Annotated in this window: 63 protein-coding genes (1 of these 63 running past the window's edge); 42 read left to right on the forward strand and 21 right to left on the reverse strand. The window is 45.6% G+C overall.

Translation table 11 applies throughout. From position 1 onward, the window contains the following. The 12 genes from F461_RS17035 to rplU all read right to left on the reverse strand — a co-directional run. Positions 1 to 902 (reverse strand): VCBS domain-containing protein (locus F461_RS17035; RefSeq protein WP_019999859.1); only part of this gene is annotated, 902 nt, incomplete at its 3' end. Between the two features lie 388 nt (positions 903 to 1290). Beyond that, positions 1291 to 1725, reverse strand: coding sequence for a Fur family transcriptional regulator (locus F461_RS0103975; RefSeq protein ID WP_019999860.1), 435 nt, complete (start codon positions 1723 to 1725; stop codon positions 1291 to 1293). A gap of 89 nt (positions 1726 to 1814) precedes the next feature. Further along, entirely contained in the window at positions 1815 to 4727 is a 2913-nt protein-coding gene (locus F461_RS0103980; RefSeq protein WP_019999861.1) for an insulinase family protein, read from the reverse strand. Between the two features lie 250 nt (positions 4728 to 4977). Next, positions 4978 to 5757: a GGDEF domain-containing protein gene (locus F461_RS17040; protein WP_019999862.1), complete on the reverse strand. Its 780-nt coding sequence runs from the start codon at positions 5755 to 5757 to the stop codon at positions 4978 to 4980. A gap of 20 nt (positions 5758 to 5777) precedes the next feature. Continuing rightward, positions 5778 to 6551, reverse strand: a complete 774-nt coding sequence (locus F461_RS0103990; protein ID WP_019999863.1) for a hypothetical protein — start codon at positions 6549 to 6551, stop codon at positions 5778 to 5780. A gap of 184 nt (positions 6552 to 6735) precedes the next feature. Then, a complete protein-coding gene (locus tag F461_RS0103995) occupies positions 6736 to 7128 on the reverse strand; it encodes a hypothetical protein (RefSeq protein WP_019999864.1) in 393 nt (130 codons plus the stop codon). An 11-nt stretch (positions 7129 to 7139) separates the two neighbouring features. After that, positions 7140 to 7433 (reverse strand): helix-turn-helix domain-containing protein, encoded by a 294-nt coding sequence (locus F461_RS0104000; protein ID WP_019999865.1) that lies wholly within the window; start codon positions 7431 to 7433, stop codon positions 7140 to 7142. Between the two features lie 302 nt (positions 7434 to 7735). After that, the gene (gene thiD / locus F461_RS0104005) at positions 7736 to 8539 is read right to left on the reverse strand and encodes a bifunctional hydroxymethylpyrimidine kinase/phosphomethylpyrimidine kinase (RefSeq protein WP_026364602.1); all 804 of its coding nucleotides are present in this window, start codon (positions 8537 to 8539) and stop codon (positions 7736 to 7738) included. A 134-nt stretch (positions 8540 to 8673) separates the two neighbouring features. Beyond that, a complete protein-coding gene (gene proB / locus F461_RS0104010; RefSeq protein WP_019999867.1) occupies positions 8674 to 9816 on the reverse strand; it encodes a glutamate 5-kinase in 1143 nt (380 codons plus the stop codon). A gap of 14 nt (positions 9817 to 9830) precedes the next feature. Beyond that, positions 9831 to 10949 carry a GTPase ObgE gene (gene obgE, locus F461_RS0104015; protein WP_019999868.1) on the reverse strand — a complete coding sequence of 373 codons (1119 nt, stop codon included), beginning with the start codon at positions 10947 to 10949 and terminating at the stop codon, positions 9831 to 9833. A gap of 184 nt (positions 10950 to 11133) precedes the next feature. Continuing rightward, complete coding sequence (gene rpmA / locus F461_RS0104020) at positions 11134 to 11406, reverse strand: 50S ribosomal protein L27 (RefSeq protein WP_019999869.1); 273 nt, start codon at positions 11404 to 11406, stop codon at positions 11134 to 11136. Positions 11407 to 11431: 25 nt separating this feature from the next. After that, a complete protein-coding gene (gene rplU / locus F461_RS0104025) occupies positions 11432 to 11740 on the reverse strand; it encodes a 50S ribosomal protein L21 (RefSeq protein WP_019999870.1) in 309 nt (102 codons plus the stop codon). Positions 11741 to 13401: 1661 nt separating this feature from the next. On the opposite strand from rplU, the gene rfbA reads away from it, so the two are divergent. Then, positions 13402 to 14268, forward strand: a complete 867-nt coding sequence (gene rfbA, locus F461_RS0104035; RefSeq protein WP_019999872.1) for a glucose-1-phosphate thymidylyltransferase RfbA — start codon at positions 13402 to 13404, stop codon at positions 14266 to 14268. Between the two features lie 125 nt (positions 14269 to 14393). Here rfbA and F461_RS19295 read toward each other — a convergent pair whose 3' ends face one another. Then, the gene (locus F461_RS19295; protein WP_019999873.1) at positions 14394 to 14534 is read right to left on the reverse strand and encodes a hypothetical protein; all 141 of its coding nucleotides are present in this window, start codon (positions 14532 to 14534) and stop codon (positions 14394 to 14396) included. A gap of 183 nt (positions 14535 to 14717) precedes the next feature. Here F461_RS19295 and rlmD point away from each other — a divergent pair, with 183 nt between their 5' ends. From rlmD to truA, 11 genes are all read left to right on the forward strand, one after another. Further along, positions 14718 to 16118 (forward strand): 23S rRNA (uracil(1939)-C(5))-methyltransferase RlmD, encoded by a 1401-nt coding sequence (rlmD, locus tag F461_RS0104045; RefSeq protein WP_019999874.1) that lies wholly within the window; start codon positions 14718 to 14720, stop codon positions 16116 to 16118. Positions 16119 to 16471: 353 nt separating this feature from the next. Then, on the forward strand, positions 16472 to 16747 hold the full coding sequence (locus tag F461_RS0104050; RefSeq protein WP_019999875.1) for an AtpZ/AtpI family protein: 276 nt from the start codon (positions 16472 to 16474) through the stop codon (positions 16745 to 16747). Beyond that, positions 16722 to 17153: an ATP synthase subunit I gene (locus F461_RS0104055; RefSeq protein ID WP_019999876.1), complete on the forward strand. Its 432-nt coding sequence runs from the start codon at positions 16722 to 16724 to the stop codon at positions 17151 to 17153. Before F461_RS0104050 ends, F461_RS0104055 begins: the two co-directional genes overlap by 26 nt. 3 nt (positions 17154 to 17156) lie before the next feature. Beyond that, complete coding sequence (gene atpB, locus F461_RS0104060) at positions 17157 to 17858, forward strand: F0F1 ATP synthase subunit A (protein ID WP_019999877.1); 702 nt, start codon at positions 17157 to 17159, stop codon at positions 17856 to 17858. A gap of 77 nt (positions 17859 to 17935) precedes the next feature. Beyond that, positions 17936 to 18244 (forward strand): ATP synthase F0 subunit C, encoded by a 309-nt coding sequence (locus F461_RS0104065; protein ID WP_019999878.1) that lies wholly within the window; start codon positions 17936 to 17938, stop codon positions 18242 to 18244. A 91-nt stretch (positions 18245 to 18335) separates the two neighbouring features. Then, positions 18336 to 18980 (forward strand): redox-sensing transcriptional repressor Rex, encoded by a 645-nt coding sequence (locus tag F461_RS0104070; RefSeq protein ID WP_019999879.1) that lies wholly within the window; start codon positions 18336 to 18338, stop codon positions 18978 to 18980. 136 nt (positions 18981 to 19116) lie between these two features. Then, positions 19117 to 20055 (forward strand): SAM hydrolase/SAM-dependent halogenase family protein, encoded by a 939-nt coding sequence (locus tag F461_RS18500; RefSeq protein ID WP_019999880.1) that lies wholly within the window; start codon positions 19117 to 19119, stop codon positions 20053 to 20055. A 2-nt stretch (positions 20056 to 20057) separates the two neighbouring features. Beyond that, on the forward strand, positions 20058 to 20795 hold the full coding sequence (locus F461_RS0104080) for an adenosylcobinamide-GDP ribazoletransferase (protein WP_034606082.1): 738 nt from the start codon (positions 20058 to 20060) through the stop codon (positions 20793 to 20795). 124 nt (positions 20796 to 20919) lie between these two features. Continuing rightward, positions 20920 to 21354, forward strand: a complete 435-nt coding sequence (gene fliJ / locus F461_RS0104085; protein WP_019999882.1) for a flagellar export protein FliJ — start codon at positions 20920 to 20922, stop codon at positions 21352 to 21354. Continuing rightward, on the forward strand, positions 21281 to 22006 hold the full coding sequence (locus F461_RS0104090) for a MotE family protein (RefSeq protein ID WP_019999883.1): 726 nt from the start codon (positions 21281 to 21283) through the stop codon (positions 22004 to 22006). The genes fliJ and F461_RS0104090 overlap by 74 nt, the downstream gene beginning before the upstream one ends. Positions 22007 to 22009: 3 nt before the next feature. Continuing rightward, positions 22010 to 22783, forward strand: a complete 774-nt coding sequence (gene truA, locus F461_RS0104095) for a tRNA pseudouridine(38-40) synthase TruA (RefSeq protein ID WP_019999884.1) — start codon at positions 22010 to 22012, stop codon at positions 22781 to 22783. A 227-nt stretch (positions 22784 to 23010) separates the two neighbouring features. Here the strand turns inward: truA and fliM are convergent, their stop codons facing one another. Both fliM and F461_RS0104105 read right to left on the reverse strand, forming a co-directional pair. Beyond that, the gene (gene fliM, locus F461_RS0104100; protein WP_019999885.1) at positions 23011 to 23991 is read right to left on the reverse strand and encodes a flagellar motor switch protein FliM; all 981 of its coding nucleotides are present in this window, start codon (positions 23989 to 23991) and stop codon (positions 23011 to 23013) included. Positions 23992 to 24204: 213 nt separating this feature from the next. After that, positions 24205 to 24654 (reverse strand): hypothetical protein, encoded by a 450-nt coding sequence (locus F461_RS0104105; RefSeq protein ID WP_019999886.1) that lies wholly within the window; start codon positions 24652 to 24654, stop codon positions 24205 to 24207. Positions 24655 to 24821: 167 nt separating this feature from the next. On the opposite strand from F461_RS0104105, the gene F461_RS0104110 reads away from it, so the two are divergent. The 4 genes from F461_RS0104110 to lipA are packed head-to-tail and all read left to right on the forward strand — an operon-like array spanning position 24822 to position 28993. Next, the gene (locus F461_RS0104110; protein ID WP_019999887.1) at positions 24822 to 26363 is read left to right on the forward strand and encodes an ASKHA domain-containing protein; all 1542 of its coding nucleotides are present in this window, start codon (positions 24822 to 24824) and stop codon (positions 26361 to 26363) included. Continuing rightward, positions 26360 to 27484 carry a small ribosomal subunit Rsm22 family protein gene (locus F461_RS0104115; RefSeq protein ID WP_019999888.1) on the forward strand — a complete coding sequence of 375 codons (1125 nt, stop codon included), beginning with the start codon at positions 26360 to 26362 and terminating at the stop codon, positions 27482 to 27484. The genes F461_RS0104110 and F461_RS0104115 overlap by 4 nt, the downstream gene beginning before the upstream one ends. Positions 27485 to 27507: 23 nt before the next feature. Beyond that, complete coding sequence (gene lipB / locus F461_RS0104120) at positions 27508 to 28152, forward strand: lipoyl(octanoyl) transferase LipB (protein WP_019999889.1); 645 nt, start codon at positions 27508 to 27510, stop codon at positions 28150 to 28152. Beyond that, on the forward strand, positions 28094 to 28993 hold the full coding sequence (gene lipA, locus F461_RS0104125; RefSeq protein ID WP_019999890.1) for a lipoyl synthase: 900 nt from the start codon (positions 28094 to 28096) through the stop codon (positions 28991 to 28993). Before lipB ends, lipA begins: the two co-directional genes overlap by 59 nt. Positions 28994 to 29223: 230 nt before the next feature. On the opposite strand, the gene F461_RS0104130 is transcribed toward lipA, so the two are convergent. Continuing rightward, positions 29224 to 29571: a hypothetical protein gene (locus F461_RS0104130; protein WP_019999891.1), complete on the reverse strand. Its 348-nt coding sequence runs from the start codon at positions 29569 to 29571 to the stop codon at positions 29224 to 29226. Positions 29572 to 30411: 840 nt separating this feature from the next. On the opposite strand from F461_RS0104130, the gene F461_RS0104140 reads away from it, so the two are divergent. After that, on the forward strand, positions 30412 to 31740 hold the full coding sequence (locus F461_RS0104140; protein WP_019999893.1) for a glycerate kinase type-2 family protein: 1329 nt from the start codon (positions 30412 to 30414) through the stop codon (positions 31738 to 31740). Between the two features lie 272 nt (positions 31741 to 32012). Here F461_RS0104140 and F461_RS0104145 read toward each other — a convergent pair whose 3' ends face one another. Then, entirely contained in the window at positions 32013 to 32288 is a 276-nt protein-coding gene (locus tag F461_RS0104145; protein WP_019999894.1) for an HU family DNA-binding protein, read from the reverse strand. Positions 32289 to 32640: 352 nt separating this feature from the next. Between F461_RS0104145 and F461_RS0104150 the strand changes: the two genes are divergently transcribed. The 4 genes from F461_RS0104150 (at position 32641) to F461_RS0104170 (ending at position 35760) form a co-directional block, all read left to right on the forward strand. Next, positions 32641 to 33108: an AraC family transcriptional regulator gene (locus tag F461_RS0104150; RefSeq protein WP_019999895.1), complete on the forward strand. Its 468-nt coding sequence runs from the start codon at positions 32641 to 32643 to the stop codon at positions 33106 to 33108. A gap of 15 nt (positions 33109 to 33123) precedes the next feature. After that, on the forward strand, positions 33124 to 33678 hold the full coding sequence (locus F461_RS0104155; RefSeq protein ID WP_019999896.1) for a YajG family lipoprotein: 555 nt from the start codon (positions 33124 to 33126) through the stop codon (positions 33676 to 33678). A 4-nt stretch (positions 33679 to 33682) separates the two neighbouring features. Then, entirely contained in the window at positions 33683 to 34726 is a 1044-nt protein-coding gene (locus F461_RS0104160) for a tetratricopeptide repeat protein (protein ID WP_019999897.1), read from the forward strand. 758 nt (positions 34727 to 35484) lie between these two features. Then, positions 35485 to 35760, forward strand: a complete 276-nt coding sequence (locus F461_RS0104170; protein WP_019999899.1) for a hypothetical protein — start codon at positions 35485 to 35487, stop codon at positions 35758 to 35760. Between the two features lie 8 nt (positions 35761 to 35768). Here F461_RS0104170 and F461_RS0104175 read toward each other — a convergent pair whose 3' ends face one another. Next, positions 35769 to 36617 carry an MBL fold metallo-hydrolase gene (locus F461_RS0104175; protein WP_019999900.1) on the reverse strand — a complete coding sequence of 283 codons (849 nt, stop codon included), beginning with the start codon at positions 36615 to 36617 and terminating at the stop codon, positions 35769 to 35771. Between the two features lie 258 nt (positions 36618 to 36875). Here F461_RS0104175 and F461_RS0104180 point away from each other — a divergent pair, with 258 nt between their 5' ends. The 4 genes from F461_RS0104180 (at position 36876) to zupT (ending at position 40728) form a co-directional block, all read left to right on the forward strand. Then, positions 36876 to 38075, forward strand: a complete 1200-nt coding sequence (locus tag F461_RS0104180; protein ID WP_019999901.1) for an aminopeptidase — start codon at positions 36876 to 36878, stop codon at positions 38073 to 38075. Positions 38076 to 38253: 178 nt separating this feature from the next. Further along, positions 38254 to 39396 carry a GGDEF domain-containing protein gene (locus tag F461_RS18505; RefSeq protein WP_019999902.1) on the forward strand — a complete coding sequence of 381 codons (1143 nt, stop codon included), beginning with the start codon at positions 38254 to 38256 and terminating at the stop codon, positions 39394 to 39396. Positions 39397 to 39439: 43 nt separating this feature from the next. Further along, the gene (locus F461_RS0104190; RefSeq protein ID WP_019999903.1) at positions 39440 to 39766 is read left to right on the forward strand and encodes a hypothetical protein; all 327 of its coding nucleotides are present in this window, start codon (positions 39440 to 39442) and stop codon (positions 39764 to 39766) included. 125 nt (positions 39767 to 39891) lie between these two features. After that, positions 39892 to 40728: a zinc transporter ZupT gene (gene zupT / locus F461_RS0104195; RefSeq protein WP_019999904.1), complete on the forward strand. Its 837-nt coding sequence runs from the start codon at positions 39892 to 39894 to the stop codon at positions 40726 to 40728. Here the strand turns inward: zupT and F461_RS0104200 are convergent. The 3 genes from F461_RS0104200 to mnmL form a co-directional block, all read right to left on the reverse strand. Further along, on the reverse strand, positions 40706 to 41059 hold the full coding sequence (locus F461_RS0104200; RefSeq protein ID WP_019999905.1) for a hypothetical protein: 354 nt from the start codon (positions 41057 to 41059) through the stop codon (positions 40706 to 40708). The genes zupT and F461_RS0104200 overlap by 23 nt on opposite strands. A 92-nt stretch (positions 41060 to 41151) precedes the next feature. Beyond that, positions 41152 to 41634, reverse strand: coding sequence for a methylated-DNA--[protein]-cysteine S-methyltransferase (locus F461_RS0104205; RefSeq protein WP_019999906.1), 483 nt, complete (start codon positions 41632 to 41634; stop codon positions 41152 to 41154). A 40-nt stretch (positions 41635 to 41674) separates the two neighbouring features. Further along, positions 41675 to 42697, reverse strand: a complete 1023-nt coding sequence (mnmL, locus tag F461_RS0104210; RefSeq protein WP_019999907.1) for a tRNA modification radical SAM protein MnmL/YtqA — start codon at positions 42695 to 42697, stop codon at positions 41675 to 41677. Positions 42698 to 42784: 87 nt separating this feature from the next. Here mnmL and F461_RS0104215 point away from each other — a divergent pair, with 87 nt between their 5' ends. The 17 genes from F461_RS0104215 to rny all read left to right on the forward strand — a co-directional run. After that, positions 42785 to 43825, forward strand: a complete 1041-nt coding sequence (locus tag F461_RS0104215; protein WP_019999908.1) for a rod shape-determining protein — start codon at positions 42785 to 42787, stop codon at positions 43823 to 43825. 73 nt (positions 43826 to 43898) lie between these two features. After that, positions 43899 to 44720 carry a rod shape-determining protein MreC gene (mreC, locus tag F461_RS17055; protein WP_019999909.1) on the forward strand — a complete coding sequence of 274 codons (822 nt, stop codon included), beginning with the start codon at positions 43899 to 43901 and terminating at the stop codon, positions 44718 to 44720. A 26-nt stretch (positions 44721 to 44746) separates the two neighbouring features. After that, positions 44747 to 45235, forward strand: a complete 489-nt coding sequence (locus F461_RS0104225; RefSeq protein ID WP_019999910.1) for a hypothetical protein — start codon at positions 44747 to 44749, stop codon at positions 45233 to 45235. Next, positions 45219 to 47015 carry a penicillin-binding protein 2 gene (gene mrdA, locus F461_RS0104230; protein ID WP_019999911.1) on the forward strand — a complete coding sequence of 599 codons (1797 nt, stop codon included), beginning with the start codon at positions 45219 to 45221 and terminating at the stop codon, positions 47013 to 47015. Before F461_RS0104225 ends, mrdA begins: the two co-directional genes overlap by 17 nt. Next, complete coding sequence (gene rodA / locus F461_RS0104235) at positions 47012 to 48127, forward strand: rod shape-determining protein RodA (RefSeq protein ID WP_019999912.1); 1116 nt, start codon at positions 47012 to 47014, stop codon at positions 48125 to 48127. The genes mrdA and rodA overlap by 4 nt, the downstream gene beginning before the upstream one ends. Positions 48128 to 48180: 53 nt before the next feature. Next, positions 48181 to 48540 (forward strand): bactofilin family protein, encoded by a 360-nt coding sequence (locus F461_RS0104240; protein WP_019999913.1) that lies wholly within the window; start codon positions 48181 to 48183, stop codon positions 48538 to 48540. Positions 48541 to 48903: 363 nt separating this feature from the next. Beyond that, positions 48904 to 49320 carry a F0F1 ATP synthase subunit B gene (locus F461_RS0104245; RefSeq protein WP_019999914.1) on the forward strand — a complete coding sequence of 139 codons (417 nt, stop codon included), beginning with the start codon at positions 48904 to 48906 and terminating at the stop codon, positions 49318 to 49320. A 28-nt stretch (positions 49321 to 49348) separates the two neighbouring features. Continuing rightward, entirely contained in the window at positions 49349 to 49912 is a 564-nt protein-coding gene (locus tag F461_RS0104250) for a F0F1 ATP synthase subunit B (RefSeq protein WP_019999915.1), read from the forward strand. Further along, positions 49909 to 50460 (forward strand): ATP synthase F1 subunit delta, encoded by a 552-nt coding sequence (gene atpH, locus F461_RS0104255; protein WP_019999916.1) that lies wholly within the window; start codon positions 49909 to 49911, stop codon positions 50458 to 50460. The genes F461_RS0104250 and atpH overlap by 4 nt, the downstream gene beginning before the upstream one ends. A gap of 4 nt (positions 50461 to 50464) precedes the next feature. Beyond that, complete coding sequence (atpA, locus tag F461_RS0104260) at positions 50465 to 51973, forward strand: F0F1 ATP synthase subunit alpha (RefSeq protein ID WP_019999917.1); 1509 nt, start codon at positions 50465 to 50467, stop codon at positions 51971 to 51973. A gap of 16 nt (positions 51974 to 51989) precedes the next feature. Further along, entirely contained in the window at positions 51990 to 52877 is an 888-nt protein-coding gene (locus F461_RS0104265; protein WP_019999918.1) for a F0F1 ATP synthase subunit gamma, read from the forward strand. A 19-nt stretch (positions 52878 to 52896) separates the two neighbouring features. Beyond that, positions 52897 to 54306 (forward strand): F0F1 ATP synthase subunit beta, encoded by a 1410-nt coding sequence (gene atpD / locus F461_RS0104270; RefSeq protein ID WP_019999919.1) that lies wholly within the window; start codon positions 52897 to 52899, stop codon positions 54304 to 54306. Between the two features lie 20 nt (positions 54307 to 54326). Continuing rightward, positions 54327 to 54731 carry a F0F1 ATP synthase subunit epsilon gene (locus F461_RS0104275; protein ID WP_019999920.1) on the forward strand — a complete coding sequence of 135 codons (405 nt, stop codon included), beginning with the start codon at positions 54327 to 54329 and terminating at the stop codon, positions 54729 to 54731. A gap of 235 nt (positions 54732 to 54966) precedes the next feature. Next, positions 54967 to 56340 carry a bifunctional UDP-N-acetylglucosamine diphosphorylase/glucosamine-1-phosphate N-acetyltransferase GlmU gene (glmU, locus tag F461_RS0104280; protein ID WP_019999921.1) on the forward strand — a complete coding sequence of 458 codons (1374 nt, stop codon included), beginning with the start codon at positions 54967 to 54969 and terminating at the stop codon, positions 56338 to 56340. A gap of 37 nt (positions 56341 to 56377) precedes the next feature. After that, positions 56378 to 56614: a cell division protein ZapB gene (locus F461_RS0104285; RefSeq protein ID WP_019999922.1), complete on the forward strand. Its 237-nt coding sequence runs from the start codon at positions 56378 to 56380 to the stop codon at positions 56612 to 56614. Positions 56615 to 56620: 6 nt separating this feature from the next. After that, positions 56621 to 56908 carry a cell division protein ZapA gene (locus tag F461_RS0104290; protein WP_019999923.1) on the forward strand — a complete coding sequence of 96 codons (288 nt, stop codon included), beginning with the start codon at positions 56621 to 56623 and terminating at the stop codon, positions 56906 to 56908. 172 nt (positions 56909 to 57080) lie between these two features. Then, a protein-coding gene (gene rny, locus F461_RS0104295; RefSeq protein WP_019999924.1) for a ribonuclease Y crosses the window boundary here: on the forward strand, positions 57081 to 57671 show its beginning. 969 nt of this gene lie beyond the right edge of the window; only the first 591 of its 1560 coding nucleotides appear in the window; it begins with the start codon at positions 57081 to 57083; the stop codon falls past the right edge of the window.

Consider the following 57671-nt stretch of genomic DNA (forward strand, 5'->3'; position numbering starts at 1 on the left):
ACGCTGCCGTCGGCCGCAAGCGTATCTTCCGTGACGGAACCGCTCAGGCCGCTCTCGAAGACCGGACCGTCGTTCGTGCCGTGAATCGTCACGGTCAACGACGCACTATCTGAAGTCTGCCCATCAGAAACAGTGTAGGTGATAGAATCCGTAAGTGTTCCCCCATCACCCAATGCCACAACGTCTGAATCTTCATTATCCAGAGTATACGTCCAGTTACCATCTGATCCGAGGGTAAATGTTCCGTACCGTCCCTTAGATGTAAACGGAGTAACTGTTAAAACGTCACCGTCAGGATCAATATCATTTGTAAGAACATTACCTGACACGACAGGGTTGGAGGCAACGCCATTAAAAATATCTTTGTACTCTTCTGCTGTTACGTTGCCACTAAAAGCATCAATAGTCTCATTATTGTCATTAACGGCAACAACAGGGGTGTTTTCAACTTCAGTTACGAATGAATTAGAAGAGGGAGAAGAAGAAGATAGGCTGGGGTCATCATAAGCATGGCGGATTTCTTCATTCTGAAGGCCATCGTAAACAGAATCAAACCCACTCAGGTCTGACAAGCTGGAACTATGTGGTGATGAAGACGCATCACCCGCAGCTGTATCAATGACACCATCTTCCCCTATGGCATCCATGATTGCTTCCGCTGAAAGAACGGTGCCGTCCTGCAGAACGACTACAATCGACTCAGGATTATTTGCAAACCCCGTAAGCTTAAGAACAGATTCGTCTTCAAACGTTAAGATAAGATTATTCCCGTCTTCAGTAGCTTGAACTGTGTTCAAATCAAAATTGAAAGAAACATCCTGTTCAGCATTGACGGCAACTTCTAGAACTTCACCAGCAGCAGGCTTTTTTACTATCTGAATCTTTTTATTATGTGCGACCATTATTCCCCCCCTGTGGGAAATACAAATAAGATTGACAGCTTCCCCAAACCCCAATCTTAAATGACATCAAAAAAAGCTATATCAAATTTAGTACTATAAATATATTAAATGAAACATATTAAGAACATTAGATTATCTATTTTTCAATAGTTTTTTTCCTTTCTTTTCAGGGCACTAATACAAGAAAAAGATGACTACTTTTTCTTTTCTTTTCTTTTCAATGTATTAGATATGATCGTAAAAGTAGCACAGGATAAATGTTAAAAGTAAATCTTTGTTAACAAGCCTCGACAGTACGATCGCACTTAACTTTACCATTGCATAAATAAATTAAAAAAGCGGAGAAACTAAGTTCCTCCGCTTCATAGCAGTCAGTATTATGAAAGCCTTACTTGCCAGATCGACAGTCACTACACACACCATATAGGTACATCCTGTGACTAGTCAGAACAAAACCATGCTTAGCAGCCAGTTCATCCTGTAGGCGTTCTATCTGGTCGTCAATTACTTCCAAATTTTTTCCGCATCGTTCACAGATCAAATGATCATGATGTTTGCTACCGTAACTTTGCTCATAACGAGCTACGCCATCGCCAAAATGAACTTCTTTAGCGATACCAGAGTCACAGAGTAGCTTCATAGTTCGATACACGGTTGCCTGCCCAACTGAGGGGTCAGCTTTCTTAACGCGCTCGTACAATTCTTCTGTAGTTAAGTGTCCTTCATCTTTTAAAAACACTTCAACAATCAGCATACGCTGCGGAGTAACCTTCAGGCTATTCTTTGCAATATAATCAGCAAAGACTTGAATTGGCTCTTTCATACGTCCTCGGCTTGTGTTTCACAAATGATATAAGACAATATACTTACTCAACACAAATCGCAAGCAAGCTTACTCTACTCTGCAAGACTCTACAGAATTTCACTAATATTCCAGCCATTCGTTTCTGCAGCTTCGCGCACACCGTTTCCACCAAGCACGCAGATATGCCCTTTTTCTGCCGCTGCGTGGAGCACATCGGCGAAAGAGTGGAAATGATCAAGCGTTGTTGACAAAATCTCATCACGCATCTGTTGACGCATCGCTTCAGTATCACCAAGCATTTTACGAGTAACAGCGGCAGAACCTTTAGCATCAGGAAGCATATGAGTATCAAGATCTCCGATAGCACCTATGATAGCCTTTTCCAATTCTGCCTTACCAAGCTTGAGATTCTGTAAATACGCAGCTGATCCGTCAAATGCTTTCAACGTATTTTCAAGGTTCGGATCGCGGTAGGAAACCTGCGCAAGAACGCCTGTACTGCGATCAAACGCTGCAAACGCGCCATACGCACCACCTTGCACGCGAACTTGATCCCAAAGCCATCCCATACGCAGATGTTTGAAAATCACATTAGCAGAGCCATGATATTTATAGCCAAGTGCGTATAGGTCAGCACCCTTGCCCACATAGTTGACCTGTGCAGGAATAAGGAATGCCTCATTTGCAATAGCAAAGGTTGGCTGCCATAACGCTGATTCAACTGGACGCTCAGGCAAAACTTCAATAAAACCTTTCACAAGGCTATCTACAGCATTAAGCCCACTTGATTCAGCAGTGACAGAAATAATCGTTTCAGACTTTTTAAGAATAGCTGCACGAACATGCTCTAAATCAGCAAGCACTTCATCCCAGTCTCCAGCAATCCTATCAGCCAAAGTACGAATGAATCCGAGATAACTGATACCGCCAGTCTGTTCAGCCACCCAGCCTGCTACATCAAAGCAGCCACGTAGATGGGACATGACTATCATATGACCGGACGGAACAATCCCCTGTTCGATACGAGATTTTTCTTCCAGAACGATAGAACGGAAGCGCTCCTTATTATCAAGCTTGGCATCCAGAACCACGGTCTGCAACAACTCAAACAGATCAGAAACCTTATCTTCAGTAGCTTTGCCGTAAACCACAAGTTTTGCAAGCGGATCACGCTCACCAATCGTGGTCGCGGTCATAAGATCGGCACTGATCCCACCTGTTTTTGCTGCAATCCGCATACCCAGCTCAACAAAATCAAGCTTGTCTGTTCCGACCTCAGTCAAACATCGACCAAGAAGTGGTACGTACGGAAGCAACGAAGCTTCCAGCCCGGCAACATCAAACGCAGCCGAAGCATACACAACCCCGTTTGTTTCCAGATCATGCGTATACACAGCCACACCGGAATGTGCTGCTTCTTTCTGCGGAATTGTCTTATTTTCTGCAGGAATGTCTTCGATAGTAAGGCGAGGAATACTAGCCACAGCATCATCACTATCCGGAGTCTGCTGCATTTTCTGTAGCAAAGCTGTATTTTCAACAACAGCAGCCAGATCCGCGCTACTCATTTCATTACGAACTTCGGCAAGACACTTCTCTACCCGTTTTGTCCGCTCTTCCTGCAAGTCTTCGTCCGGTACAAGCAGCACTGTTGTGCGATGATTATTGCCCACGAGGAATGCGCTGATAAGGTCTTCAAACAGACGATCACCATTAGCAAGACGCTCTTTAATAAAATTAAGAGGCTCTTCAAATGCAATAAGAGCCAACGGGTCGGCGTCGTACAGCCACGTGGTCAAGGAACGAACCATTATGGACAAGCCAACGGGGAACCGACCGGAGTTGTTCTCACGGAGATCAAATTCAATACTATTCACAGCAGCTTCAATACACTCTTTATCAATACCGTCCTTAGCAAGGCCGTTAAGCGTATCAAAAATCAGAGCTTCAACAACGTCTGCATTCTCAGATTTAATACCGGAAAGACCGGTGGAGAAATACATCTGACGCAATTCGTTTTCCAGACCGACGCCCGCAAGATCCTCACCAAGGCCAGACTCGATAAGAGCCTTACGCAATGGAGACGCAGGCATACCTATAAGTATCTGCTCAAGCATCTGGAATGCGAGGTTCAATTCTGCTTCGGAAGTTTCAGGAAGCAGCCAGTTCATAGTAAACATAGCTCGTCCCTGATGCTCACTGGTTGCAGGACCAGCAGCATACCCTTCCAGCAGTGCGACGGGACGCTCAAATTCTTCCTGAAGCGGTACGTACGAATCTACTTCCAGTGCGGAGAAACGCTCCAAGGTTCCTGAAAGCTTTTCAAGACGTTTTGCTTCATCATCATCGCCCCAGAAGAAAAAACGCCCGTTGGAAGGATGGTAATAAGTCTCATGGAAATTTTTAAACTGCTCGTACGTAAGCTGAGGAATAACTTCAGGATCACCGCCGGAATCAAGACCATACGTGATATCCGGAAAAAGTGACTGCTGAGAACGCTCATGCAACACACTATCCGGAGAACTGTAAGCACCACGCATTTCATTGTATACGACGCCACGGTAACTTAACGGGTCTTCAACATTTTCAACATGGTAATGCCAGCCTTCCTGCTCAAAAATTTGCTCATTAATGAGTGGGAAAAACGCCGCATCAAGATAAACATCTATTAAGTTATAGAAATCCTGAAGATTGGTTGAAGCTACAGGATAACAAGTCTTATCCGGATAGGTAAACGCATTCAAAAAAGTCTGCAAAGAACCTTTAAGTAATTCTACAAACGGCTCTTTTACAGGAAACTTTTCTGACCCACATAACACGGAGTGCTCCAGAATATGCGCAACACCTGTTGAATCGGATGGTGGAGTTCTGAAGGATACGCCAAACACCTTGTTTTCATCGGCATTGTTCATAGACAGCACTTGTGCACCAGTTTTACGGTGTTTCCACAAACGGGCAGTTGTTGCCAACTCTTCTACACGCTGTTCATCAACAAGTTCAAAGCCGAACTGTTCTGTCATTGTCTTCCTCCGGAATATCCATTTTTCTCTCGTCTCTGCCTGCCTGCAGAGAACAGTAATCTTTATGATACAATAAGATATAGATAGGCTTGTTCGCCGTCCATATATTTTGTCTTTGAACCAATAGTTGCACAGCTTTCAACAAATCAATAAGCCGACACAAGAATGCGTCGGCTTATTGCCATATCTTTTTGTAACTGCAGAATATAGTACAAAGCTCACCCTCTGTACCCTGCATCAAATTTTTTTTCTAACACGCAACTTCGCTTGTCAGGGGGTCAGTTTCAACAGCTTTGACAACACGGTTACGACCATCGCGTTTTGCACGGTACAACGCGTTATCTGCACTTTCATACAACTCATTAAATATCTGCGGAGAAAACTCTTCAGTTGAAGACACTCCCAATGATATTTTAACATTCAAGGTTCGCCCATCCGGCAGGACAATCGGAGTATGTTCAATCCGATCCCTGATACGTTCGGCAAGCCTCATTGCACCATCAGTTGTTGAACCCGGCAGCAGAAGAGCGAATTCCTCACCGCCGACTCGCGCCACAATATCAGTCTTGCGGGCTGTTGTCTGCATAATATGGGCAATCTGTTGCAGGACTATATCACCTACAGAATGCCCGTACTTGTCATTCACATACTTAAAGTGATCAATGTCAGCCATGAGCAACGCCATATTCTGGCCTGTCCGCTCTAAATGAGCAAATTCCTGATCAGCCCGTGTAAGCAGGTACCTGCTATTATACAACGAAGTAAGCGGATCCAACAGACTCATTCTGGCAAAATGCTCTTCACTTTTACTTATACACAGCGCAAACCCGACCATAACAAAGGTACTACCTACTGTTATGTATGAATACAGCGCAACTTCGTACAGAGGATCAACTACTTTCAACTGAAGTACGTGAGTAATACCGAGCCATCCCAAAGGGGCACAGATACCTAAAAGAAATGCCTGAGCAGCTCGTTGAAACCGGCTTTGCTCATTAAGATAAAATATATTCTGAATAATGCGCAGCATCTGTCACTCCTCAGAAGCAGCTAAACACTCTGCGTCCCTCCATTGGAATGCAGATACGCTCTAGCAATTGAATGCAGGTCCTCGTAATCCATACGCGAAGCGATTCCTATGCAAAGTTCAGTAGACATAGCACACTTAAACTGCATGTCTTTAAGCAACGCTTTCTTGTGTTTCTTCAACCATTTTCGGACAAAAGGAACATCAAATCCGTCGATCACCATTGAGAGAGCGTCCCTGAAGTACACGGATGAGATAAGTGGCAACAAGGCCTGACACGCATCCTTCCCCTCATGCCGCGCGTAAAAAATATAAAAGAGCAACGCCACAATAAGCTTATCATCCGGCACCTTGTACCCGACATCAAAAAAACGCTCCCGCCCTTTGTATTTGTCCGGCATCAACCGCAAAAGCTCCTGAGCAAACCGGATGGCTTTGTCTCCTGGAAGCGGTGCCTGAGGAAAATCAGCATAAAGCTTTGCAACGCTTCGATGAGGATTCTCCACAGTTGCAACATCCAGCACTGCAACCCGCATGCAGTCAAACCTTCGCTCCATAGAACTGAGCATGGTCTGTGTTTTAACTTGCGCCATCTTCCGGATGGTCTCTTCTGAAAAATTGCCGAAACCTATCTCTAAGAGGTATCGAATATATTCTTCCGAGGTATGCTGTGCCTCTTCATGAATAGGTTTAAAATTTTTTTTGTTGCCCACCAACTTCTTTAACGACAGCCAGTAAGCTGCGACGCCCTCCACAGGCATCTCCAGTAAATCAAAATCGTGTTTTATATCCGCCATACACTACCCTTCACTATAACAATAGAGACGTCCAGCCCACCATATTACAGTGATAACGTAGCAGTATGGTAAACGCAACACATGAAAAGCAAAGGTAATAAATTTGAGCACAACAGCGCAAAAGCACACGCTTTACAGAGTGCGTCTTCAAATTTTTAATATAGATTGCTAGGCAATACCCATGCTAGCCATTAGCGGCATGCAACGTTTCAACCATCGTGGAAAAGAAATCATCTGCACATGAAGTGCTGTCCAGCCCGCATAATCCGCGGACGACAGAGGCCAGTAAGTGTAAATCTAAGGCAACATCAAAAAGTCCGTTATCAATGCGGCACTGATCGTTCTCAACGCGCATTTTGTAAACTCTTTGATCTTTATTCACTCCATCAGAGACAACGACGGAGTAGACTTGTTCTTTAGCGTCTGTAAGATAAAGACGCTGTTTTGTGATAGTTCCCGCCTCATGGTCATGGTACGAATTTTCAGAGCACAGCATTCCTGTAAACTCCATATCTGCACCGATATCATTCGGCAGCATAAACGTTCTCATGCCATTGGATTCAGAAAGCATAGTCATCCCGGACCTCCTTAGGTGGGTAACGTTAGCTGTTCCGGCCCCCGCGGTTTTTTAGGTTTTGTGTCTACCGGTTCCCGCTCCGGTTCCGGTTCGACAACCTGCTGTTCGACCTTCTCGAACAATACACCGCCCCCCTGAGCTTGCCAAAAAGCTTCAAGATCAACACGAGAGACTCTGTAGCCTCGCCCAAGCTTTGCTGCTTGCAGGCTACCGTCTTTAATCGCTCTGCGAATGGTCTCTTTATGACAGCTAAGAAGTTCAGCTGCCTCACCAAGTGTGTACGTATGCTTTATGCCAATACTCAATGTTAATACCAAATGCGATTACAATGCAGCGTAAAGCTATTCTGCCTACCAGAACACCTTACTGCCGACTCTTAATGAATTATGGGTAACAGTATAACTTTCGATCAACCAATGTCAACTTTACCTGCATTTAGACCACTCTACACAACTTGTTTCTATTTTGAAACACTGGCATCAAATAAATCATACGTATTGTTAAAGTAAAATACACTACATGCTATTTGCTTATTCGAGCACAAAAAAGCTTCGATCATATCGAAGCTTTTGAAGAAATAAACATTCGGACAAAATTACTGCAGAAACTACCGCTCACACGGGGCAGCGTGGTTGGGAGGCCCAAAGCCTTCACCCGGGGTATAGCTGTTGCGCAGACAATGAGATAAATAAATCTGCGCCTTCTTCACTGCTGGCTTCAATTCAAAGCCATGTGCCAAAAATGTCGCAATTGCGGCTGATAGAGTACACCCTGTACCATGCGTATTTTTTGTTGCAACACGCGAATGGTGTATCCCGAGAGGAGCTACATCAGGGAATCCCAACCAATCAACCAGTTCTTCATTGTTCTCATCAAAATGCCCGCCTTTCAGCAACACGGCTTTAGGCCCCATGGCAAGAATACGCTTAATTGCTGTTGCAACATCTGCTTCTGTTGTAATTTTGATACCGGCAAGCATTTCTGCTTCCGGCTTGTTAGGTGTCACCACAGTTGCAAGCGGAAGGATTCGTTCGACAAGAGCGTCTACGGCATCCTGCTGTAACAACGCATGGCCGCTAGTGCTCACTGATACAGGATCAATTACAAGCGGGAAACTGTGCTTAATAAGTACATCTGCTACACCAGTAATAATTGGTGCAGAAAACAACATACCCGTTTTGGCTGCAGCAATCGGAAATCCTTCCAAAACGGTTGTTAGCTGCTGCACAACAAAGTCCGGTTCCGGCGCGTGAATCCCTGTTACGCCCAGACCATTCTGTGCAGTCAACGCCGTAATAACACTTGTACCGAACCCACCGAGCACGGTCATTGTTTTCAAATCTGCCTGAATTCCCGCGCCTCCACCGGAATCTGAACCAGCAATAGTAAGCACGCATGGATGTTTTTGCATTCTATGATCTCCTGAAAGGTTGCCTACAGCGTTACCCAAGGACAGGATACTCGCAAGGAAGACGCCCTGCATAATCACGCTGAAAAGCATTATAAAAAAGCCCTGCTACGTTTGCGGCAGGGCTTAACTTTCTTTTAAACAACGGCGTCCATGAGCAAATTGTCACGGTGAATCGCTTCTGTGTAGCAACTGGCACCCATAATGGCTTCCAGTTCATCGCTATGCTTACGCAAAACTTTTTTTAGATCACCGGATGCATAGTTTGTAAGCCCCATACCAATGACAACATCATCTTCTGAAACAACACGAACAAGGGCACCCTGACCAAATACGCCATCAACACGGATAATCCCTGCCGGAAGCAAACTTTTGCCACGTTCAACAAGTGCTTTTTCCGCACCGGCATCGACAATGACTGATCCTTCCGGATCAGAATGATAGGCAAGCCAGTATTTGCGGCTGGAAACTTTTTTGCTATCCGGACAAACCCATGTGCCCATTTTTTCACCGGAAAAGGCTCGAACAATGGCGTCTTTCTGCAAACCGGATATAATAAGTGTCGGAACACCAAGCTGGGCGGCACGACCAGCAGCAGTGAGCTTGGAGAGCATACCACCTGTACCTACTGTAGTCTTACCGCCACACATAGCCTCAAGATCAAGAGACTGAATGTCTTCAATAACTTCAATTGGCTTAGCGTTAGAATCACCATCAGGGTTGGAAGTATACACACCTTTTGCAGAAGTGAGATTTATGTACAAATCCGCATTCACAACGTTAAGAAGCAAAGAGGCAAGATTATCATTATCCGTAAACGCCAATTCAGCAGTCGCTACCGTATCGTTAGCGTTCACTATAGGAATAGCTCGCCACGCAAGCAAGGACGCAAAGGTGTTACGCGCGTTAAGCAGACGATTACGGTCTTTCAAATCATCACGGGTAAGCAGAACTTGTGCAGACAACTTGCCGTTGGCGGTAAACTCTTCATTATAAAAATGCATGAGTCTCCCTTGACCAACAGCTGCGGCAGCCTGCTTGTCTGGAACGCCTTTAATCTCACAACATGTTTTCAGAACAGTTCTGCCTGCGGCGACCGCACCGGAAGAAACCAGCACAACCTGTGTCCCACGGTCATGCAACTGCGCCAGCTGATGTGTAAGGTTTTTAATAACGGTAAGGTCAACCCCCAAACCGGAAGTAAGGACAGCGCTACCCACTTTAACAACAACACATTTAGCCTGGTTCAGAACCTGCTCGCGCTCTTGTTCCCAATCCATGATTCACCTGCGATTTATTCTTCAGTCACCCATACAACTTCTACATCGGAGAAGTCATCGTCATCCTCGTCTTCGTCCTCAGGTTCCCATGTACGTGCAGTGTTAACTGGCGCGCTCATGTCGAGAGTATCACGAAGTCTCCACATCTCTTCTACCACTTCTTCTACACCAACACCGTCAAGCGCAGACATGAAGTAGATGGTACGACCATCTTCAGCAGCTTTTTCCTTAAGATGCTCTACAAGCTCTGCATCAGCAAGGTCAATTTTGTTTATGACCTGAATCTGCAAACGATCACCGAGCACAGTATCAAACTTAACAAGCTCTTCGTTAATAAGGTCGAAACCGGACCAAGGATCTTCCAAGTCAACGTCTTCAATGCTTAGAATATGGACGAGGAAACGGGTACGTTCTACGTGCTTCAAAAAGCGGTGTCCAAGCCCCTGACCTTCGTGTGCGCCTTCAATCAGACCCGGAATATCCGCAATAACCATACGCTGGTCAGTATCATACTCGTTAATCATTACACCAAGATTTGGTGTAAGGGTCGTAAATGCATAATTTGCAATCTTTGGACGAGCAGCGGATACTTTAGAAATAAAAGTAGATTTGCCAGCATTTGGAAGGCCGAGAAGGCCGGCATCAGCAAGTATTTTAAGCTCAAGACGAACCTTGATCGATTCACCTTCTTCACCGGGCTGGGCAAAGCGGGGAGTGCGCATTGTTGCTGATTTAAAAAATTCATTACCATGACCGCCACGCCCGCCGCGACAAAGAAGAATTTCTTCATCCGGTTCGGAAAGGTCAGCCACAAGTTCTTCAACGCCATCTGCACGAATAGCATAGAGAAGCGTACCAACAGGCAGGTCAAGAATCAGATCCTTACCTTTACGGCCGAACATCTGGCTACCGCCACCGGAATGGCCGCCTTCTGCCGCATAGTTACGCTTTAAACGGAAGTCGTAGAGGGAAAGCAATTTGGAGGAACCGCGTACATACACGCTGCCGCCATCACCGCCGTCGCCGCCGTCCGGACCACCTTTAGGGATAAATTTTTCTCTGCGAAAAGATACGCAGCCGTTGCCGCCCTTGCCGGCACGAATATTGATGATTGCTTCATCGACAAAACGCATAATTAGTTGCCTTGCTTATGGTTAGATTTTTGCGAAATTATATCGCATGTGCCCGCGTGCGTACAGGGTGAGATATTGTATAACGGGGTACGGAGACATTGCCCGCAGTAAAACCCGCTCTATACACAAAAAAAAGGCGGAAGCGCATTGCGACTTCCGCCTGTCAGGTCACTATAAAAGTGGATTACTCAGCAGCAAATGGAACAATGCATACACGAGTTTTCACAGCTTTTTTGCGCATGTACTTTTCGTACTTAACTACGCCGTCAACCTTTGCGAACAGGGTAAAGTCTCTACCCATGCCTACGTTTTCACCAGGGAAAACTTTGGTGCCGAGCTGACGAACAAGGATGTTACCAGCAAGAACACTCTGACCACCGTAGCATTTAACGCCACGTCGTTGGCCGTTCGAGTCGCGGCCGTTTCTGGAACTACCACCAGCTTTCTTATGTGCCATGATTTACACTCCTTTCAAAAATGAACTAGGCTTCAATGCCTTTGATTTTAAGAGCAGTGTATGCCTGACGGTGACCCTGCTTTTTACGGGAGTCATGACGACGACGTTTTTTGAAGATAATAACCTTCTTGCCGCGGCCATGCTCGAGCACTTCAGCGGTAACTTTAGCGCCTTCAACGTAAGGAGCGCCTACGGAAAGCTCATCACCACCAACCAAAAGAACTTTATCGAGAATGATTTCGCTGCCAGCTTCTGCTTCGAGCTTCTCAACAAAAATTTTTCCGCCTTCTTCAACACGGAACTGCTTACCGCCAGTTTCGACGATTGCGTACATAATATTTATCCTCCAAAGAAAGAAAGGTAGACTATACCTCTTTCCAAGGAAAGGGTGTCAACCTGGTTTGCTTTTTTAAGAGCAATGTCAAAAGGGAAGCAATGCCCTATCATGTGGATTTGCGATTGACAAGTATCTATTTACACTTTTTAGCCAGTTGAACCAACAAAAAAGAGAAATACTCCCCGTTATATGGGGCGGGAAAGCTACTGCCTTATTGCTCTGCTTATTTATGCCGCGAACATATCATTGCAGATAAGAAAATTTATAACTGACAGGACCATACGCTTCTAGTAGTCACTAACTGAGTGTGTCTCATCTCGTGTCCGGAGAGAAGTACCGCACCAAGGCCCTCCCCCAAGGCTTTTCTCTCCGGACCCTGCAATCATTAAGGTTTTACCTTATCCCGATATTTAAAAGCCCTGAAATTCAGGGCTTTTTCTTGGCATTTCAACCAACAACCTATCCTTACTGTATATTACTCCTGCATCACCAGGCAATTGCAACATTCAAGCCTCGTTATATGCAGCCTTGATAATATTTCAAGCCAATGAAGTTTTCTTACGTTGTATCTCCAGTTATCAAAACACAAGCCTTCCCCCCCCCACCACAGCATAACAAGCATAGTTACTAACGATGCTATTGCACTCTCCTTTATTGCCACCTCAAGGCCACAAAAGTACCAACAACACGTTCAAACACAACGTCCCAACACACATATGAGCTTATGCGCTCACTCTACGCATTGAGCACTCTCCCAAATAGCATCGACACCTGTCTTCGCTGCTGTGCACCACTGCCACACGGCAAAAAACGCTTCCATGACGTGAAACAATTCGTAACACAGTTTCATTTTTCAAAACAAATAAATACAATTTATTCGCATAAATAATCAATCAAACCGCAAATTGCATGTAACTATATCTTTTTTACCGCTTGCATCTTGAAAAAAATAGCCGTATCTAACACTCATATTATTGAGGTGCAGCACTGTTTGTTCCATATAGACAGATGCCAGCTCAAAGGGCAGTCAGCTAACTCCACTTAGCGATCTATCCCTCCCCCTCAATAATAAGAATTTGTAAGACCTGTGCAATTAGTGGCCATAGTATAAGATGAGATACGATAACGATTTTTTTTACTTGGCATATCCGGTTCTTCTCCACTTTCCGGATAACCGCACACTAAGTACTTGTCTAACATTTAGCCCGCTTTCGTGGCAGAAAGCGGGCTCTTTTTTTTACCCACAGCGCATTACATTCTTCCCAATCAGCATCTTCAATAAAAAAACACTGCATACTAGCAGCGCTCTTTACTACAAACAAAAGCCACACACCAAACAAATCACGTACTCTTAACATCGTGCACTGTTCAACGCTCTTTTTTGTTTGCATATAAAGCAACTTTTTTCATTTTATGCACTTTTGTTCCATTGATTCTATCAGAAACCACAACAGCCTAACTTCACTATGCAAACATACCTTCATAATCTACTTTGCAAACCTCGTAACCATGGTTCGGCAGTTATGTCCAAAAACTTTACCAATCAAATTAAGACATTATATGTAGGTGCTGATATAGCAATAAAAGCTGTTGCGAATGAGAGAGGTAGCACGTAAAAATACTACGTAGAACATATTGACGAACAAGGACTGAATCTTATGAAAGGCATTATCCTCGCTGGAGGCTCCGGCACACGACTGTACCCGATTACTCGCGGAGTATGTAAGCAGCTGTTACCAGTATACGACAAGCCGATGATATACTACCCACTGTCAACTCTTATGCTTGCAGGCATTCGCGAAATCTGCATTATATCTACTCCGGAAGATCTTCCCCGATTTAAAGGAATGTTTGGAGACGGCTCCCAGCTCGGATTACAACTAGAATACATTGAACAGCCCAAACCGGAAGGTCTGGCGCAAGCATTTATTCTTGCCGAAGAATTCATCGAAACCTCTTCCGTCAGTCTTATCCTCGGCGACAACCTGTTCTACAGCGACGGCTTGACAGAAATGCTGGAACGTTGCGCCACGACGACACACGGTGGAGTTGTTTTCGGTTACCATGTGCAAGACCCGCAGCGCTATGGCGTTGTGGAATTTGACGCAGATTTCAACGCATTGAGCGTAGAAGAAAAACCGGAGGAACCTCGTTCCTCTTACGCGGTCACGGGGCTGTATTTCTTTGACAACCGTGCGGTAGAATTTGCCAAGCAAATCAAACCGTCACCTCGTGGTGAACTTGAGATTACTGATATTGTAGACATGTATCTGCAGGAAGGGACTCTTAAAGTAGAAGTACTTGGTCGAGGCATGGCATGGCTGGACACTGGAACATTTGATTCCATGCAGCAGGCATCTTCCTTTGTACAAACAGTGCAGAACAGACAAGGATTGAAAATTGCCTGCATTGAAGAAGTTGCTTTTAATAAAGGGTATATAAATAAAGAGCAGTTACGTGAATTAGCTCAGCCAATGCTCAAAAATGACTATGGTCAATACTTGATGCGACTCGTGGGTGCATAGCTTTTAAAAGATTAAAAAAAAGAAAAAGACCGTTACGCAATTGCCAATACGTAACGATCTTTTTCTTTGTAGACATACCATTTTGGGTTTTCCCCGAAAAACGGGAGAAACCAGTAACCAAGGTTCTAATGGTCGAGATGTTCACCTTTTTTAATGCGGTAAACCGCAGTGGAACAAATAACCACAAAGTAAATAAATATAAGACCAACACCCACAAAGCCCTGTGGGGTTGAGTGCATCATGCCTTCAAAAAGCTCACCTAACATAGCTCCACTCCTTTACTCTTTCCTATAACCCCTGCAACGCAAAAAAATTAGTTGCGCTATTTAGTAAAAATGTCAAGATCAGTTTTGCAAAATCAGTAAAACTTTTTTCTGTTATTCCTTGTAACACAAGGCATATTACTTTTTATAATCATTTCTTCTACTTTCATCTTAACCGGATTTCATATGACAACCAAAGATTCACAGTTCGCTAAGGGCGACACTCTTACCGTGACCATCGACGCACTCGCAACTGGCGGGAAAGCACTTACACGTTTAGACGGCATGGTAATTTTCATGGACAGGGGGCTCCCCGGCCAAACTGTTGAAGTAAAAATCACTAAAAAGAAAAAACGATTTGCAGAAGCTGTCCTCTCCAAAGTTATCAGTGACGCTCCTGATCAAATCACTCCACGCTGCGGCCATTTCGGCACATGCGGCGGCTGCCTGTGGCAGAATATGGAATATAGCAAACAGCTTGAATGGAAAAAACGTTTCGTATCCGACAGCCTGAGCCGCATTGCTGGCGCACAAGATCTCGAGATTAACGACCCGATCCCGTCCCCCGACACCTTCTACTACCGTAACAAAATGGAATTTGCGTTCGGTGACAAGCAAGGTGACATCACTGTCGGATTGCGCCGCTACGGAACTCACAATGTTGTAGACCTGCAGGAATGTTACCTGCAGACCGAACACACCATGGAAATTCTTGACCTCGTGCGTGAATTCGTAAATTCAACACCGGCATTGACTGCGTATGACCCAAATACCCGCCGTGGCTACCTGCGTTTTCTCGTCATTCGTGAGACGAAGCACACTAACCAGTGCATGGTACAAATAATCACCTGTAAAGATACGACTAACGGAGACCAGCAACACCGCGCCATCCGTCAGCTCGGACAGCTTCTGCAGGAGCGTATGAATGTAACAACCTTCATACACTCACTTCGCACGCACACCTCACAGGTTGCATATGGTGAAAAAACATATGTTGTTCTGGGGCAGAAATCCCTCACCGAAGTACTAAACTTCGAAAACGGTATGCCTTCTCTTTCCCTTGCATCCCATGCAGACGGTTTCTTCCAGGTAAATACAGACGCAACGGCACGTCTTTACGGTACAGCCATTGACCTTGCAGAACTTTCCGGCACTGAAAAAGTCTGGGATCTGTACTGTGGAGTGGGCGGTATTGCCCTTTCGGCAGCCCCTAATGCATCCGAAGTTTTTGGTATGGAAATCACCCCGCAGGCAATCGCATCTGCAAATGAAAACGCAAAAATCAACAACATCGAAAATGTTCGATTCGTCAGCGGTGACGTACGCAGTGCACTGGAAAACGAATCTTCCAAGCCGGATGTAGTATTTGTTGATCCGCCGCGTTCTGGTATGAATCAGGAAGTTGTAGACTTAATTATGGAGCGTACGCCGCAGCGCATTATCTATGTTTCCTGCGACCCTGCTACACAAGCACGCGACATTGCGACACTGAGCGCGCTATATACTGTTACAGCTGTCCAACCTGTTGATTTATTTCCGCAGACTGCACATATTGAAAACATTATCCGCCTCGACTTAACCAACTAACAATTGCCACTTAAAAAAGAGCGGGACAGTTTGTCCCGCTCTTTTTTGTCCCCTTCTCCCTAATGACACACTCTATGGTAACCTACCAAATACAAGCTTGCTTCAAATCAGAAAAAGGACATTCCTCCCTCTTTCTGCAAACTTTTGCACGCACGCCAGTACTGCTGGAGCTAGTCACAAAACCCAGTTATTTGTCCACTCAACCAGCTTGTTTTGTGTGAAAAAAAGAACAAAAAAGCAGCTTCATAAGTTGACGCAGGGTACCACGCGTGATAACTCCAAAACAACTTGTGAACGATTGCACGAAGTGATCTAGCTTATGCAGCACTTTCGCACGCTAAGGGAAATCATTTATGGTCGTTAAGAAAAACAAGGGAGCTAATCCCGGAAAATACGTTGATACAATGGGAACAGTCGGAACGATTGGTCTGCACATGGTATCTCACCCCGCTGTGGGGGCGGTGGCCGGTTATTTTCTGGATGATTGGTTAGGAACGAAGCCTTGGATGTTCATAGCATTTTTGATTCTCGGCGTAATTGCCGGTTTCAGAGCTGTGTATGCTGACACAAAAAAGGTAATGAGGAATCAGGAAAGAGAAGATAATGAAAGATTTCAACGAAAAGATTGAAAAGCATCTGTATTCAAAAGGATTCAGACTGCCTGACATCCGCTCGATTCTTCGCATCCAGATTCAACTCTGCGGCATTGCCATAATTGCAGCATTATGCACAGTCTGGTTTAGCATGTGGCCAATTACATTTGCAATTGGGGCAGTAATAGCCACATTTAGTTTCTTCTCAGTTGCCAAGTTCATACAGCAAATCATCTTGCGCGAATATGACCGAAGTATGCTGTGGGGAATGCTTTTCAGATTTTATGGACGTCTGCTTATCGTCGGAGTGGTAGTTGCCGCTTTGATTGCAAAGGCACATGTTCCTATGATGGCACTTGTGTCCGGTTTGGCTACAAGTATGGTAACGATGCTCATCTGGATGATTTCCAATCAGAATGAGCGGAAAACCAAGGAGGCTTAGGATATGGCAAGTGGTTTGCCTCATCCGTTGCTGCTCGCGCCTATAGTAGGCATGGACAGCATGACAATCAATGGGGAAGTAGTCAATTTTAGCCATGTGTTTTACACATGGATCGCCATGGCGATTCTATTCACTTTGGCCTTCCTTGTACGCGGACAAATAAAACTTGTCCCCGGAAAGTTACAAAATGTTTTCGAGGTCATCATTGGCGGTCTCGAAGATTTCGTAGTGAGTAACATCGGTGAAGACGGAAGAAAGATCTTCCACGTTCTTATCGCGCTGTTCCTCTTTATTATTACAATGAACCTCATGGGCCTTGTTCCGGGCTTTGATGCCCCGACTGCTAACGTTAATACAAACGCAGCAATGGCTCTGTTTACTTTTGGTTACTACAACTGGATCGGCCTCAGACGTTGGGGCGTTGGTTACATCAAGCACTTCTGCGGCCCATTCTGGTGGCTGTCTCCGTTGATGTTACCACTTGAACTTATTTCTCACTGTGCTCGTCCACTTTCTCTGACACTCCGTCTTTTCGGTAACATCAGAGGTGAAGAAATCGTTCTGATCCTGTTCTTCCTGCTGGCACCTATCGTAGGTACTATTCCGATCTACTTCTTGTTCGGTCTTGCTAAGTGCTTGCAGGCATTTATTTGGTTCATGCTCAGCATGATCTACCTCAAAGGCTCTCTCGAACACGCGCATTAGTCCGCATGTTCCGGCCTTATTCCGGGGGAAATGGTCTTTGACCAACTAACATAAAATAATTTTAGGAGTGTTTCAAAATGCGTAAGTTTCTTATGATTGCTCTCAACACCGTTGCTCTGATCTCTATCGCAGCTGTTGCATTCGCATCAGAAGGTGCTAACACCTACGGCGATCTCGTTTACTTTGGTGCTGCTCTCGGCATGGCTATTGCTGCTGCTGGTTGTGGTATCGGTCAGGGTCTTGGTCTGAAAGCTGCTTGTGAAGGTACTGCACGTAACCCAGAAGCATCTAACAAAATTACTGTTGCTCTCATTCTTGGCTTGGCATTCGTTGAATCCCTTGCTATTTACGCTCTCGTTGTTAACCTTATGCTTCTTACTGCGTAAGTCCACAACTTGCCTTTTAGAGGAGGCCGTTATTGCGGCCTCCTCTTTTTACCTTAAACTATGAGAATTATTTCACAAATTTGGAGCGTCCATGGCACAACAAAAAAGTGAACATATCCCAAGAGCGACCATTCAACGTCTGGCCGTATATGTTCAAGTGTTGGAAAATCTTCAGCGCGAAGGTACTGAAGTAATTTCCTCAGAGCCGCTTGCAAAAGCGTGCAACGTTAACGCTTCACAGATACGAAAAGACCTTGCCTACTTTGGCGAATTCGGTGTGCGAGGTGTCGGTTACTACGTAAAAAATCTTATCGCTTCTATCACTAGTGCTCTTGGTGTTGATAGAGAATGGAGAACCGTTCTCGTTGGCGTGGGCAACCTTGGTAAAGCTCTTTTGAATCATAAAGAGTTTCGTCTTCGCGGTTTTAATATTGTTGGTGCATTTGATTGTGATCCATTTAAAATCGGTGAAGAAGTATCTGGACTTGAAGTTGTTTGTACAAAACGTTTACGCGAAATGATTGGCGATAACGGCGCTGAAATTGGTATTATTACGACGCCACCAGAGCGTGCTCAACGTGCTGCTAACCACCTTGTGGAAGCAGGTATTAGCGGTATTTTAAACTTTGCCCCTTCCCGAATTACGGTACCTGACCATGTAAATGTTGAGTATGTGGACTTTTTCCACCATTTGTATGCACTGTCTTTCAATATTACTCATCCGAATACTAAATAGTGCATTTGGATATAAATTAGAAAACAACGCCTAATTATCGGGCGAAAGATATATTTCGTTTTTTACCCCGTATACTGTTGTATGCGGGGTAAAAACGTTATGATGAGGTCAAGTTTTCTACTTTTTGGAGGAAAACATGTCACTTAAATTTTTTCTTCTTACAGACTTTGGTTACGCGGATCCATATGTTGCGCAGATGAAAGGCGTACTCAGCACCTTGGCACCACAGTATCAAATCTTCGATATTACGCACAATCTAGCGCCATTTAATATTGCACAGGCAGGGTTCTTTCTAGACTCTACCATAGATCATCTGCCGCCTTACTCTGTAACCATCTGCGTTGTAGATCCCGGTGTTGGTACAGCCCGTGATATTGTATGCATGGTAATAGATACGAAAGTTGTTCTTGCTCCTGACAATGGCTGCCTGTCATTCCTGCACACCCGTTACCCGAAAGCGCCAATATACCGCATCATGCAGCACCAGCTGCCTCTGGAGCACACTATTCTCACTTCAACATTCCATGGCCGAACCTTATTCTCCCCATTAGCGGCAGATATCGCGCTGCATATTGAACAGCTTTCGTCGTATATGGAATGCACCAGACCAGCACCGTTCAGTAAAGACTCCACGCAGGACTGCAAACTCAAATTATTTCCACCGCTACCAACTGATTCCGAGTCTATTCTAACCCAGTATATGGAACGTAATGACCATTCACGTGCACAAGCTATTGTCATGCTGCCAGAGAGTGTGGCAAAACTGGATAAGAACATTATCGAAACGTATGTGCTACATATAGACACCTTCGGCAATGTGATTCTTGGACTACCAAACGAGACATGGCACAAGCGAATTTCAGATGGCGGCGAGCTGACTTTGTATACACAGACAACCCGCCCGCTCAAATGTGTCTCTGCCTATGCAGAACTTGCAGAAAATCAAATTGGCATCATCTGCGGCAGTCAAGGATACTTAGAAATTGCTTGCAACATGTGTTCAGCAGCGCAATTTATCAACCTAAAGCTAGGCGAACGAATTAGAATAGCTCTCTCTGTTCCGCCCGAGATGTAATAATGCTGACACAGTTCTGGACTAATTATATGACGGCGCTCAGTTTTATGACGCGTCTGGGTTTCGCACGTCTGTACTCTAATGAAGAAATTGCCGCGACCATGCGTCAATTTTATGCTGTCGGGCTGACAGTAGGCATTCTTGTCACCCTGCCATTCGCCCTGGGTGCCTTTTCCCGACACCCATGGATTCAAGCATGGCTTTGGGTATTCCTGTCCATATGGATAACCCGTGCCCTCCACTGGGACGGCTGGGCAGATATCTGGGATGGTTGGGGAAGCTGCGCTCAAGGAGAACGTTTCTGGCAAATTGTTAAAGACAGTAATGTCGGAGCGTTTGGTGCTATTGCCATGGTTATAGGAATCCTCGGACAAACTCTGCTTGCGCATGAACTATTTCAGCTTGGTCACTGGCAGGTTCTCATCTTCGCACCGATTGCAGGTCGTGTAGCAGCAGTTACTATCGGCGGATTGGGGGAAGCGCCGGAAGCCTCCAGACAGGGCCGCCTATTCCTGCAAGGAGCAACGAATTCTACCATTTTAGTACAGACACTCCTCGCTGCTATAACCGGCATCCTTCTCTGCGGAATTCTTCCCACCCTGTACACAACCCTGCTTTGTATCTGTATGCTCTGGTCATATCTACGAGTTGCAAAGGTGCAAGGAGGTATAAACGGTGACTTTCTTGGTGCAACCGTCATCGGTGGCGAACTTATCGCCATGCTCGCATACTTCATCTAACGCTATTCTTCCCCAGACTTTTTTTTGCCAAGCCTTCCTGTTCCAGTCACTTCGGCACGAAACCTGCTACAACAGGTATATATCTAGGTAACATGTCATTCAGTTGACACTACTAGGAAGGCTTATGGCACCATTTAAGTTCAAGTTACAGCAGGTGCTCGAATACCGGACGCAACTGGAAGATCAGGCCAAGCTTGTGTTGGCTGAAGCTCAACGCAAGTACGGAAGACAAGTTCGGCGTGTTGACGGGTTGCGGGAAGCACTAGCCAACAATCAAACGCTCATGAGTACTACGTCTGACCCTGCTCAAACATGGATTATCCGGAATTTTCTGCAAGGTGTGCGTCAAGATATTAGCACGGCAGAACATCGTCTGCTCACACTTGCACAGGAACTGCATTCTGCACGGCAAGATTTGACTGAGAAATCTCAGGAAAAGAAGCTACTGGAAAAACTAAAAGAAAACCAAGCAAAGCGGCACGCACATGATGAAAAGATCAAAGAACAACTCCAGCTCGACGAAACAGCAACACTCAGGTTCAAAGCTCAAGCTTTCTAAAATCTGCAAGCTTCTTGGTTGCGCAATTCTGTTTAAGCTCATTCTCGTAGGCTCTATTGTTTTCGATGCAGACACACAGATTGCTTCTATTTTGCCATCAGGCACTACAGAAAAAGCTAAGACTGTGGCAGAAAATACGTCCCTTACGCTTGAGGAACGCTTTGCACAGGTTAAAGAGAGCTTGCCATCATCTCCGGCAACGCTTACTACCACCAAAGCGCATGCAGAAGAAAAAGAAGTGCCTAAAAAACCTGCTCCGGCACCTAAGGCTGTTGAAGATTCCATGACCCGCGATCTACTCAAAACCAAACAGGTTGAACTGAATAGACGCGAACAGGAACTCACCAGACTTCAGGCCACCATCGACGGAAAGCTTGCAAAATTACAAGCTCTTGAAAAGCGTCTTCAGTCTATGCTCAACAAGGCGAAAGAGACTCAAGATAAAAAGATGAAGCACCTTGTAGACGTGTACTCCAACATGAAAGGAAAACAGGCTGCTCAAGTTCTTGAAACCCTCGATGAACAAATTTCTGTTAAAATTTTGGCTGGCATGCGCGGACGTAAAGCAGGTGAAATCCTGACATTTGTCAGACCGGACAAGGCTGCCCGCCTTTCCGAAGCGCTGACAAATATGCAGTTACCATTTGAGTAGAGAATGCCTCGCATAAAAATTACTGTGGCCTATATTGGCACCCGATACGTGGGCTGGCAAATTCAACCACCTCGAGTTGAACACCCGCAGCCCACAATTCAAGGCGAAATTGAAAAAATTCTGACCGCTGTCACTGGCACTCTTATTAGAGTGCATGGCAGCGGTCGCACTGATTCCGGCGTGCATGCAGACGCTCAGGTCGCGCATTTTGATCTTTCCGAGAAGTGGGCACGTGTAAACTGGCAAAAAATTTTTACAACTAAATTGCCACACGATATTGCTGTAACCAGTGTTGAGACTGTGGATGATGAATTCCACTCCCGATTCAGTGCAAAAGCTAAAAGCTACACATACACCCTATGGCTTAAAAACCAGTATGTACTGCCTACCCGCTACCCGTTCGTATGGAAAACAGGCCCGCTGGACATTGCGGCTATGGAAGCAGCTGCAAGCTATCTACTAGGTGAACACGACTTTGCAACCTACCAGAACGCCGGAACAGAAATTACGAACACAGTCCGAACTATTACCCGCTTCTCTCATAGCTGTCCTGAGTATACGCAACGTGAGCAACTGCCGGACGAGCTTGTCTGGACAGTTGAAGCATCCGGTTTTTTAAAGCAGATGGTGCGCAACCTTATGGGCACCATTGTGGCATGCGGAAGACACAAAATTGCGCCGGAATCCGTCCCCGACATTCTTGCTGCTAAAGACCGTACAGCTGCCCCGGCTACGGCTCCTGCATGCGGCCTCTCTATGCATAAAGTTTTTTATTAAATACCGTGCAAGACTCCATCTACCCACGCCCTCATGCTGAATATCTTCCTGTCTTAATTCAAAATTTTAGTCATTAGACAAAAGAGAAGGCCGGATAAATCCGGCCTTCAGTTGAACACGCATAACCATTTGTCCAAGATACGCGCACCGTGCCCTCTGCACAGTATGAAATTACTGTACGGTTGTTGGTGCATTGTAGCTATTACATTTTTAATGATAATTACTAGCTACGTGTAGCTTGGCTCTTCTTCTTTGACAATCTGGAACGCTTTGTTTGATTTTACCGTGCCACTGATTCCGTGGAACTTTTTTACGCCTTCTATTGTTGCTTCAAGCAAATCATCAGTGTCTGTATCCAACAGGAGAACGTCCCCTGTTTTAAGACGAAGCAACTGGTTACCTGTAATCTTTGATTCACCAAAACGAATCTTCATCTCTACAGGAGTCTCCAGCAAGCGCTCTTTCAAACGTGAAACCCAGGCATGGTCAACTTCCAGACGCTCTGTCTGAAAACTTGCATGCAGCTTGGATCGAATCGGTTCAATAGTTGCGTAAGGCAAACACATAACCATCGACCCGATAGCACTTTCCAGCTCCACTTCAAAGGTAATTACAACCACTACGTCGCTTGGCGGTACAATTGCCGCAAACTGAGGGTTAATCTCTGAACGAACAAGCTCCAGATTAACCTCATGAACAGGACGCCAACTCTCTTCCATGTTGTCCAACGCAATTTTAATAACGCGGTCAACAATTGCCTGCTCAATACGTGTAAATTCACGGCCTTCGATTTTTGGCTGACTTCCCGCACCGCCGAAGAAATTTTCTACCAGCGCAAAGACAAGTCGGGAGTCTACAACGATTATGGCATTACCACGCAGCGGTTCCATTTTAAAAATATTGATACTTGTCGGGACAGGCAAAGAACGCATGAAATCACCAAATTTCGTCATATCAATCGAAATCGGGTTCAGTTCAACGCGCTTACGAACTGCGTTGGACAATGCATTAGTGCAAAGACGGGAAAAACGGTCGTTTACAATCTCAAGAACCGGCATACGTCCGCGGATGATTCTGTCCTGGTTAGCAAGGTCAAATGCGACTATGCCTGTCTCATCTTCCGGAATGTCCGATTCACTTTCGATTTCGCCGCCGGAAAGTCCCCGCAGCAGAGCATCTACTTCGTCTTGTGCTAAGATCTTATTCATACGTCCTGTATCTCCGAAAACCTGTACTCATACAAGTGCTGAACACCTAGTGAGTAATCAAGTAGGAATTTTTTGACACAATATGTGCCTTGATAGATTTGATGCACTATTAATGCCAACACCTAGTCAAGACTCATTGTGAAGTACTTCAGCCCAGATATATGTCGAAAAAAAACAACAACAGGCTACTCAGGAAACTACCACTCTATTTCATTAAGAATATTTTGCCCTAACGACATCAACTTCTTGCTGACTTGCATAACCGAGCATGACAATAGTTTCTGCGACTCCGTATGGACAGGAAGTTGACCTGCGATACTTTTTAACTTTGTCCAGATCACGCTGAGTGATTACTCTTTGACTCACCAGCTCCGTTTCGAAGTTTCGTGTGTCGCTGGGGGTACTGGGACTTGCATCCTTTACCACCTCCTTTTGCGAGCTGGATTCAGCCTTTGCCATGCGCAGTTTACTAATTACGATTTTTTTCTCTTCCCGCTTGGAAATAAGTGCAGCCTGTAACTCCGAAACTTCCCTATGTAACGAACGACGATCTTGCCTTAGTGCATTAATCTTATCGTTAATTTTTGCTGTAGCAAAAAAATTACACCCTGCAGCCAGACATACAAAAATAAGACCGCAGAATCCTAATACCAACAGATCCATTCCCACCTCTTTTCATAAACGTTAGGCTGGAGACAATACACCCCATACTAGTCTTTAGAAAACTGAAACAACGTACCTGCTTTCAAATATCTTCTCAACCTTCAAGTTTAAGCGTAAGAAGAGTCCCGCTTTCTTCCTGACATGTTTTGTGGCATGGTCTTTTTACTATGCAGATTACCATCATTGATTACACCGGTCGGAAAAAGTCCCTTCACGTTTCTCAGGAAGAGCCACATACTTTGGCTCAGGTTATTTTTACCAGCGGACTTGTTCCTGCCCCACCTCTCTGCTCAGGGTTGGGTCAGTGCGGAAAATGCAGAGTACGCTTCGTAGAAAATGCACCATCACCTGTTGGACCTGATACTCTTATCTTTAAAGAACATGCTATTGACGCAGGCTGGCGTCTGGCATGCAGACATGAACCTCAAGACGGTATGGTCATTGAGATTCCTGAAAACACCTACGTCAGGCATGTCGAAATTGCGGAATCCAGTAGCAAGTCATTACACCTTGCTATAGATCTTGGAACCACCAGTATGCACTGGGCCTTGCTTGATGACAAAAAAAGGATTGCATTCGGTTCTGAACCTAACCCTCAGATGGGTGCCGGTTCAGAAATTATGTCACGCCTTAGCTTTGCCGCAACAGAATCCGGTAAAGAAATTTTACAAGATCTTATTGTCTGCAGAATTGCAGAACTTATTACCGAGCTTACTGAAGACTCATTTGGTACTGTAGAATCTATTTCTATCGCTGCAAACCCGGCAATGACGTACCTGCTTCTCGGTCTTGATACTTCAGGTATTGCAACCGCTCCGTACAACCTTACCTACAAGGGTGGAAGCATAGAAAAGATTGGCGACCTGCCTCCGGCATATATTGCACCGTTGGTGGCACCGTTTGTCGGAGGAGATCTGACAGCAGGGCTCGTTGCAATATTGCAAAAAGAACCAGAATACCCCTTCATCCTTGCAGACATGGGCACTAATGGTGAATTCATCCTTGCCCTTAGTCCGGATAATTATCTTGTTACCAGCGTTGCCCTCGGCCCGGCACTGGAAGGCGTCGGTCTGCACTATGGGGCAGCAGCAGCCAAAGGTGTAGCCACTTCATATAAACTAACACCTCAAGGTCTTGTACCATCTGTTATCGATGCTACCTATGCAGACGGCATCAGCGGGACAGGCTACCTTGCTTTAATCCACGCATTACTAAAAGTTAATTTTATTTCCAGCGACGGTCTGTTTATCGAAAAGCAGACCCATGGACTTGGTGTGCGCCTGGCTGACCGTCTGGAAATCCGTCATGGCATTCAGCACTTGGCGTTACCGGACAATATGTTCCTCTCCGCGGAAGATATTGAAGAATTCCTCAAGGTAAAGGCAGCATTCACGTTAGCATTTACCCGTATTATAGAAACAGCAGATATTTCTGCAGCACAATTAAAAAAGATATATCTTGCCGGTGCTCTTGGAGAGCACGCCGCAGTGCAGGATCTCGAAGGATTAGGATTCATTCCGGCTGGAATGGGCTCCAGAGTGGAAGCTGTAAACAACACCTCCTTGCAGGGAGCTGAACTGATGCTTATTGACCCCACCCTACGCAGCATGGCAGAAAGCCTGACCGCAAACTGTGAAGCCATTGATCTCACAACAGACCCCGACTTCACGCAAACATTTATGCGCCACATGCGCTTTACATTTATATGAGCACAGTTCTTTTATTCCCAACAGCAAAAATCCGTAGCGTCTTAGACGGCTACGAAAAAGTATTGAACAAAGCCATGCCTATCAAGGCGGCTCACAAACGCGATCTGCCGTACGCTGTAGCAGATCTTTCCCGTATGCTGACAAACGAACGCGGTGGTATGCGTGCCAACTACTGGTCCACCCCGCGTACTCTTTCTGCATATCTTCGTTTTTTCCTTCCATGGAACCTGTACAGACTGTCATGGCTGCTGCCACAGCTGCACATTCCATTGAAGAACGGTGACACAATATTAGATTTAGGCTCCGGCCCGCTCACTTTTGTGCAGGCATTGTGGCTTAGCCGCCCTGACCTGCGCAACAAGGACCTCACATTCATATGCACCGACGTGGCAAAAAAACCTATGGAACACGGACGTCGCATTTTTGAAGCAATGGCAGGTGTTGAACCGGGCAAAGGGCCTTGGAAAATCAAATTAGTCCGTGAAACGCTGGAAAAAAGTTTACGCAACAATTATGGCAAAATGGCACTAGTTGCCGGTGCCAACGTATTGAATGAACTTTCCGCTAACCGTGGGCAAACCATGGAAGACCGCTTCCTCGACCTCGCGAACAACATGGCTGGTGCCTGTAAAGAAGACGGTTCAATCCTGTTTGTTGAACCGGGCACTCGCCTCGGCGGAAAAATTATAGGACTTACCCGTGAAGGTCTTCTTGAAACAGGCTACCTGCCGCAGGCTCCGTGTCCTCATGAAATGGAATGTCCAATGCTTGACCGTAGCGCAACAAGCTGGTGTCACTTCAACATGACAGCAGACCATGCGCCAATGTGGCTCCGCGACCTTACCCAGCGAGCCCGTATGAACCGTAAAAACGTAAGCCTCAGCTTCCTTCTGGCAAGCAAGGCTAATCCTGAATACGGAGAAAATGTACGCGTGCTTTCTGACCCAGTCCTCATTCCGGGAAGAAAACAGAAGGCGCGTTACGCCTGTTCTAACAAAGGTATTGCTTTGCTACACGAAGCTGAGAGCTTCGAAAGCGGCAGCCTTGTCGATGTTGAGTGGCAGGACAAGCCACTTCGAGATGCAAAATCTGGCGCTTTGGAAGTTTTTCCACGTCGTTAATAGTTATATTACAGGAAGATGCAATGCGCGTTGTTGATTTAGGACTCATTTCCTATGCAGATGCTGAAAAGATTCAAAAGGAAACTCTGGCAGAAGTTGTTGAAGGAGCAGAAGAAACACTTTTTATCCTTGAACATCCGCCAGTGATTACACTTGGCCGTAACGGCGGCAGAGAAAATCTGCATGTCAGCGATGAGTTTCTTCAACAACAAAACATTGAGCTTGCCCAATCCTCGCGAGGCGGCAATATTACCTGCCATTTCCCCGGTCAGCTGGTCGCGTATCCAATCTTTCGCGTTGCTAAAAAACCGGGTGGAATGCGCGGGCTCTTTACAGACCTTGAAGAGGTCGTCATACGTACCTGTTCTCATTACGGATTGAAAACCACCAGGCAGGAAGGCAGACCCGGTGTATGGATCGAGAACAGAAAAATTTGTTCCATCGGCATTGCGATGCGTAAATGGACAAGCTACCACGGACTTGCATTCAACGTTTTAAACGACGTCGATTTATTTTCTTTAATCACTCTTTGCGGCCTTGCAGATGCAGAACCTACTTCGCTCGAAAAGGAACTTGGCCGCAATGACATAGACATGCAGGAAGTGAAACATGTGCTCACAGAAACGTTCAGAACCGTATTTGCGGATTCCGCCTTGGCTCAGGGTTAAGATACCTTGTAATAAAACATACACAGCAACAACAGAGCTGGTAAAAGACCTCAATCTTAATACGGTATGCCAAAGTGCCAAGTGTCCGAACATGTTCGAGTGCTTCACGGCGCATACGGCAACGTTTTTGATTATGGGCAAAACATGCACCCGTAACTGTGCATTTTGTAATATCAGCAACGACCCTGTTGAAAAACTTGATGCCGATGAACCGGCTCGAGTGGCTGAAGCCGCAAAACGTCTCGGGCTGAAGCATGTGGTTATCACTTCTGTAACCCGCGACGACTTAATCGACGGCGGTGCAGAACACTTTGCCAAAACAATCCGTGCGGTTCGAGAAACTGTCGCGGATTGCAGCATAGAAGTACTTATCCCTGATTTTCAAGGAAGCGGAGCTTCACTCAAAATGGTTATTGATGCCCAACCGGATATCATCAACCACAATGTAGAAACTCCGCCTATGCATTACGACACTATTCGTCCACAAGCGGACTACGAGCAAAGCTTAACGCTGCTTAAACGAGTTAAGGAAGCAGGCTGCCGCTCCAAATCCGGCCTCATGGTAGGACTTGGCGAAACGGATGAAGAAGTACGTGGGGTTATCGACAACCTCGCAGCAATTGATTGTGACATCGTGACCATTGGACAGTATATGCGCCCTTCCCGTCTGCATCCGGAAGTCAAGCGCTACGTACATCCTGAGGTATTTGAAGAATACGCAGAATACGGCAAAAGCAAAGGCATTAAACACATGTTCAGCGCCCCTCTTGTCCGCTCTTCATACAACGCGGCAATGTTTGCCGAAGAACAGAAAACAGAAGAATGTACCTCACCTAATTAAAAACCAAACTTCGTATAGCCACTAAAAAACGCTCTTTGCTTTTTTACTATAAACAGCAAAGAGCGTTTTCTATATTTTCTCTTAGTCACAAAAGTCCTGACGAAAAACCTCATCAAATATTCAGACAAACGCATTCTGTACGCTGATCACACTAACGTATACGAAAGGTGTAAGGTGCAGACAGAAAACGCGGCGAAAATATCTACAGAAGAGAATATAAGGGCTTCAATTTAATCTGACGCATCTTCCCATTCTATCCCCTGAAGTGCTAATTTCTGGGATCGTGAGATATAATTTTCTACTTCACCAAATGCCCATTCCTGCCAACATTGCATCGGAGTTACTGCTCTTACATGGTGGCTCTCGCTACATCTTTTACACCGGATAGGATCTTTTTTAGGAATCCACCCATGCACATCTTTAGGGCATGTTTCTTTTGCTCTATCTGCAGATAAAATCTGAAATGCCCTATTCAGTTTCCATTCTCGAACTTCCTCTGAAGAGGCATTATCCAAATAAAAGATGCGGGCTCTAGCGTCTTCTATTATCCAAGGCAAAAAATTACCATTATCGCGCATACTGACTCCCATTTAACAACACTACTACTCTTCTGTATTGAAAAATCCCGAATTCCCAACTCCGGTAAGTCACAGCCACTTCTTTCAACATACCACAACACAAAACGTTCTTAAAGAGTGTCTAAAAAATTCTATCTCTGAACTCTTCATCCTACGGGGCATGCCTATGCGCTGCGCCAGCAGTGTGCTCATGCTGAATCTTGATAACGGATTCGGAATCTCTTGCGCGGATTGTAAAAAAGTATTCCCTGCAACACCTGATATTTTAGTAAAAAATACTCCAAAAGAATCAGTAACCCCCTTTCTTAGCTTGGCCCGAAAAAAGGAAATCCCTCACCTTTTCCGCTTGCCATTCTTCCTGTAATCTTTCTATAGTTTCGGGGAATGTTTCAGGAACCTGTGTACAGCTTTCTAAGAAATAAAAGTGCATATCTTGTTTTATATTTTGCTTTTTAAACAGGAACATAAAGAACTATTGAGTATAATTTTGTATTTCTCAGAGGCTGTAATAACTGCTTTATAGAACGTTTGTTATACGCCGGCATCCTTCTTAAGCATAGCGGCATGAATTTCGTATCGCTTACGTTGTATGAGCGCACAAAACAACATACAGCACAAAACCTGTTGGCCTCACTAATAGTTGGGTGACACTGCCAGTTATATTAATTGCACTAAGAGGAGGCGCACCGAACTGAAATTTTCTGCGATCCGCAGCTCAAACAATGGTCTCTCATTTACGTGTAAGGTTTGCATCTTCCATGCTGTTTATACTGGGGAAGCTCTTCTTTTCTGGTAATCGCAGCACTTCCCGTCAACGGCTTATCCCCAGAGAAAATCATTATGAATGCACATCCCAAAGACATGTTACACGAAATACTCGGCGCAGCACTTACAGCAGTCGCGCCAGACAAAGCCGTCAAAAAATTTGTATCCCTTGATGGGGAAGCATTACTCATTGACGACGTAACCTATTACCTCAATACATTTGAGAATATTTATGTTGTCGGAGCCGGTAAAGGAGCAGCCCCTATGGCAGCCCAACTGGAAGAAATACTCGGCGACAGAATTACCGATGGCGTTATCTGTGTAAAATACGGTCATACAGTTCCGCTCCGTATTATCCGTACCATTGAAGGGGCTCACCCTGTTCCCGATGCAAACGGAGAACGCGGCGCTCGGGCAATCCTTGATCTAGTTACAAAAACCGGAAAAAAAGACCTTATACTTTGCTGCATTACAGGTGGAGCAAGTGCTCTTACACCTGCACTGGTAGAGGGGATATCTTTAGACGAAGGCAAGAAGGCTACACAACTGCTTCTGGAATGTGGCGCGACAATTAATGAAATCAATGCAATACGCAAACACATGTCTATATTCGGAAGCGGCAACCTCGCGCGTGCTGCATATCCTGCCCAGCTTGCAGCATTAATCATTTCAGATGTTGTCGGCGACAATTTAGACGTCATAGCCTCCGGCCCCACATCTCCTGACAACTCTACCTTCAAAGACTGTATGGATATTTTTGAACGCTACAAGCTGATCGACAAAGTACATGTCAACATATTGGCGCACATGAAAAAAGGCGCGGAAGGAACTATCTACGAAACCCCTAAAGCCGGTGATCCTGTATTTGATTCCGTACAGAACCTTCTTGTTGCAACCAATGAGCAAGCACTGCATGCCGCCGCAGCAAAAGCTAAAGACCTTGGCTATACTCCACGCATTATTACTTCAAAAATGACAGGAGAAGCACGGACTGTGGCAAAAGACATCGCTAAGCAGGCAAAAAAAGCTGCTGGAGCTAAAAAAGAAAAGCTCTGTTTGCTATCCGGCGGCGAAACCACGGTTACACTGACAGGAAAAGGACTCGGCGGGAGAAATCAAGAGATGGCTCTGGCAGCAGCAGTCGCCCTTGACGGATGCCCTAATATTGCCATGCTGTGTGCTGGAACAGACGGTTCTGACGGCCCAACCGATGCAGCAGGTGGATTTGCGCTTCCAGACTCGCTAACACGCGCAAAAGAATGCCAAGTATGTCCGAAAATTTATCTGGCCGATAACGACTCTTACAATTATCTAAAAAGTACCGGCGATCTTTTGCAAACCGGCCCGACGTTAACCAACGTCATGGATATCTGCATTACGTTAGTCCAACACGGCCCCTTTTAAAGAATACGCTTCAAATACACAGAAAAAATCCCGGATTGACACAAGTCAATCCGGGATTTTTATATTCAAAGCAATAAATATGCTTGAACAGTACACTGATAGCCAGTGTATCAGATTGATAGCAAACTTACACAGTGCAGCGTTGCCTCAAAAACGAAAACTATGAATCTACACAGTGTCCAATTTTTCTCACGCATAGCTTTGCGCGTAGTTATTTCAATCTGTAAAGTGCAACAGGCAACAGCCTGAATGCATCAGGCAAGTTCAAAGAATTATTTTACAACTTCTTTGAGGGTCTTACCTGGAGTAAACTTAACAACTTTAGTTGCTGCAATCTCAATTTCATCACCAGTGCGAGGGTTGCGGCCTTTACGTGCTGCACGCTCAACAACTTTGAAGCTACCGAAGCCGGTGAATACTACAGAATCGCCATCCATGAGTGCTTCAGTGATAGTATCAATAGTAGATTCGAGTACAGTTTCAGCCTGAGATTTAGAAGCAAGGTTAGCTTTAGTAAAAAGCTTTTCTACAAATTCAGCTTTTGTCATGAAGTTCTCCGTTACATAATGTATGAGTTTAACAGATCAGAAGATCTGATAATTTCTAATGAGACGCTCGCGTCAGCAAAGAGCAATCGCAAAGCTTAGTCAGTTTGTCAACAACGAATCCCCCGAAAACTGTTAATTCTCAGGCATTGAGAGCTTTTTGCGGCTTTTTTAGCCCGATTTGCACGTTCATTCATCTTCAACAATGTCAATAAGGTACCTCTGACAACCACAATACACTAAATTCAGGCTCTAACACGCCCTCACAGGCCTCCATTTTTAAACGTATACTCATGGGTTGCTGTTACACACCATTTCGCTATACAAGTAAGCTCATTACAAGGAGCATTCTACAATGGAAGTTGTTATTGAAAGGCTACCCGACATCCGTGTAGCAGCCGTTCGAGGAATTGGCCCTTACACCAGTTCTGTCCCACAAACGTGGAGTCAGCTTTCCCTGTGGATTGCCAAAAACAACTTGCTGTCACAAAATTCAATATTCTTTGGGTTGCGCCACGACTCCACAACCACATCAAAAAATCAACTACGATACGACGCAGCTGTAAGCATTTCTGAAGAAATCGATTCCTCCGGCATAGCCAGAGAAATTTACATCTCCGGTGGCGAATTCGCCATGTACACCCATCAAGGCTCATACAGTACTCTGGATGATGCATGGCACAAGCTGTATTGGGAATGGCTCCCTTCCAGCGGCAGAACGCCTGCCGACCACCCAAACATTGAAATCTATCTAACTGATACGACCTTTTCTGCCGATACAGAAATATTAACAAGGCTATTACTGCCACTTCAGCCCATTTAAACTTCTGGAGGCCACATGTTTCGCGCTCACCGATCTTTAGTATTTATCCTTTGCGCTGTACTGCTGACCATTTCCGGCTGTGCATCCTCTAAAGTGCTCTTACGGTACGTCCCTGCAAACGAACTCCCTGCTGTACAAACACAGCACAACGCCAACGTCGGCCTAGTACAATTCACCGACGCTCGTTCCACACTGATTCTCGGCATTGATAATGACAAAGAGCTAACTCCAGTTACCAATGTCGCAGCATGGGTTACACGAGGACTTGAGAACGAACTGGTACGTCAGGGTGCAACTGTTGAATACGTCCTTACTCCTAACCAGATTGCATCATTTCCTACTCGTGTAACTGGCACAATTTCACAGCTTAAAATTACTCCGCTTTCTGTTGCAGAGTACCGGGGAGAGATTACACTCTCTATTGCCGTCAATAACGGGTTACCAACTACCTACAAGGCAACAGTTATTAAGCAAGGAGTACCTTACACAAATATCATCGAACCATTACTCGCAGAGTTATTACAAGAAGCAATTACACCTGCTGTTCCAATAATTCTTGCCGAAAAGTAACACTATGTTGAAATTTAGCCCCCTTACTGCCACATTTGCTCTCGTAAGCCTGTGCATCTGCACATCCTTTCCAGCATATGCAACACCTGAGCCTCTTGAGCCGGTGCCCTTTTCACACACAGTAAAAATTGCCTATGGCTACTCGCTTACTGAGCAAGCAGCCACAGTTATAGCAGAAGCATTTGCCCTGCACGGAGCGTTCACTCGTGCATCACAATGGATCGAACACCGTCAGCAAATTGCTCGGGGATCTGAAACCACACCAGCGCTTGCAGCAAAAGAAGAAACCATTGCAGCTAATCAGCTTTACAAATTTCATCGATCAAAGATCTTCCGCTCCAAAGACATTGACGGCAACTACATTAACGTTGAAGTAACAATCTCCCCGATTGAACAATTCGATGAAAAGCACCTTCTTGCACTAAAACCGACAAGCCGCGCCAAAATCTTTGAAGCTATTTTCATGGCCGAAGAAAGCTACCTGCAAGAATTTTCAACCAAAACCTTTAACGACAAACAGCACACGTTCCTGCTTAGCCTTAACGCTAACTCGAAGTTCTTTTTCGACAATATCGCAAACAGACTGCGAGCTCTCAAAGCATACAGAAAGCTTGTGCCTGAATACACTCAAGGCACTTGGAAGAACCCCAAACAGAAGCTCAAAGAAGTTAGTCTGCTCCTGAATTCCGCTCCAGAAGAGCCTATTTTGCTACATGCGAAAGGGAGCATACTGTTTCAGTTAAAAAATACCATTGAAGCTATCCGTTACTTCAATGATGCCATCGACCTAGAGCCCAACCTTGTAGTAGCTCTGCACGACAGAGGCACAGCCTATGTTCGGGCAAATCTCCCTGACATGGCACTCGTAGATTATGACAAGGCTATATTGCTTTCACCTAATAACCCGCACCTGTATATCTCGCATGGCTCGGCAGATCTTGTACTTAAAGACTACGAATCAATGTGCAAAAACTACCGTAAAGGCTGCAGTCTAGGGCTTTGCAACGAACTCAACTGGGGGATCGCCCGCGGCATGTGTAAGAAATAACCTGCAGTTTTTTCTTTCTTTAAATAGGTAGGTCTTCGGCGGGCATGGGGCCAGAGCGCCTCGACTGTGATTAGCGAGAAAATTATCTTCTTAATGGACATTTCGAGTTACTGGCAATGTAATAAAAAAGGGTAGAGTTTTTACTCCACCCTTTTTTTGTTTTTCTGGAACAATATGTAATCATCTCATTGTCAATCGCATGTCAGCATAACTAATTGCATCATACTTTTCTTATTAAAATATTATTCACAAACCTCATCTTTCATCATTCTAGTCTCCCCTGCTCCCCGACAAACAAAAGACGAGTCGGCCGTGCCCGAGGGGTAAGGGGCACGGCCGACGCTGCAAGGGAGGAGGATGAGTTGTGTGGCATCGCTGCCTTGCCACACGCAAGTCAACTGCTGCCTGTCGACTTGGACTAACTCTGCTGTCTCCGCAAACCTTCGGAAACAAGCATCCATGTATCCACCATACCCTGAAAAAAGGACTTCGCCATTATATTCTGCGTTCTAAGCTACTACTTTTTTTATGTTTAGGCAGGGTACATATAAAAAAACTTACAAAGCATAACTAGGCATACTCCTTGTGTATTCAAGACATTCTCCCAAATAAATATCTTGTACAGAATAACCCGCCCTATCAACAGGATAACACCAGCCTTATACAAAGAGCGAAGAGAGAGCTAAGACACTCCAGAGGGCTGCCTAACCACATGAGGTTACCTTGATAATCATTTTTTGAGGGAGTATGATTTATGAATGATAGATATTAACCGGACTATCCCAACGGTACTTTCGCGTGTTGCGTCATTAGAAAAATCGCATGGAATTCGTATTGCCACATTCAAAAAAGATCGACACATCACCATACGACGCATCAATAAAACCACACTGCACATTGCAAGGCATGGATTTACCGACGCCGAGTACGAACTGGATGAAAGTAAGTTGAAAAAAGAAATGAAGACACTACTCAAGCAGGAATTCCCACGCAGCAATAAAGTGCATCTGAGTTCTGTCTCGAATGAAGAATAAAAAAACTGCTATGACAACACGAGTTCAGAACCTTCGCGCATGGCAAAACATAAAAGCCTTGGAGAACGTTGTGCTGCTTCGCGCTTACACGTCTCAACAATATCAAAAAGCTGCTCATCTGTGCGATCTGAATCGTGATGAAAGAGACCAAGTTGCTGTACACCTGCTGCAATAGCCAGTTCCAGAGCCTGCCGCCACGAAGAATGTCCCCGCCCCTTACAACTAAGATACTCATCACAAGTATATTGGGCATCGTGTATGAGCAAATCTACTCCACTACATAACCGCACGTACGCTGCAAAATCCATGTGCGCGCCATGATCGAATCCTATTTCGTTATCAGGCAGATACACTACCGTTTTGCCCCGATCAGCAATCTTGAATCCAACACACCCTCCGGGATGTGATGCAGGGATAGACGTCACAAACGCACTCCCTATTTTTGTAATATGTCCAAGTTCCAATGCAGGGTTCCAATCAATACGTGCTCCCACGGGACGAGTAGAATACGGAGAAAATATCTGTGCTTCACGAGTGTCACATATTTTTTCCAGTTTATCCCGCAACTCTTTATGCTCAAAAACTGTTACCCGGGTGTTTGTTTCATACAGAGGTTCAAAAAAAGGTAATCCGGCCAAATGATCATCATGCGCGTGTGTAAGCAAAAGAGTATATTCTAAGCGTTGTTCTTTCAGTAAGGTCCAACCTAACTTTCGAATACCTGTCCCGGCATCACAAATGATCACAGACTGGTCATACGTGCGAATCTCAAGGCAAGGTGTTGCTCCACCATGAAACTGCATCTGTGTACCGGAAGTTGGAATATTACCGCGAGCCCCCCAACATCGAACAAACATACGCTCTCCTCTGGAATGAGTTCTCAGAATATATACTTCAATCATACAATCTAATTCCAGATTGGTACATTACATAAATGCTCGTTTACAGCTAATGATGTATATAGATAACTCTGCATACTCCAACTGGCGAAGAAGCTAAAATCCCCTTGCACAACGGCCATCTTCCAGCCACAATTTGAAAAACATGCATTGCTGCAACAGTATCATATTCAGAACGTTGACAACGTTATCTGCTTAGATCTGAAAGGAGAATATATGTACGATACTCCCACACTAGAACGCTACGCCGAAGTACTTTTCTGGGCACTCTCAAGAGCCCGGACTTCACCATATAAAAAAAGTGATTTTATTCTGGTAAATTATGACATTGACGGGCTCTCTCTAGCAGAAGAGGTCTGCTCACTGCTTCACGACAAAGGAATGATTCCTATCCCCAGAATGAATGAAACTCCCCGTATGCAGGTGGACAGATACACCAAAGCAAACAATAAACGCCTCACTACAATCTTCCCGGGGCAGCGCGACTTATATAACCATCTTAATGGATCAATTTCCATTTACGCTCCTGCTTCACTCGCGCATTTGTCAAATATCGATCCAGAACTCATCGCTATGTATAGCAAAGCGCAACAACCGTTACGCGGTATTATGCAAACCCGTGAAGACATGGGGGCATTCAGCTGGACATTATGCATGTATCCTACACAGGCGTTAGCTGCACAGGCAGGTATTACTCTTGAGGAATATGCACGGCAGATTGAAATGGCATGTTACCTTAATAAACCTGAACCCACAGTCCAATGGCGTCAATTTGCCAAAAAAGTTGATGAACTCACTGAATGGCTGGACAGTTTCGGGGATTGTGCAATGCACGTTGAATCGGCTTCGGTCGATCTGAATGTCCGAATAGGTCAACACCGCAAATGGGTAGGTTTCACGGGCCGCAACATTCCTTCATTCGAACTGTATGTTTCGCCGGACATGCGCCACACAAATGGTGTCTATAAATCCACGCTACCGACGTTCCGTTCCGGAAACATTATTGGGGATATTCAGTTAATATTTAAGGATGGGCGTGTCACTAAAGTCACAGCAGATCACAATCAGGCATTTGTTGAGCAACAGCTTAATCAAGACCCCGGTGCTGCATTAGTTGGTGAATTTGCACTGGTAGACAAACGCTTTTCTCCCATCTCCAAATTTATGGCCAACACTCTATACGATGAAAACCATGGTGGAGAAAACGGCTCTATGCATATTGCGTTAGGTAATTCTTATGCGAACACGTTTAGCGGCCATGCAGAACAATTAACAGAAGATACACGTAAAAATCTTGGATTCAACTCATCCTCACTGCATTGGGACTTAGTTAATACAGAAGAAAAAAGAGTTGTAGCGCAACTTCCAAACGGTGAACGGAAAACAATTTATGAAAATGGTAAGTTCTCGCTATAAAAGCTTATTTAAAGCATCCTGTTGTACACAACGCTTGTACTTATCATTTTATATTGACTTCAATTCATCACCTACCATACTAAATAAGCAGACATACTATTTTGTGGGCGCACATTTTTGTAATGCGCCCACTTCATTTTTAGAATCACTCTAAAAATAATGAAGGTAGGGGGGAGGCATGGAAACCAGTACAGTAAGCACAGAAGACCTCAAAGAAATTATCTATCACAAAAATTTGAAAGTGGGTACTTACTGGATTCTTTTTTCTTCATGTATTCTGCAAGTATTAAACGCTTACTATCTTTTTCTAGGCTTTAATCTTCTTACACCATTAGGTATTGCATGCAATACTATCCACACAGCCTTCCTTATCATCAGTGCAATATGCATTAAATTTGCATTCAAAAGCAAACGTGCATCGCACCATAGCTGGATCATCTCTGCATTTTGCATTGGTCTTTTCTGGGCTATTTCCACAGTAAACACCGTTTATTTCTGGAACCAGCCTGAGCCGGCCTCACGTGGAATTGTTATCGGTGCTTTTTCACTTGTCATAGGATGGTATGCGCGCCCGGCCTTGTTGCTAACAGCCTTTCCTACAATGCTTGCTGCCTACATTTACCTGATTGTCGGGTTCAGCGACAAGACACATCTTGGTCTGCTGCTTTCGATACTCAAATTCCCTGCGCTCATGCTCGCAAGTCTGTACACTCTTCGATACTGGCTTTCTTTCTGCATGGAAAAATTTGTTGAAAACGAAATCCTCACTGAAAAGCTTGAAGCCATGGTCCGGATAGATGAGCTCACCAAAATTGCAAACCGCAAAGGGTACAACGAAGCACTGGAGCAAGCATTAGAAGTCGCACAACGCTTTGGCAAGCCGCTCACCCTGTTGCTCATTGATGTTGACTACTTCAAGCAATACAACGACCACCTCGGTCATCAGGCCGGTGATCGCTGCATTAAAGCTATTGCAAAAGTTTTGTCCAACCATGCACGTCGTGCAATCGACACCGCAGCCCGCATCGGTGGTGAAGAGTTTGCTTTAATCCTCCCCTCCTGTGATCAGTATCAAGCTACAACCATTGCGGATAAGATACAGGAAACCCTTGCAAATCAGATGATCTACCATCCTGCTTCCCCGATCAGCCCCAATGTAACAATCAGCATAGGTATTTCAGAATACGTTCCAAATGATACTTCCGGTACACTCTACAACAAAGCGGACATGGCGTTGTATGAAGCGAAACATCATGGACGAAACTGTTTTGTTGTGGCCACAGATATTCAAAACAATAGCCAATCGCTTGATGCCGTGTAATTTTTTCTTGCCCGTCAACAACAAAGAGGGCACCATCCTCCCTATGGAACACATTCTTATCAAAGTTTATGGAAGCATTTCAAATGCTAGTCCAGAACTCTACGCAGCTGCGCTGGAAATGGTACAAGAACAGAACGAAGATGCTGTTGAACTGGACGGTACATTCTTCACGATCAGCTTTGAAGGCATTTACTTTATGATGAATGAATTCATTGCTGCCATCAAACCACACCTCACTAACGACTGTACCGGACGCATTGACTACATTGACGTTGATGAATGGAGCTTAACTCGATTCTGGATAGAAGGCGGGCTTATTACGCAAAACACTGCCGATTTAAACCATGTTATGGATCATTCCGGACATTAACGCATAAAAAATACGCTAAACTTAATAGCGTTTTTTTTCATGCAGTTCTATACAACCAATTTTGTTTTAATTTGGTATAATTTCCCCTTACAGAGATTCTCCCCCCTTCACACGTAAGGAAGTCCATGCACGATTCCGCAACAATATTCTTTGCATTTGGCCTCACTCTTTTCGCCGGTCTGGCAACAGGCATCGGCTCTATGCTTGCCTTTTTCACAAAAAGAACAAACACAGGGTTCCTTTCTGTCGCATTAGGATTTTCAGCCGGAGTAATGCTTTATGTGTCGTTCATAGAGATATTCGTGAAGGCAAAGGTAGAACTGCAGTCTGAACTCGGCGAAGTATATGGCATGTGGGCAACTGTTGCCGCGTTCTTTGGCGGTATGCTTTTCATTGGTATTATCGACAGGTTAGTCCCAGCTGAAGAAAACCCGCATGAGATCCATAACGTTGAAGAAATTGACTCTCTCGAAGTAATAATAAAAAGAGAAACACCAGAGCAAAAAGATAGAAAATTGCTTAGAATGGGTGTTTTTACAGCGCTTGCAATCGGTATTCACAATTTTCCGGAAGGGCTTGCAACGTTTACAGCAGCACTATCCGACCCTAACCTCGGGTTTGCCATTGCTGTAGCTATAGCAATCCACAATATCCCAGAAGGAATCGCTGTTTCGGTTCCTATCTACTATGCAACAGAGAGCAGAGGCAAAGCTTTTACTCTGTCCTTCCTTTCCGGTCTGGCCGAACCGGTTGGCGCAATCATCGGTTATCTGTTGCTTATGCCCTTCCTCTCACCAACAGTTTTCGGCATTGTCTTCGCCAGCGTTGCAGGAATCATGGTATTCATCTCTCTGGATGAATTACTTCCAACCGCACAGGCGTACGGTGAGCACCACCTGTCCATATATGGACTGGTAGCCGGTATGGCTGTTATGGCAATTAGCCTGCTACTTTTTTTGTAGGGAGAGTCTCACCATACCGTCCTGCACCATGCGCCATGCGGTTCACGTTTGCATCTTCATAGGAATCAAGCGTATACAGACGAATTTTATTAGAACGGGGAAACTCTTTTTTTAACAGAGTTTTCAACAGACGTTTAACCTGTTCTGTATTCTGATTGTCCCAAACTTCCTGATAAAAACCATCTTCAACAACACGAAAAGAATCTTCGCCACAACATACAATTACGACAGAACGATTACGCTTGAACGAGCGCATATCTACACACTGCCCAACGTTCAGCTTCTTCATACGCTTCAATACAGAATCAATTGAAGTCTGTTTACTTGTCATTACATTTCTCCAACAACATGACTTCTACAACGCACCGAAATGGGGTCTATTTTCCCCAGAAAAGAACTCTGCAAAGCCCCCAACGTCATATACTACGTACGTGACAATACGCCTTCAATACCAAGCAAGTAACGCTTCATACTTACCCCCTGACCAGAAAAGCCGCCGAGCCCTGATGCAGCCACAACACGGTGACACGGAATAATCAACGGCCAGCGGTTTCGCGCCATCACCTGCCCAACCCCACGCGCTGCGTTGGGACTTCCCGCAAGAGCTGCGAGTTCACCGTAAGAAACCGTTTCTCCATATGGCACCTGCATCAAAGCAGTCAGAACATTCTGACCAAACGGCGTCATTTTTTCGAGGGCAAATGGAAGATCAGGCCACTGAACATGCTCGCCTAATTCATAACGCAACAGACAATCGCGCAATTGCTTCCCAATATCTGACAACTCTTCAGTTGAGTTTTCTCCATTTGCCCATAAGAGAGACAGCTCAACCAGCTTTCCTTCCTGCCAGTTAAGAATAAGGCGAAGTCTAGTACCTACGATTTGTTCAATTTCTGGTAAAAACATATTCACTCACGCGCTACAATGTACGTATTGCTGCAAAAGGTTATCGCTCCAAAAAGCCCATCTTTTCAGCAACAGCATCATACTCGATGTCCCATTGCTCACGCAGACGCCTCGGCAAATTCTCTCTAATCGTGAACCACAACGGAACATGTTGCGGAGCGTCTACTTCTTTCCCTTGCCACACATCTTGTTCTACGAGTTCAGCCATAATTTTATCCACCAACGCACGCTTAGAAATTCCCCAGTGCGGAGCAAGCAACTCTCCTACCCAAGCGTCACCTGTAAGCCTCTGGATAACAACGGTGCTGGGAACTTTAGGTACAGCACGAACTATGGCATCGATAAATTCTTCCTCGGTCATTGGAAAATATTCACCACTCCGCCACATTTTTGCCAGCACTGTATTATCTGCCACGTACAAGCTATGAAATTTTATACCACGTACAGGAAGCGCACTCACCATCTCCACTGTACGCAAAAAATCTTCTGTTGTTTCGTCCGGTAACCCTGCAATTAAATGCGCACAGACCTTAATACCCCGTTCTGCTGCAAGAGTGACAGCGTGAACAAAATCTTCGTAGGTATGCCCGCGATTTATGAGTGACAATGTACGATCATGTGCGGACTGAAGCCCCAGTTCAAGCCATATTTCATCTAAATCCTGCTTTGCGATGATATCCAATTTTTCTTCATCAACACAATCAGGACGAGTGCCGATAGACACGCCCATAACACCCTGTAAGGATGCGATAGAAGTAAGATTTTTAGAGAGTTTTTCAGCAGGCCCATAAGTATTGGAAAAAGACTGCAAATAGGCTATAAACAATTTCGCGTTTTGGGAGCGTGTATATTTATTATACCAGGAATCCCACTGATCATTCAAATTCATCCCCTGGAGACCCATTCCAGACCCCGAACCAGAAGGATTGCAGAAGATGCAACCGGAACGGGAAAGAGTACCGTCTCGATTAGGACAAGTCGCCCCGGCATCCAGAGGGATTTTTTGTACACGTTCACCAAAACGGTAGCGAAAGTAAGTTGCCAATTGGAGATATCTATTCATATTTCTGAATTATTCTCTAATTTACAAGTTTTCAACAGGTTACGATGTAACAAGACACATCTGATTGACCAAAGCAAGCGAGAGCATATGGCCAACGCATTAAATTTTCTTCTTGGAATGTTTTCCAACGACCTTGCTATTGACCTTGGTACCGCAAACACCTGCGTTTACGTAAAAGGGCAAGGCATTGTACTGCGCGAGCCTTCCGTAGTTGCTGTTAAAAAAGACAACCGCGGCGGCAGCGTTGTACTTGCTGTCGGGCAGGATGCCAAGCGCATGCTTGGACGTACCCCGGGTAACATTCAAGCGATTCGTCCTATGAAAGACGGCGTTATCGCAGATTTTGAAATTACGGAAGCTATGCTCCGTCATTTCATCACCAAAGTCCACAATTCTCGTCGCCTTGTACGCCCGAGAATTATTATCTGCGTACCGACCGGTATTACTCAGGTTGAAAAACGCGCAGTTAAAGAATCTGCACAAAGTGCCGGTGCCCGTGAAGTATACCTTATTGAGGAACCAATGGCAGCTGCAATTGGAGCTAATCTCCCGATTCAGGAGCCTACCTCCAACATGGTAGTAGACATCGGTGGCGGCACCACGGAAGTTGCAGTAATCTCCCTTTCCGGTGTTGTTTATTCCAAATCTGTACGCGTTGGCGGTGACAAAATGGACGAAGCCATTATGACACACGTTAAACGCAAATACAGCATGCTCATTGGTGAAGCGACTGCAGAAGACATCAAAATTAAAATTGCTTCTGCATACGCGATGCCGGCGGAAGAAACTCTGGAAGTAAAAGGTCGCGACCTTGTAACAGGTATCCCGCAACACATAACTATTACTTCTGAAGAAATCCGTAAGGCTATTGCAGAACAGGTTGATTCCATTGTACAGGCTGTGCGCATTGCACTGGAACAGACTCCTCCGGAACTTGCAGCTGACATCGTAGACCGCGGCATTGTTCTTACTGGCGGCGGTGCGCTGCTTAAAGGCCTTGACCAGCTTCTTCGCGAAGAAACTTCCCTGCCTATTACCGTAGTGGATGACCCGCTCTCCACAGTTGTAATGGGCACAGGCAAGGCTCTTGATAACTTGGACATTTTGAAGGAGGTAACGGTCGATTAACTCTTCACTGAAACGCATCCTCATTTTTCTGTTCGCCGCTCTTCTTCTGTACCTGCTGTTACTCTCATGGAACATGCGTTCCGGTGCAGTAGATCGATTTGCTGCCAATACAGGGTTAGAGTTCACCGGTGCTGTGTTAAAGCCCGGGAAATGGGTTGTACACAATGCTACAGACCTGTGGAATGAATATATCTACCTGCAAGATGTACAGCAAGAAAACGCCCGACTGTTGACGCAAGTAAAAAACCTGAGTTTTGAGCTTGCTGACGCCAGAGAAAATGTTGCCGAGTTAAAACGACTTAGAGCACTTATGCACCTCTCTCCACCTCCTATGTGGGACAGAGTGGCTGCTCGTGTGCTTTCGTACCGAATCGGAGTTCAGGCAGAACTGGACTCTATAATCCTTGATAAAGGCTACATGAATGGCGCAGAAAAAAACACACCTGTCGTCACTCATGAAGGTGTTGTAGGCCGTATTGTTAAAGCTGGCCCTACTACATCCTCTGCTCTGCTGCTTACTGACCTTAACAGCCGCATTGCTGTTATCAGCAGTCACAACAGAACTAGAGGCCTGCTTGTGGGCTCTGGATCCCGCGACGAACTGCAACTTAAATATGTTCCTATCAACGCTGAGCTTGAAGAAGGGGAACTACTTGTAACGTCCGGTCTTGCAGGTGCATACCCTAAGGGTTTGCCTATTGCTAAAATCGTATCCATTACGCATTCAGATATTTCGCTTTTTAAAACGGTAAAGGCTAAACCGCTTGCCGGTTTGAGCAACCTTGAAGAAATCATTTTGCTACAGGCGCCCCCTGTAACTGCAGAGAGCGAAGCAACGTCTTTATCTGAAGAAAAAAACTCTTCAAAAAAAGTTGAACAGAATGCCACTCACTAGCGCGAGTTTCATACGCGGAAAAGGTTATGCGAAAAAGTAGGCACCCCCTCTTTAAAAATATCTTCTGGTGGCTCGGCTATACAGTCGCAGCTATCTGGATGCAGTTTACAATCGCAGGTGTGGATTTTTTCATGCCTGCGGTTATCTGCTCTATGCAGGAAGAAAATCCCCGCCAAACCTTCTGGCTCGTGACGATGTTCGCCCTCATTCAAGAAGGTACCGGTGCCATTGCCTTTGGCTCTTCTACACTCTGGTATTGCTCCGCACTGCTGCTTATGTACTATGGTCGATGGATGTTCGATGCGAACAACTTCTTCTTCATTGTACTGGTATCATGTGCACTCGGAGTCTGGAATGTCGGGCTTACCTTGCTGATGGCAAACTTACAATCATTCCAAGTTAATTTTCAACTCTTAGTCGCCGACAGCTGTCTGCTGGCCGGCATTATTCCTCTAGTATGGCTTTTCCTGTACTCACTACGGCAAGGATTCCTGCGTAATGTCAATGCAACTTGATCCAGAAGGCTACCAACCTCCCAAAACAGGATTATGGTTGTTGCAGGGGCTTGTGCTTCTGCTTTTTCTCATATTTCTGCTTAGATTCTGGTATCTTCAAATTCACCATGGCGAAGACTTTGCAAAAAAGTCCCGTGACAACCGGATTCGACAGGCACAAATTTATGCCCCTCGAGGTTTGTTGCGTGCCCGCGGCGGCGAATTACTTGCAGAAAACCGCCCAGCGTATGGTCTTGGCATTGTTCGTGAAGACGTAAAAGACATCGACACAACATTGAAGCAGATTAGCCTGTGGACAGGCGTCCCTCTGGAAAATATTGAAAAACGGTATAAGAAAGGTCGCTGGCGCACCAAAGCGTTTGAACCCCTTTTGCTTGTTCCTACCATTAATTTTTCCCAGCTAGCCACCATAGAAGCAAACTCCTTAGACTGGCCAGGCCTGGAGGTCATGACTCGACCTCAGCGGTATTACCCCGAAGGTGAACTCTTTGCGCATATCCTTGGCTATGTTTCTGAAGCTAACGAAAAAGAACTGGAAGCAAATAAAGCGTTGGACCTTGGTGATACCATAGGCAAACAAGGCCTTGAGCTCATCGAGGAAAATACGCTGAGAGGCACTAAGGGCTTGCGGCAAATGGAAGTTGACATATCCGGTCGCGAATACAACTCGCAAACACTGGAAGAGCCGTCAGCCGGTTCATCCGTTACCCTGTCTATTGACCTTGGCCTGCAACGCATGGCGGCTAACGAATTAAAAGATCAGGCTGGTTGTATCGTGGTAATGAACCCGGATACTGGAGAATTGTATGCGCTTGTCACCGCACCAAGTTATGACCCCAACGCATTCACACGCGGCCTGAGTCACAAAGAATGGGGAGAGCTGCGTGACAACCCTCAATTCCCACTTCAAAACCGGGTTATCCAATCCGTTTACCCTCCTGCATCCATCTGGAAGCTGCTCATGGCAGGCCTGTACCTGCAGGAAGGCATTGACCCTAATGAAACTATCAACTGCAACGGCAAATACAAGCTGGGCAACCATACATTCCGTTGTTGGAAAAAATGGGGACATGGCCAGGAAAATTTAACCGAAGCACTGATACACTCATGCGATGTATATTTTTATGAAATGGGTCAGCGCATCGGCATTGATAAGATCGAGGCCTTCGCCCGTAAAAACGGATTTGGTTCACAAACCGGCATTGACCTGCCGCACGAACGCTCCGGTCTTGTCCCGTCCAAAGCGTGGAAACGCAAGCGTTTCAATCAGCCGTGGCAAGGCGGCGAAACGGTTATCACATCTATTGGTCAAGGATTTACGTTAGTTACCCCTGTCCAGATTGCCGTCTTTATATCTTCACTGCTTAATGAAAAAGGGGAACTGCTTAAGCCGAACCTCTTCAAAGGTACTCCCAAAACAGTCCGAGGGATATCACCTCTATCTAAAGATCAACGAGAATTCATTGTTAAAGCAATGCAGAAAACGGTAGAAGCCAAACACGGAACAGCACGCATTCTGCGTACGAAGCGTGCAATTGTTGGCGGCAAAACAGGGACGGCTCAGGTTACAAAGCTTAAACTTGATGCCAATGACAACCGCCTGAAAAACAAAGATCTTGAGTATTGGCAGCGAGACCATGCATGGATGGCAGCATGGTCAAAGTTCAATGGGAAAAAATACGTTGTTGTTACCATGGTTGAACACGGAGGCGGTGGTTCTTCTACTGCCGGTCCGATTATGCGCAATATCTTGAATTACATTTATGAGAATGACAAATGATTGCATTTGACAGACGCCTGCTTACACACATGAACTGGGGATTGCTTCTTATAACAATTCTCTTATTCGGCATTGGAGTCTTGAACCTTTACTCCGCAAGTGCGTTTATGTCTCAGGAAGGTATGGCTGTTACAGCGTATTACCAGAAGCAACTTGTATGGGGCATCATAGGCTTCGGTATCCTTATCTTATCCATACTCATCGATTATCGTCATTTAAAGAGCCTGGCATGGCCTATTTTCATCATAACCATCATCACACTCATTCTGGTACCCATCGCAGGTAAAACCATCTATGGTGCACGCCGCTGGCTTGATTTAGGTTTTTTTAACTTTCAACCGAGTGAACTGGCGAAAATTTCCACCATTGTCATCACAGCACGGCTTCTTGCCCGTTCTTCACATCCTCTGGACTGGAAAGAACTCTTCATTATGCTAGGGATCTGCTCCATTCCGGCTGCCCTCATTTTAATACAGCCGGATCTTGGTACAACACTGAACATGCTTTTAAATGTTGGTGGAATCATTCTATACCGAGGCCTGACACGCCGTGTTTTTAAAACATGCGCGATTCTAATCCCGTCGCTTGTTCCTGTAGGCTGGCTCTGTATGCTGGACTACCAGCGCCAACGCGTGCTCACATTTTTGAATCCGGGAGATGATCCTCTGGGAGCGGGCTACCAAATTATCCAGTCCCAAATTGCTATTGGTTCCGGCCAAATTACTGGGAAAGGCTTCCTTGGCGGCACTCAGTCGCAGTTGCGTTTTTTACCGGAAAAGCATACGGATTTTGCTATTGCTGTATTCGGGGAAGAATGGGGATTTATTGGCTGTCTTTTACTGCTGTCTCTATTCTGCCTCTTTTTACTGGCTATCTTTACCACCAGCAGAGATGCAAAAGACCGTTTCGGTTCTTTTTTATCCGCCGGCGTTTTCTTTTACTTCTTCTGGCAGTTCCTTATCAACATGGGAATGGTAATGGGGCTTATGCCGGTAGTTGGTATTCCACTACCTTTTATCAGCTACGGCGGTAGTGCTACAGTGGTAAACCTGTGCCTTATCGGCCTTGTATTGAATGTCTCGATGCGACGATTTGTTTTCAAAACAGATTAACCTGTTATATGATTTTTGATACGCAACGTGCGTGAGTAGAAAAGGAGTCTCCAATGGCTAAAGACGAAATCAACGCCTTTTTAGGGTCTGGAACCATTTACGAAGGCAAACTAAACTTTCAGGGTTCAGTACGCATCGACGGTAACTTTACCGGCGAAGTGTTCTCAGAGGGCACTCTGGTTGTAGGTAAAGATGCCAAAATGAAAGGCCAGATCCGTGTAAGCCAGATGATTCTTTCTGGAAACATCACAGGGGACGTCTACGCCACAGACCGTGTCGTGCTGCACAAAACAGCTAACCTCGTAGGCACCCTTCACACCCCTGCTCTTATTATGGAAGAAGGTGCAAAAGTGGAAGGTCAAATCTCCATGAACGGTGCTTCAGAAACTATCATTTCTGAGCCCGCTGCGTAATCCCTTATTCTTCTTAAAAAGTTGTAAACGAAAGACCGCCGAAAGGCGGTTTTTTTGTTTACGGTTACATTTTATAAAAAAACTCTTTCGCAACTTTTTATAACCTTTATATATTTCTTCATTTCTCCTTGTGCAATAATGCGCATCTGCGTAACTCATCAAACTCATATAGTTACGCTGATTAAACGCTGCTACTGCACGATTGTTTTTCTCATTAACGCACGATTATCAAGCTTTCCCGCGCGACTGTTTATTTACACAGTAACCCTTTTTTTTAAAAAAGGTTTTGACACAACATAGTGAATCAGCTAATTCGGAAAACGACTTTGAGCTTAAATTCACAACCTCACCAAGGGAGCAGGCATGATCGATTTGGATATTACGTTACTTATCCAATTGGTGAACTTCCTCATCGTGCTGGTTGGCTTGAACGCACTCCTGATCCGCCCCATCCGGGAGATTATCAAGCAACGCCAGGACAAAGTGTTAGGGTTGCTTGGCGACGCCGAACAGTTCGTCGAAGCCTCTGACTCCAAGATCAAGAACTACGAGAACGCTCTCGCTGAAGCGCGCAAAACAGCTGTTGTTGAACGCGAAAAAGTGAAAGAGACCGCTCTCGCTCAGGAAGCAGGTATTGTAGCCAAGGCAACCGCAGACGCCCAGGCATCTATCGCTGCATCCAGAGAGAAAGTCGCTACCGATGTAGCAAAAGCAATGGATAGTCTAAAAGGGCAAGTGGGCGCCCTCGCAGAAAAAACCATAGCCAAAGTACTCGGATAGCCGCGAAAGCGTTGAAGGAGGGTTCGCTTTGAAGAAGCTGAGAACTATAGTCGGTGCATCTGCGCTGGTACTGCTTATGGCAGGTGCAGCGTTTGCAAACACCGGCGAACATGGCTTACCGTGGGATAACTTCGCATACCGCGTAATTACCCTCGCAGTCGTACTCGGCGTCATCTGGTACGCAGGTGGAAGCAAGATAAAAGCCTTCTTTAATGGTCGCGCAAGCGGCATTGAAGAAGAGTTGATTTCTCTTGAAACCCGCAAAGCAGATGCAAAAGCCAAGCTAGCTGATGTAGAACAGCGCATTGCCAATATGGATGCAGAAGCCCAAAGCATTCTTGATGAATACCGTAAACAGGGTGAAGCAGCTAAAGCTGCTATCATTGAGCGCGCTGAGAAGTCCGCTATCCAGATTACGGAACAAGCAGGCAAAGCAGCTGAAAACGAAGTAAAGCAGGCGATGGAGCAGATGCGTGAAGAAATGGCCGATTTAGTTGCCGAAGCTGCAGAGCAGATGATTGCTAAAAAGCTCGACAAAAAAGGTCACGAAACACTCATCGATAAATACTTAACTAAGGTGGTGCTCAGTTGACCGGTAACATCATAGCAAGAAGATACGCCAGGGCGCTATTTTCTCTTGGCAAGAAGGCCGGCTCTGAAGAGCTCAAAGCCTTCGGCAAGGAGCTTGATGCACTGGCTGGAGTGATCAAGGGCACACCTGAGCTTGGTAAAATATTCCGGAATCCAATCATCTCTATTGATGAGAAAAAAGCAGTTATCACTGCCTTACTGGATAAAGGACAGGTAAGCGTTATTTTCCGCAACTTCTGCAATTTGCTCGCGGATAAAGATCGTCTTACTGCCATTCCGGAAATTCAAGCCTTTTACAATGTTCTGCTTGATGCCGACCAGGGAATTGTTCGCGGTGAACTTGTTACCGCAATTAAACTTCCTAAGGCCAAGTGCGATAAAGTAAAATCCCAATTGGAAAAACAGGCTGGCCAGAAGCTGTTCCTGTCTTTTAGCACCGACGAATCCATTCTTGGCGGCGTCGTTCTGAAAGTAGGCGACAAGGTACTCGACGCTAGCCTAAGAGCACAGCTGGGTATCTTGAAAGAAAACATCAAGAGGGGTGAGTAGGGCCATGCAGATTAAAGCAGAAGAAATCTCCCAAATTATTGAAAGCCAGATCGAGAATTACGAACAGCGTGTAGAAATGAGCGAAACCGGTACTGTACTGTATGTTGGTGACGGTATCGCTCGTGTATACGGTGTACGTAATGCTATGGCCATGGAGCTGCTGGAATTCCCAGGCGGCCTTATGGGCATGGTTCTTAACCTCGAAGAAGACAACGTTGGTGTTGCTCTTCTTGGCGACGACACAGGTGTAAAAGAAGGCGACACAGTAAAACGTACTGGTCAGATCTTCTCCGTACCGGTTGGTGACGAAGTTATGGGTCGTGTATTGAACCCACTTGGTCAGCCAATTGACGGTCTTGGTCCAGTTGAAGCTCCTCAGGTTCGTCCTGTTGAACTTAAAGCTCCTGGTATCATTGCACGTAAATCCGTTCACGAGCCAATGCCTACCGGTATTAAAGCTATTGACGCAATGACCCCAGTAGGTCGTGGTCAGCGTGAACTGGTTATCGGTGACCGTCAGGTTGGTAAAACAGCTGTATGTCTCGACGCTATTCTTGCACAGAAAAATACTGACATTCACTGCTTCTACGTAGCTATCGGTCAGAAAAAATCTACCGTTGCTCTTGTAGCAGATACCCTTAAGAAGCACGGCGCGATGGAATACACAACCATCATCTCTGCTACCGCTTCTGAGCCGGCACCATTGCAGTTTATTTCTGCATACACCGGCTGTACCATGGCTGAGCACTACCGTGACAACGGCAAGCACGCACTCATCGTTTACGATGATCTGTCCAAACAGGCTACTGCGTACCGCCAGATGTCTCTCTTGCTCCGTCGCCCTCCAGGACGTGAAGCGTTCCCGGGTGACGTATTCTACCTGCACTCCAGACTTCTTGAGCGTGCAGCTAAAGTTAACGACAATCTCGGTGCTGGTTCAATGACTGCTCTGCCTATCATTGAAACTCAGGCTGGCGACGTATCTGCATACATTCCTACCAACGTAATTTCCATTACTGACGGTCAGGTTTACCTTGAGCCAAACCTCTTCAACGCTGGTATCCGCCCTGCGATTAACGTAGGTCTTTCCGTATCCCGTGTTGGTGGTGCTGCTCAGATTAAGGCTATGAAGCAGGTTGCAGGTACAATGCGTCTTGATCTTGCTCAGTACCGTGAACTCGCAGCGTTTGCTCAGTTCGGTTCTGACCTTGATAAAGCAACACAGGCTAAACTGAATCGTGGTGCCCGTCTCGTTGAGCTGCTCAAACAGCCTCAGTACGAGCCAATGGAATTCTGCGAACAGATTTCGTCTATGTATGCTGCTACTCGTGGTTTCATGGATGACGTTGAAGTTGACAAGATTCGTGAATTCGAATCCGGCTTGCTTGACTTCCTGCGTTCTTCCAAGTCCGACATTCTTGCTGACCTCAAAGATCGTGCAGTCATTGACGACGATATTGAAGGCCGCCTGAAAGCCGCTATCGACGAGTTCAAAAAAAGCTTTAGCGCTTAAGGATTGGAGGTAGTTTATGCCTTCATTGAAAGATGTCCAACTACAGATTGCTGGGGTTAAGAAAACCAAGCAGATTACAAAAGCAATGAACATGGTTGCTTCTGCAAAACTGCGTGGTGCCCAGTCTCGTATCGAACGCTTCCGCCCTTATGCGGAAAAATTCTACGAGATGCTGGGTGATCTTGCCAGCAAGGCAGACGAGAATGCACATCCACTGCTTGAAGTCCGTGAGGAAATCAAAACTTGTGCGATTGTGCTCGCAACTTCCGACCGCGGACTCTGCGGCAGCTTTAATGCTGGCCTTATTTCTAAGGCTAACAAGCTTGCCAAAGCAAAGACCGCAGAAGGTAAAGAAGTTAAATTCTACTGCGTAGGTAAGAAAGGACGCGATTTTGCACACAAATCTGAGTTTGACCTTGTAAAAGGCTACCCGGATGTGATGGGCAATTTTGATTTCTCTCTTGCTAACGAGCTGGGAATGGAAGTTATCCATTCCTACCTCACCGGTGAATTTGATGAAGTTGTACTCATTTATGGCGAATTCGTAAGCATGGGGAAACAGATTCCTGTTGAACAACAGATTCTCCCTATGTCCTCTGAACATGCACCTGAGGTTGAAGAAGATGATACCTATGGTGTGAAAAAAGAGTTTATTTACGAACCAGCCGTAGAAGGTCTCCTTGCAGAGCTTCTGCCCCGCTTTATTAAGGTCCAGATTTACCGTGGTCTGCTTGACACTTCTGCATCTGAGCATGCAGCTCGTATGGCAGCTATGGATAATGCCACAAAGAACTGTGACGAAATGGTCGACAACCTGACACTTATCTACAACAAGACCCGTCAGGCTGCCATTACCAGTGACCTAATGGATATTGTCGGTGGCGCTGAAGCGCTGAAAGGATAAGTAAGGGAGCGAATAAGCTATGGCTAACGTAGGTAAAATCGTTCAGGTTATCGGCGCGGTTGTTGATATCGAGTTTGCCGATGGCAACCTGCCGAATATTCTGAATGCTGTTAAAATTGATAACCCGAATAACACCGACGCCCCTGTGCTCATCTGTGAAGTAGCACAGCATCTTGGCGACAACGTAGTTCGTACCATTGCGATGGACGCTACCGAAGGTCTTGTTCGTGGTATGGAAGCAACTGATACTGGCGCAGCTATTACTGTACCAGTTGGTGATGCTTCCCTTGGTCGCATCATGAACGTTGTTGGTGTACCAGTGGATGAAATGGGCCCTATTGACGCTAAAAAGCGTATGCCTATTCACCGCCCTGCTCCGTCTTTCACCGAGCAGGACACTAACGTTGAAGTTCTTGAAACCGGCATTAAAGTTGTAGACCTTCTCATTCCATTCCCTAAGGGTGGTAAAATGGGTCTCTTCGGTGGTGCGGGTGTAGGTAAAACAGTTATCCTCATGGAAATGATTAACAACATCGCAAAGCAGCACGGTGGTATCTCCGTATTCGCTGGTGTAGGTGAACGTACCCGTGAAGGTAACGACCTTTACCATGAAATGAAAGACGCGGGCGTTCTTGAGAAAGCCGCCCTCGTATATGGTCAGATGAACGAACCTCCAGGGGCACGTGCACGTGTTGCGCTTACTGCTCTTACCTGTGCGGAATACTACCGTGATGAAGAGAACCAGGACGTGCTTCTCTTCGTTGACAACATCTTCCGCTTTACTCAGGCTGGTTCCGAAGTATCTGCACTCCTCGGTCGTATGCCATCTGCGGTAGGTTACCAGCCTACTCTCGGTACTGACCTTGGTGGCCTCCAGGAACGTATTACATCCACAACCAAAGGTTCTATTACCTCTGTTCAGGCTGTATACGTACCTGCTGATGACTTGACTGACCCTGCTCCGGCAACCACATTCTCTCACCTTGACGGTACTCTCGTACTTTCCCGTCAGATTGCGGAACTGGGTATTTACCCAGCGGTAGATCCACTTGACTCTACCTCCCGTATTCTTGACCCGAACGTTGTAGGTGAAGAACACTACGCAATCGCTCGTGAAGTGCAGATGATTCTCCAGAAGTACAAAGATCTTCAGGACATCATCGCAATTCTCGGTATGGACGAACTCTCTGATGAAGACCAGCTCGTTGTAGCACGCGCTCGTCGTATTCAGCGTTTCCTTTCCCAGCCGTTCCACGTAGCGGAAGTATTTACCGGTACCCCTGGTGAATATGTTAAACTTGAAGACACCATCAAAGGCTTTAGAGGCATTCTTGACGGTGACTACGACCACATGGCCGAAAACGACTTCTACATGGTCGGCGGCATCGAAATGGCTATCGAGAAGTACAACCAGGGTCAGCAGGCTTAATCCCTAAAAGGAGCTGACTTATGGAAATTACACTTCGTCTCGAGATTGTTACGCCAGATCGGCTCGTACTTAGTGAAGATGTGGACTATGTAGGCGCACCTGGAATCAACGGTGAATTTGGTATCTTACCAAACCACATCCCGTTCCTTGCTGCCCTGCAAATCGGGCCTCTGCACTATAACGTTGGTGGACAGACACGCTACGTGTTTATCTCCGGCGGTTTTGCAGAAGTCTCCGAGAACAAGGTAACCATCCTTGCTGAGGCTGCTGAGCGTGCTGAAGATATCGATCTTGACCGTGCGCGTCAGGCTAAAGAGCGTGCTGAACAACGCATGTCCATGGAAATGGACTCTGTTGATTACGCTCGCGCCCGAGCAGCTCTTGCTCGTTCACTTCATCGCCTCAAACTGCTTGATTCTGAATAATATTCAGACGATCGCAATATTAAAAACAGGCTGTTTTCGGACAGCCTGTTTTTTTTGTTACCAACCATTTCATCTTACTGCGCCATAAAAAACATCCTCAAAACGCTCCTGCCTACGCCTCTTGCCCTCGTTCTTATCAGCATCTATTGTACGTTTCTACTAGACAAATCCCTGCTCCCACACGTACTACATAGGCGTTAGAAGTACTTGTTACCATGTTATCTCAGGAGTAAAAATGTCTGCCAGAGAAACAATCGGAGCGCTTGTGCTTGCTGCAGGTAAAGGTACCCGCATGCATTCTGACAAACCTAAAGTTCTACAGGAACTTTTAGGTGCACCAATGCTCCGTTATGTATATACCGCATTAGATCCGCTCTTCGGCGAAGGCATCTGGACTGTTATCGGCCATAAAGCAGAAATGGTCGAACAAGCATTCGCAGGCGAAGACCGTAACTTTATTCATCAAACCGAACAGCTCGGTACAGGACACGCATTACAGACAGCATGGGACGAACTCGTAGAGTCCGGTCTTACTCATGTTCTCGTTATTAATGGTGACACTCCGTTATTACCGCAGCCCCGGCTCATCAATTTTTTGAAAGAGTCTCTTACCAGTAACGCTGATATTGGTTTCATGACCCTTACCCTTCCACACCCCGGCTCGTTCGGCCGCGTTGTGCGTCATCTTGGAGATGTAGCAGCTATCATCGAAGCAAAAGACTACGACGAAGGCCTGCATGGTCCGGAACCCCGAGAAATTAACGCAGGCATCTACCTGCTCAATATTGCAAGTGTTACACCACTCCTCAAGCGGCTCAGCAATGAGAACAAGAGCGGTGAATATTATATCACAGATCTGATAGGATTTGCGGTTGAACAACAATTGACCGTTACCGGTGTAGACTGTGGGAACGACCCGCATCTGCTCGGTATTAACAATCCTGCAGAACTCGTACGTTCTGAGTCTCTACTCCGTGCCAATCTCGTTATGGAATGGCTGGATCAAGGTGTTACCATCCATGCGCCGGAATACGTGCGTCTTGGCCCAAGGGTAACACTTGAGCCGGGAGCAGTGCTGCATGGACCGTGTGAAATTTATGGAAAAACCCATGTATCACGCGGTGCTGAAATTTATTCTAACACTTGGATTAAAGATTCCAATTTAGCGGAAGGATGTGTTATTCATCCATTTAGTCACCTTGATGGCGCAACTGTCGGTAAAGACTGCTCAGCAGGTCCTTACGCACGACTTCGCCCGGGTGCTGTCATGGAACAAGGTGCCAAAGTTGGCAACTTTGTAGAAATGAAAAAATCCGTATTGGGAGTAGGCTCCAAAGCAAACCACTTCACTTACCTTGGTGACACCGAAGTAGGTACTGGTGTTAACATTGGCGCAGGTACAATTACTTGTAACTACGACGGTGTGAACAAGCACAAAACAACCATCGAAGATTACGCCTTCATTGGCTCAAACACCTCGCTGGTTGCTCCGGTTTGTGTAGGAAAAAATTCCCTTGTGGGAGCCGGCTCCGTTATAACTAAAGATATTCCTGAAAACTCTGTTGCTGTTGCTCGCAGCAGGCAAAAAAACTTGCCCAAAAAATGCTAGTATTGATTTCTGGTACCAAAAAGGATAGTTAAAGCTTATGGAACTTATAGACCGTTTAGAACAAAGATTGGAATCTCTTCTTGAAGAAGTTGAGACCCTTAAGAATGAAAACATTCAGCTTAAAGAAGAAGTTGAAGTAAGTCTTTCTGTGCTCGAAGAAGAGAACCGCACTTTGAAGGAAGAGCTGGAACGTGAACGTTCCACGAAAGATGCAGTTATGGGCCGCATTGACGGTCTGCTGTCCAGGCTTTCAAACTCTACAGACTCAATGTAATACGCTATGCGCAGCTTCACTCTGAAGATACTCGGCACTGAGGTCTCTTTCAAATCCGAAACAGATCATGACACTGTTGAACGAGCTAAAATTCTTGTAGAAGATCGCTATAGCGCGCTCTACAGTCCGGGTATGCCGATAAGCAAGGAAAAGTTGCTCACCTTCCTTGTTTTAGGACTTGCAGATGATTATTTACAAACATCAGACAAGCTGCTGGCGCTTGAACAACGATTAGAACGATTAGCAACGAGAGTGGAAAGCTGCGCAGATAATGACGCAGCATCGCAGGAATAAGCTGCCTTAAATTGGCATATGTTCCTGCTTGTAGTAGACCATACTGTATTACTACAATGCAGACAGTCGGGGCTTTTTTCACTCTCACTTTATATATAAAGGCACATTTGTGCTCTAAACTACTACACATCGCAGATTCAGCAAATCTGTGTGTAATAACGGGAGAAAAGGTATGAGTCTGATCTCATTCGGACTCGTCCTTGTTGGTGCTGTTATTGGAGCTGGCTCCGGATACGCACTGCATAAAGTTGTTTCCTCTAAGCGATTGGGTGACGCGAAGGAACTATCCACACGCATCATTGAAGAGGCTCGCAAGGAAGCACAGGCTCAAAAGAAAGAAATCATTCTTCAGGGTCAGGACGAGATCTATAAACAAAAACGTGAAATTGACCGTGATTTTAAAGACCGTGAGAATGAAACCAAAGCTCGCGACCGTAAAATTCAGGAACTCAGTGAACGTGTAGAACGTAAACGCGAACAGGCTAACCAGAAAGAGCAGGAATTGCTTTCTCTGGAAAAAGACCTCACCCGCAAAGAACGTAAAATCGAAGACAAAATTGCCCTGCTCGACTCCAAACTTGATGAGCAGGAATTGAAATTACAAGAAGTATCTGGACTTACCATCGAAGAAGCAAAAGAACGCCTCTTCAACGAAGTGGAAGCACGCACTAAGCACGAAGCCGCTAAAATGGTTCGCCAGATTGAAATGGAAGCAAAAGAGACTGCTAACCGCAAATCTCAGCATATTATTGCTACTGCTATC

This window comes from Halodesulfovibrio aestuarii DSM 17919 = ATCC 29578 (assembly GCF_000384815.1).
Classification (GTDB): Bacteria; Desulfobacterota; Desulfovibrionia; order Desulfovibrionales; family Desulfovibrionaceae; genus Halodesulfovibrio; species Halodesulfovibrio aestuarii.

Coding starts and splice junctions, on each gene's coding strand:
- thiD (WP_026364602.1), bottom strand. CDS start 8,539: ATGCAAAAACATCCATGCGTGCTTACTATTGCTGGTTCAGATTCCGGT.
- F461_RS0104105 (WP_019999886.1), bottom strand. CDS start 24,654: ATGGATCTGTTGGTATTAGGATTCTGCGGTCTTATTTTTGTATGTCTG.
- F461_RS0104200 (WP_019999905.1), bottom strand. CDS start 41,059: ATGACAAGTAAACAGACTTCAATTGATTCTGTATTGAAGCGTATGAAG.
- mrdA (WP_019999911.1), top strand. CDS start 45,219: ATGTCAATGCAACTTGATCCAGAAGGCTACCAACCTCCCAAAACAGGA.
- mreC (WP_019999909.1), top strand. CDS start 43,899: ATGCGTTCCGGTGCAGTAGATCGATTTGCTGCCAATACAGGGTTAGAG.
- F461_RS0104130 (WP_019999891.1), bottom strand. CDS start 29,571: ATGCGCGATAATGGTAATTTTTTGCCTTGGATAATAGAAGACGCTAGA.
- rodA (WP_019999912.1), top strand. CDS start 47,012: ATGATTGCATTTGACAGACGCCTGCTTACACACATGAACTGGGGATTG.
- F461_RS19295 (WP_019999873.1), bottom strand. CDS start 14,534: ATGTTAGGTGAGCTTTTTGAAGGCATGATGCACTCAACCCCACAGGGC.
- F461_RS0104290 (WP_019999923.1), top strand. CDS start 56,621: ATGCGCAGCTTCACTCTGAAGATACTCGGCACTGAGGTCTCTTTCAAA.
- F461_RS0104115 (WP_019999888.1), top strand. CDS start 26,360: ATGAGCACAGTTCTTTTATTCCCAACAGCAAAAATCCGTAGCGTCTTA.
- F461_RS0104285 (WP_019999922.1), top strand. CDS start 56,378: ATGGAACTTATAGACCGTTTAGAACAAAGATTGGAATCTCTTCTTGAA.
- F461_RS0104240 (WP_019999913.1), top strand. CDS start 48,181: ATGGCTAAAGACGAAATCAACGCCTTTTTAGGGTCTGGAACCATTTAC.
- rfbA (WP_019999872.1), top strand. CDS start 13,402: ATGAAAGGCATTATCCTCGCTGGAGGCTCCGGCACACGACTGTACCCG.
- F461_RS0103990 (WP_019999863.1), bottom strand. CDS start 6,551: ATGGCGGATATAAAACACGATTTTGATTTACTGGAGATGCCTGTGGAG.
- fliJ (WP_019999882.1), top strand. CDS start 20,920: ATGGCACCATTTAAGTTCAAGTTACAGCAGGTGCTCGAATACCGGACG.
- rlmD (WP_019999874.1), top strand. CDS start 14,718: ATGACAACCAAAGATTCACAGTTCGCTAAGGGCGACACTCTTACCGTG.
- F461_RS0104160 (WP_019999897.1), top strand. CDS start 33,683: ATGTTGAAATTTAGCCCCCTTACTGCCACATTTGCTCTCGTAAGCCTG.
- F461_RS0104145 (WP_019999894.1), bottom strand. CDS start 32,288: ATGACAAAAGCTGAATTTGTAGAAAAGCTTTTTACTAAAGCTAACCTT.
- F461_RS0104065 (WP_019999878.1), top strand. CDS start 17,936: ATGCGTAAGTTTCTTATGATTGCTCTCAACACCGTTGCTCTGATCTCT.
- F461_RS0104170 (WP_019999899.1), top strand. CDS start 35,485: ATGATAGATATTAACCGGACTATCCCAACGGTACTTTCGCGTGTTGCG.
- F461_RS0103995 (WP_019999864.1), bottom strand. CDS start 7,128: ATGACTATGCTTTCTGAATCCAATGGCATGAGAACGTTTATGCTGCCG.
- F461_RS0104050 (WP_019999875.1), top strand. CDS start 16,472: ATGGTCGTTAAGAAAAACAAGGGAGCTAATCCCGGAAAATACGTTGAT.
- zupT (WP_019999904.1), top strand. CDS start 39,892: ATGCACGATTCCGCAACAATATTCTTTGCATTTGGCCTCACTCTTTTC.
- F461_RS0104080 (WP_034606082.1), top strand. CDS start 20,058: ATGCTGACACAGTTCTGGACTAATTATATGACGGCGCTCAGTTTTATG.
- F461_RS0104190 (WP_019999903.1), top strand. CDS start 39,440: ATGGAACACATTCTTATCAAAGTTTATGGAAGCATTTCAAATGCTAGT.
- rplU (WP_019999870.1), bottom strand. CDS start 11,740: ATGTACGCAATCGTCGAAACTGGCGGTAAGCAGTTCCGTGTTGAAGAA.
- F461_RS0103980 (WP_019999861.1), bottom strand. CDS start 4,727: ATGACAGAACAGTTCGGCTTTGAACTTGTTGATGAACAGCGTGTAGAA.
- glmU (WP_019999921.1), top strand. CDS start 54,967: ATGTCTGCCAGAGAAACAATCGGAGCGCTTGTGCTTGCTGCAGGTAAA.
- atpD (WP_019999919.1), top strand. CDS start 52,897: ATGGCTAACGTAGGTAAAATCGTTCAGGTTATCGGCGCGGTTGTTGAT.
- atpA (WP_019999917.1), top strand. CDS start 50,465: ATGCAGATTAAAGCAGAAGAAATCTCCCAAATTATTGAAAGCCAGATC.
- F461_RS0104150 (WP_019999895.1), top strand. CDS start 32,641: ATGGAAGTTGTTATTGAAAGGCTACCCGACATCCGTGTAGCAGCCGTT.
- F461_RS0104070 (WP_019999879.1), top strand. CDS start 18,336: ATGGCACAACAAAAAAGTGAACATATCCCAAGAGCGACCATTCAACGT.
- F461_RS0104215 (WP_019999908.1), top strand. CDS start 42,785: ATGGCCAACGCATTAAATTTTCTTCTTGGAATGTTTTCCAACGACCTT.
- rpmA (WP_019999869.1), bottom strand. CDS start 11,406: ATGGCACATAAGAAAGCTGGTGGTAGTTCCAGAAACGGCCGCGACTCG.
- F461_RS0103975 (WP_019999860.1), bottom strand. CDS start 1,725: ATGAAAGAGCCAATTCAAGTCTTTGCTGATTATATTGCAAAGAATAGC.
- F461_RS17040 (WP_019999862.1), bottom strand. CDS start 5,757: ATGCTGCGCATTATTCAGAATATATTTTATCTTAATGAGCAAAGCCGG.
- F461_RS0104275 (WP_019999920.1), top strand. CDS start 54,327: ATGGAAATTACACTTCGTCTCGAGATTGTTACGCCAGATCGGCTCGTA.
- mnmL (WP_019999907.1), bottom strand. CDS start 42,697: ATGAATAGATATCTCCAATTGGCAACTTACTTTCGCTACCGTTTTGGT.
- atpB (WP_019999877.1), top strand. CDS start 17,157: ATGGCAAGTGGTTTGCCTCATCCGTTGCTGCTCGCGCCTATAGTAGGC.
- F461_RS18505 (WP_019999902.1), top strand. CDS start 38,254: ATGGAAACCAGTACAGTAAGCACAGAAGACCTCAAAGAAATTATCTAT.
- truA (WP_019999884.1), top strand. CDS start 22,010: ATGCCTCGCATAAAAATTACTGTGGCCTATATTGGCACCCGATACGTG.
- F461_RS0104180 (WP_019999901.1), top strand. CDS start 36,876: ATGTACGATACTCCCACACTAGAACGCTACGCCGAAGTACTTTTCTGG.
- obgE (WP_019999868.1), bottom strand. CDS start 10,949: ATGCGTTTTGTCGATGAAGCAATCATCAATATTCGTGCCGGCAAGGGC.
- F461_RS0104110 (WP_019999887.1), top strand. CDS start 24,822: ATGCAGATTACCATCATTGATTACACCGGTCGGAAAAAGTCCCTTCAC.
- F461_RS0104225 (WP_019999910.1), top strand. CDS start 44,747: ATGCGAAAAAGTAGGCACCCCCTCTTTAAAAATATCTTCTGGTGGCTC.
- F461_RS0104175 (WP_019999900.1), bottom strand. CDS start 36,617: ATGTTTGTTCGATGTTGGGGGGCTCGCGGTAATATTCCAACTTCCGGT.
- F461_RS18500 (WP_019999880.1), top strand. CDS start 19,117: ATGTCACTTAAATTTTTTCTTCTTACAGACTTTGGTTACGCGGATCCA.
- F461_RS0104205 (WP_019999906.1), bottom strand. CDS start 41,634: ATGTTTTTACCAGAAATTGAACAAATCGTAGGTACTAGACTTCGCCTT.
- F461_RS0104140 (WP_019999893.1), top strand. CDS start 30,412: ATGAATGCACATCCCAAAGACATGTTACACGAAATACTCGGCGCAGCA.
- fliM (WP_019999885.1), bottom strand. CDS start 23,991: ATGAATAAGATCTTAGCACAAGACGAAGTAGATGCTCTGCTGCGGGGA.
- F461_RS0104090 (WP_019999883.1), top strand. CDS start 21,281: ATGATGAAAAGATCAAAGAACAACTCCAGCTCGACGAAACAGCAACAC.
- lipB (WP_019999889.1), top strand. CDS start 27,508: ATGCGCGTTGTTGATTTAGGACTCATTTCCTATGCAGATGCTGAAAAG.
- F461_RS0104245 (WP_019999914.1), top strand. CDS start 48,904: ATGATCGATTTGGATATTACGTTACTTATCCAATTGGTGAACTTCCTC.
- lipA (WP_019999890.1), top strand. CDS start 28,094: ATGTGCTCACAGAAACGTTCAGAACCGTATTTGCGGATTCCGCCTTGG.
- F461_RS0104155 (WP_019999896.1), top strand. CDS start 33,124: ATGTTTCGCGCTCACCGATCTTTAGTATTTATCCTTTGCGCTGTACTG.
- F461_RS0104265 (WP_019999918.1), top strand. CDS start 51,990: ATGCCTTCATTGAAAGATGTCCAACTACAGATTGCTGGGGTTAAGAAA.
- proB (WP_019999867.1), bottom strand. CDS start 9,816: ATGGATTGGGAACAAGAGCGCGAGCAGGTTCTGAACCAGGCTAAATGT.
- F461_RS0104055 (WP_019999876.1), top strand. CDS start 16,722: ATGAAAGATTTCAACGAAAAGATTGAAAAGCATCTGTATTCAAAAGGA.